The organism is Amycolatopsis sp. NPDC004079 (assembly GCF_040610415.1).
Lineage (GTDB): Bacteria > Actinomycetota > Actinomycetes > Mycobacteriales > Pseudonocardiaceae > Amycolatopsis > Amycolatopsis halotolerans.
In genome coordinates this window covers 1-56,946 of the sequence record NZ_JBEXMH010000056.1, presented here as the reverse complement: position 1 = coordinate 56,946, position 56,946 = coordinate 1, and the positions used below count along the sequence as shown (strand labels likewise).

General features: G+C 69.3%; 48 protein-coding genes and 1 pseudogene (1 of these 49 only partly in view). 27 read left to right on the top strand and 22 right to left on the bottom strand.

The features are described 5' to 3' along the window. A protein-coding gene (locus tag ABZX37_RS38285; protein ID WP_354748107.1) for an SDR family oxidoreductase crosses the window boundary here: on the top strand, window positions 1–646 show its 3' portion. The gene continues 62 nt to the left of window position 1, outside the view; 646 of the gene's 708 nt are visible here — the last part of the coding sequence; the start codon falls outside the window, past its left edge; its stop codon occupies window positions 644–646. Here the strand turns inward: ABZX37_RS38285 and ABZX37_RS38280 are convergent. The 5 genes from ABZX37_RS38280 to iolC are packed head-to-tail and all read right to left on the bottom strand — an operon-like array spanning window position 643 to window position 6,499. Then, complete coding sequence (locus tag ABZX37_RS38280) at window positions 643–1,986, bottom strand: MFS transporter (protein ID WP_354748105.1); 1,344 nt, start codon at window positions 1,984–1,986, stop codon at window positions 643–645. The two genes, ABZX37_RS38285 and ABZX37_RS38280, sit on opposite strands and share 4 nt — an antisense overlap. 43 nt (window positions 1,987–2,029) lie before the next feature. Further along, entirely contained in the window at window positions 2,030–3,889 is a 1,860-nt protein-coding gene (gene iolD, locus ABZX37_RS38275) for a 3D-(3,5/4)-trihydroxycyclohexane-1,2-dione acylhydrolase (decyclizing) (RefSeq protein ID WP_354748103.1), read from the bottom strand. Beyond that, complete coding sequence (gene iolB / locus ABZX37_RS38270) at window positions 3,886–4,692, bottom strand: 5-deoxy-glucuronate isomerase (RefSeq protein WP_354748101.1); 807 nt, start codon at window positions 4,690–4,692, stop codon at window positions 3,886–3,888. Before iolB ends, iolD begins: the two co-directional genes overlap by 4 nt. Continuing rightward, window positions 4,689–5,555 (bottom strand): aldolase, encoded by an 867-nt coding sequence (locus ABZX37_RS38265; RefSeq protein WP_354748099.1) that lies wholly within the window; start codon window positions 5,553–5,555, stop codon window positions 4,689–4,691. The genes iolB and ABZX37_RS38265 overlap by 4 nt, the downstream gene beginning before the upstream one ends. Next, entirely contained in the window at window positions 5,552–6,499 is a 948-nt protein-coding gene (gene iolC / locus ABZX37_RS38260) for a 5-dehydro-2-deoxygluconokinase (protein WP_354748097.1), read from the bottom strand. Before iolC ends, ABZX37_RS38265 begins: the two co-directional genes overlap by 4 nt. Window positions 6,500–6,589: 90 nt before the next feature. On the opposite strand from iolC, the gene ABZX37_RS38255 reads away from it, so the two are divergent. After that, complete coding sequence (locus ABZX37_RS38255) at window positions 6,590–7,354, top strand: GntR family transcriptional regulator (RefSeq protein ID WP_354748095.1); 765 nt, start codon at window positions 6,590–6,592, stop codon at window positions 7,352–7,354. Window positions 7,355–7,384: 30 nt separating this feature from the next. Here ABZX37_RS38255 and ABZX37_RS38250 read toward each other — a convergent pair whose 3' ends face one another. After that, window positions 7,385–8,203, bottom strand: a complete 819-nt coding sequence (locus ABZX37_RS38250; protein WP_354748093.1) for an enoyl-CoA hydratase/isomerase family protein — start codon at window positions 8,201–8,203, stop codon at window positions 7,385–7,387. A gap of 66 nt (window positions 8,204–8,269) precedes the next feature. Then, window positions 8,270–9,145: a MaoC family dehydratase N-terminal domain-containing protein gene (locus ABZX37_RS38245; protein WP_354748091.1), complete on the bottom strand. Its 876-nt coding sequence runs from the start codon at window positions 9,143–9,145 to the stop codon at window positions 8,270–8,272. 207 nt (window positions 9,146–9,352) lie between these two features. Here ABZX37_RS38245 and ABZX37_RS38240 point away from each other — a divergent pair, with 207 nt between their 5' ends. Beyond that, window positions 9,353–10,030, top strand: coding sequence for a GntR family transcriptional regulator (locus ABZX37_RS38240; protein WP_354748089.1), 678 nt, complete (start codon window positions 9,353–9,355; stop codon window positions 10,028–10,030). Between the two features lie 9 nt (window positions 10,031–10,039). Here ABZX37_RS38240 and ABZX37_RS38235 read toward each other — a convergent pair whose 3' ends face one another. Beyond that, window positions 10,040–12,823, bottom strand: coding sequence for an FAD-binding and (Fe-S)-binding domain-containing protein (locus ABZX37_RS38235; RefSeq protein ID WP_354748087.1), 2,784 nt, complete (start codon window positions 12,821–12,823; stop codon window positions 10,040–10,042). A 54-nt stretch (window positions 12,824–12,877) separates the two neighbouring features. On the opposite strand from ABZX37_RS38235, the gene ABZX37_RS38230 reads away from it, so the two are divergent. After that, on the top strand, window positions 12,878–13,657 hold the full coding sequence (locus ABZX37_RS38230) for an FCD domain-containing protein (RefSeq protein WP_354748085.1): 780 nt from the start codon (window positions 12,878–12,880) through the stop codon (window positions 13,655–13,657). A 59-nt stretch (window positions 13,658–13,716) separates the two neighbouring features. Continuing rightward, window positions 13,717–14,011: pseudogene (locus ABZX37_RS38225) on the top strand (DUF3140 domain-containing protein). Between the two features lie 630 nt (window positions 14,012–14,641). Here ABZX37_RS38225 and ABZX37_RS38220 read toward each other — a convergent pair. The 5 genes from ABZX37_RS38220 to ABZX37_RS38200 all read right to left on the bottom strand — a co-directional run bounded on the left by ABZX37_RS38220 (window position 14,642) and on the right by ABZX37_RS38200 (window position 19,830). Beyond that, window positions 14,642–14,947: a MoaD/ThiS family protein gene (locus ABZX37_RS38220; protein WP_354748083.1), complete on the bottom strand. Its 306-nt coding sequence runs from the start codon at window positions 14,945–14,947 to the stop codon at window positions 14,642–14,644. Continuing rightward, window positions 14,944–16,059 (bottom strand): sialidase family protein, encoded by a 1,116-nt coding sequence (locus ABZX37_RS38215; protein WP_354748081.1) that lies wholly within the window; start codon window positions 16,057–16,059, stop codon window positions 14,944–14,946. Before ABZX37_RS38215 ends, ABZX37_RS38220 begins: the two co-directional genes overlap by 4 nt. A gap of 32 nt (window positions 16,060–16,091) precedes the next feature. Beyond that, the gene (locus ABZX37_RS38210; protein WP_354748079.1) at window positions 16,092–16,889 is read right to left on the bottom strand and encodes a helix-turn-helix transcriptional regulator; all 798 of its coding nucleotides are present in this window, start codon (window positions 16,887–16,889) and stop codon (window positions 16,092–16,094) included. Window positions 16,890–17,052: 163 nt separating this feature from the next. Continuing rightward, window positions 17,053–19,164, bottom strand: a complete 2,112-nt coding sequence (locus ABZX37_RS38205; RefSeq protein WP_354748077.1) for a 2Fe-2S iron-sulfur cluster-binding protein — start codon at window positions 19,162–19,164, stop codon at window positions 17,053–17,055. Between the two features lie 66 nt (window positions 19,165–19,230). After that, window positions 19,231–19,830, bottom strand: coding sequence for a CGNR zinc finger domain-containing protein (locus ABZX37_RS38200; RefSeq protein WP_354748075.1), 600 nt, complete (start codon window positions 19,828–19,830; stop codon window positions 19,231–19,233). An 82-nt stretch (window positions 19,831–19,912) separates the two neighbouring features. Here ABZX37_RS38200 and ABZX37_RS38195 point away from each other — a divergent pair, with 82 nt between their 5' ends. Together ABZX37_RS38195 and ABZX37_RS38190 are read left to right on the top strand one after the other, a co-directional pair. Then, complete coding sequence (locus tag ABZX37_RS38195; RefSeq protein ID WP_354748073.1) at window positions 19,913–21,067, top strand: epoxide hydrolase family protein; 1,155 nt, start codon at window positions 19,913–19,915, stop codon at window positions 21,065–21,067. A gap of 73 nt (window positions 21,068–21,140) precedes the next feature. After that, window positions 21,141–22,574, top strand: a complete 1,434-nt coding sequence (locus ABZX37_RS38190; RefSeq protein WP_354748071.1) for an alpha/beta hydrolase — start codon at window positions 21,141–21,143, stop codon at window positions 22,572–22,574. 3 nt (window positions 22,575–22,577) lie between these two features. Here ABZX37_RS38190 and ABZX37_RS38185 read toward each other — a convergent pair whose 3' ends face one another. Next, window positions 22,578–24,443, bottom strand: coding sequence for an FAD-binding monooxygenase (locus tag ABZX37_RS38185; protein WP_354748069.1), 1,866 nt, complete (start codon window positions 24,441–24,443; stop codon window positions 22,578–22,580). A gap of 134 nt (window positions 24,444–24,577) precedes the next feature. Here ABZX37_RS38185 and ABZX37_RS38180 point away from each other — a divergent pair, with 134 nt between their 5' ends. From ABZX37_RS38180 to ABZX37_RS38165, 4 genes are read left to right on the top strand one after another with little or no spacing between them, the layout of a single operon-like run. Continuing rightward, window positions 24,578–25,234 (top strand): helix-turn-helix domain-containing protein, encoded by a 657-nt coding sequence (locus ABZX37_RS38180; protein ID WP_354748067.1) that lies wholly within the window; start codon window positions 24,578–24,580, stop codon window positions 25,232–25,234. 37 nt (window positions 25,235–25,271) lie between these two features. Further along, a complete protein-coding gene (locus ABZX37_RS38175) occupies window positions 25,272–26,276 on the top strand; it encodes a D-cysteine desulfhydrase (RefSeq protein ID WP_354748065.1) in 1,005 nt (334 codons plus the stop codon). Further along, complete coding sequence (locus ABZX37_RS38170) at window positions 26,273–26,950, top strand: amino acid racemase (protein WP_354748063.1); 678 nt, start codon at window positions 26,273–26,275, stop codon at window positions 26,948–26,950. The genes ABZX37_RS38175 and ABZX37_RS38170 overlap by 4 nt, the downstream gene beginning before the upstream one ends. A gap of 12 nt (window positions 26,951–26,962) precedes the next feature. Then, window positions 26,963–27,901, top strand: coding sequence for a GNAT family N-acetyltransferase (locus ABZX37_RS38165; RefSeq protein WP_354748061.1), 939 nt, complete (start codon window positions 26,963–26,965; stop codon window positions 27,899–27,901). Here the strand turns inward: ABZX37_RS38165 and ABZX37_RS38160 are convergent. Both ABZX37_RS38160 and ABZX37_RS38155 read right to left on the bottom strand, forming a co-directional pair. After that, on the bottom strand, window positions 27,888–29,249 hold the full coding sequence (locus tag ABZX37_RS38160; RefSeq protein ID WP_354748059.1) for a serine hydrolase: 1,362 nt from the start codon (window positions 29,247–29,249) through the stop codon (window positions 27,888–27,890). The genes ABZX37_RS38165 and ABZX37_RS38160 overlap by 14 nt on opposite strands. Next, entirely contained in the window at window positions 29,246–29,506 is a 261-nt protein-coding gene (locus ABZX37_RS38155) for a hypothetical protein (RefSeq protein ID WP_354748057.1), read from the bottom strand. The genes ABZX37_RS38160 and ABZX37_RS38155 overlap by 4 nt, the downstream gene beginning before the upstream one ends. 179 nt (window positions 29,507–29,685) lie before the next feature. Between ABZX37_RS38155 and ABZX37_RS38150 the strand changes: the two genes are divergently transcribed. Beyond that, window positions 29,686–30,603, top strand: coding sequence for a helix-turn-helix domain-containing protein (locus ABZX37_RS38150; RefSeq protein ID WP_354748055.1), 918 nt, complete (start codon window positions 29,686–29,688; stop codon window positions 30,601–30,603). A gap of 15 nt (window positions 30,604–30,618) precedes the next feature. Here the strand turns inward: ABZX37_RS38150 and ABZX37_RS38145 are convergent, their stop codons facing one another. Next, the gene (locus ABZX37_RS38145; RefSeq protein WP_354748053.1) at window positions 30,619–31,755 is read right to left on the bottom strand and encodes an NAD(P)/FAD-dependent oxidoreductase; all 1,137 of its coding nucleotides are present in this window, start codon (window positions 31,753–31,755) and stop codon (window positions 30,619–30,621) included. Between the two features lie 182 nt (window positions 31,756–31,937). Here ABZX37_RS38145 and ABZX37_RS38140 point away from each other — a divergent pair, with 182 nt between their 5' ends. The 10 genes from ABZX37_RS38140 to ABZX37_RS38095 all read left to right on the top strand — a co-directional run bounded on the left by ABZX37_RS38140 (window position 31,938) and on the right by ABZX37_RS38095 (window position 41,858). Beyond that, a complete protein-coding gene (locus ABZX37_RS38140; RefSeq protein WP_354748051.1) occupies window positions 31,938–32,222 on the top strand; it encodes an alkylmercury lyase in 285 nt (94 codons plus the stop codon). A 146-nt stretch (window positions 32,223–32,368) separates the two neighbouring features. Next, entirely contained in the window at window positions 32,369–32,911 is a 543-nt protein-coding gene (locus ABZX37_RS38135; protein WP_354748049.1) for a TetR family transcriptional regulator, read from the top strand. Window positions 32,912–33,098: 187 nt separating this feature from the next. Beyond that, a complete protein-coding gene (locus ABZX37_RS38130; RefSeq protein WP_354748047.1) occupies window positions 33,099–34,538 on the top strand; it encodes an aldehyde dehydrogenase family protein in 1,440 nt (479 codons plus the stop codon). 24 nt (window positions 34,539–34,562) lie between these two features. Then, window positions 34,563–35,840 (top strand): aspartate aminotransferase family protein, encoded by a 1,278-nt coding sequence (locus ABZX37_RS38125; RefSeq protein WP_354748045.1) that lies wholly within the window; start codon window positions 34,563–34,565, stop codon window positions 35,838–35,840. An 11-nt stretch (window positions 35,841–35,851) separates the two neighbouring features. Continuing rightward, on the top strand, window positions 35,852–36,892 hold the full coding sequence (locus ABZX37_RS38120; RefSeq protein WP_354748043.1) for an extracellular solute-binding protein: 1,041 nt from the start codon (window positions 35,852–35,854) through the stop codon (window positions 36,890–36,892). Next, window positions 36,868–37,770 carry an ABC transporter permease gene (locus ABZX37_RS38115; protein WP_354748041.1) on the top strand — a complete coding sequence of 301 codons (903 nt, stop codon included), beginning with the start codon at window positions 36,868–36,870 and terminating at the stop codon, window positions 37,768–37,770. The genes ABZX37_RS38120 and ABZX37_RS38115 overlap by 25 nt, the downstream gene beginning before the upstream one ends. Then, entirely contained in the window at window positions 37,763–38,581 is an 819-nt protein-coding gene (locus ABZX37_RS38110; RefSeq protein ID WP_354748039.1) for an ABC transporter permease, read from the top strand. Before ABZX37_RS38115 ends, ABZX37_RS38110 begins: the two co-directional genes overlap by 8 nt. Then, window positions 38,578–39,603 (top strand): ABC transporter ATP-binding protein, encoded by a 1,026-nt coding sequence (locus ABZX37_RS38105; RefSeq protein ID WP_354748037.1) that lies wholly within the window; start codon window positions 38,578–38,580, stop codon window positions 39,601–39,603. The genes ABZX37_RS38110 and ABZX37_RS38105 overlap by 4 nt, the downstream gene beginning before the upstream one ends. Then, window positions 39,600–41,222, top strand: coding sequence for an amidohydrolase (locus tag ABZX37_RS38100; protein ID WP_354748036.1), 1,623 nt, complete (start codon window positions 39,600–39,602; stop codon window positions 41,220–41,222). The genes ABZX37_RS38105 and ABZX37_RS38100 overlap by 4 nt, the downstream gene beginning before the upstream one ends. A gap of 6 nt (window positions 41,223–41,228) precedes the next feature. Further along, on the top strand, window positions 41,229–41,858 hold the full coding sequence (locus ABZX37_RS38095) for a flavin reductase family protein (RefSeq protein ID WP_354748034.1): 630 nt from the start codon (window positions 41,229–41,231) through the stop codon (window positions 41,856–41,858). Here ABZX37_RS38095 and ABZX37_RS38090 read toward each other — a convergent pair. Then, window positions 41,834–42,247 carry a hypothetical protein gene (locus ABZX37_RS38090; protein ID WP_354748032.1) on the bottom strand — a complete coding sequence of 138 codons (414 nt, stop codon included), beginning with the start codon at window positions 42,245–42,247 and terminating at the stop codon, window positions 41,834–41,836. The two genes, ABZX37_RS38095 and ABZX37_RS38090, sit on opposite strands and share 25 nt — an antisense overlap. Window positions 42,248–42,343: 96 nt before the next feature. Between ABZX37_RS38090 and ABZX37_RS38085 the strand changes: the two genes are divergently transcribed. Further along, window positions 42,344–43,009 (top strand): DNA alkylation repair protein, encoded by a 666-nt coding sequence (locus ABZX37_RS38085; RefSeq protein ID WP_354748030.1) that lies wholly within the window; start codon window positions 42,344–42,346, stop codon window positions 43,007–43,009. On the opposite strand, the gene ABZX37_RS38080 is transcribed toward ABZX37_RS38085, so the two are convergent. The 3 genes from ABZX37_RS38080 to ABZX37_RS38070 are packed head-to-tail and all read right to left on the bottom strand — an operon-like array spanning window position 42,993 to window position 45,401. After that, entirely contained in the window at window positions 42,993–43,763 is a 771-nt protein-coding gene (locus ABZX37_RS38080; protein WP_354748028.1) for a methyltransferase domain-containing protein, read from the bottom strand. The genes ABZX37_RS38085 and ABZX37_RS38080 overlap by 17 nt on opposite strands. Further along, the gene (locus ABZX37_RS38075; RefSeq protein ID WP_354748026.1) at window positions 43,760–44,476 is read right to left on the bottom strand and encodes a hypothetical protein; all 717 of its coding nucleotides are present in this window, start codon (window positions 44,474–44,476) and stop codon (window positions 43,760–43,762) included. The genes ABZX37_RS38080 and ABZX37_RS38075 overlap by 4 nt, the downstream gene beginning before the upstream one ends. 25 nt (window positions 44,477–44,501) lie before the next feature. Continuing rightward, complete coding sequence (locus tag ABZX37_RS38070; RefSeq protein WP_354748025.1) at window positions 44,502–45,401, bottom strand: LysR family transcriptional regulator; 900 nt, start codon at window positions 45,399–45,401, stop codon at window positions 44,502–44,504. Between the two features lie 72 nt (window positions 45,402–45,473). Here ABZX37_RS38070 and ABZX37_RS38065 point away from each other — a divergent pair, with 72 nt between their 5' ends. Genes ABZX37_RS38065 through ABZX37_RS38055 form a run of 3 tightly spaced genes read left to right on the top strand, consistent with a single transcriptional unit; the run spans window position 45,474 to window position 49,029 of the window. Further along, the gene (locus tag ABZX37_RS38065; RefSeq protein ID WP_354748023.1) at window positions 45,474–47,093 is read left to right on the top strand and encodes an APC family permease; all 1,620 of its coding nucleotides are present in this window, start codon (window positions 45,474–45,476) and stop codon (window positions 47,091–47,093) included. Between the two features lie 17 nt (window positions 47,094–47,110). Then, complete coding sequence (locus ABZX37_RS38060; protein ID WP_354748021.1) at window positions 47,111–48,262, top strand: aminotransferase class I/II-fold pyridoxal phosphate-dependent enzyme; 1,152 nt, start codon at window positions 47,111–47,113, stop codon at window positions 48,260–48,262. A 5-nt stretch (window positions 48,263–48,267) separates the two neighbouring features. Further along, the gene (locus tag ABZX37_RS38055) at window positions 48,268–49,029 is read left to right on the top strand and encodes a class I SAM-dependent methyltransferase (protein WP_354748019.1); all 762 of its coding nucleotides are present in this window, start codon (window positions 48,268–48,270) and stop codon (window positions 49,027–49,029) included. A gap of 354 nt (window positions 49,030–49,383) precedes the next feature. Here the strand turns inward: ABZX37_RS38055 and ABZX37_RS38050 are convergent, their stop codons facing one another. Continuing rightward, the gene (locus ABZX37_RS38050) at window positions 49,384–49,944 is read right to left on the bottom strand and encodes a hypothetical protein (RefSeq protein WP_354748017.1); all 561 of its coding nucleotides are present in this window, start codon (window positions 49,942–49,944) and stop codon (window positions 49,384–49,386) included. Between ABZX37_RS38050 and ABZX37_RS38045 the strand changes: the two genes are divergently transcribed. Further along, a complete protein-coding gene (locus ABZX37_RS38045; RefSeq protein WP_354748015.1) occupies window positions 49,913–56,866 on the top strand; it encodes a hypothetical protein in 6,954 nt (2,317 codons plus the stop codon). The two genes, ABZX37_RS38050 and ABZX37_RS38045, sit on opposite strands and share 32 nt — an antisense overlap. Window positions 56,867–56,946: the final 80 nt, after the last annotated feature.

Sequence of the window (56,946 nt, the reverse complement as noted above, 5' to 3'; positions counted from 1 at the left end):
ATTCGCTGGGGACCGCGTGATCGGCGCGGGCTTGGCGGCGGCGAACCACCCGGCGTACGCGGATTTCGTGGTCGCCGATGCGTCCACTTCGGACGGCGCGGACGCGATTGTCCAGCACGCCGGAGCGGTGGATGTCCTGGTTCTGGCCGCCGCCGCACAGCCCGTCGCGGCGGCCGTCGACACCACCGACGCCCAGTGGCACTCCGCGATCTCCAACACTCTGGACGCGGCGTTCTACCCGGCTCGCGCGGCGTTGCGGGTGATGCCGCCCGGCGGGTCGATCGTCGCGGTGACGTCGGTGAACGGGTTCCTCGCCGCCCCCGGGCTGCCGGGTTACGCGGCGGCGAAGTCCGGAGTGGACGGTTTGGTGCGGCAGTTGGCGCTCGAGTACGGACCGCGCGGCATCCGGGTGAACGCGGTCGCGCCGGGGATGATCGGCGCGACCGGCCTGCCAGGAGTGACCGAGGGCTATCCGCTGGGCCGCACCGGAACTCCGCGCGAGGTGGCGGACGCGGTCGAGTTCCTGGCGTCCGACCGGGCCTCGTTCGTGACGGGAGTGGTGTTGCCGGTGGACGGCGGCCTGTCGATCGCTTCCCCGGCGGCGTTTCTGCGGCCGGATCTGCGGGCGCGGTTCCTGCCGGGTTAGCGAGCGGCGGCCAGTTCCCGTCGCCGGGTCGCCAGCAGTGTGCAGCCGACCGCCGCCGCGTAGCCGAGGGCGACCACGGTCATCGGGACGCTCATCGACATCGTCGAGCCCGCGGTGAGCAGGGTGCCGAGCACCGCGGTGCCCAGCGCGCCGCCGGTCTGCCGGGCGGTGTTCAGGACTCCGCTGGCGAGCCCGGTGTGCTCCTCGGGCGGCGTCGACATCGCGACCGACGTCATCGCGGGCATCGCGATCGAGCAGCAGCACAGCACCACGCCGCCCGCCACCGCCATCGGCACCGAATCAGCCGTGACCAGCAGGACCGCACCGAGACCGGCGAGGCTGAAGCCGGTCAGCATCGGGACGCGAGGGCCGAAACGCGCGGTGAGCCGTCCGCTGGCGGTGACTCCGATGCCGATCGCGACGGTGAGCGGGAGCGTAAGCATGCCGGTCGCGTAGGCGGACTGGTGGAGCGGGCCTTGGAGGAACAGCGACAGGCAGAGCAGGGTGCCGTAGAGGCAGAAATTGAAGAGCAGCCCGGCGGTGCTCGCGGCGGAGAACGGGCGGGACGAGAAGATCGCCAACGGCAGCATCGGATCGCGCCGGCGGCGCTCGACCAGGAGGAACGCGAGTCCGGTCAGCAGGCCGACGACGATCAGCGGCACTGCCCAGCCGGACCGGCCGACCTGGATCAGCCCGCCGGCGAGCGCGGACAGGGCGACAGTGCCGAGGACGAGCCCGTACGGATCGAGGCGGCGGTTCCGCCCCGGCGACTCGACGACATAACGGCAGGTCAGCGCGATGGCGAGCGCGGCTACCGGGACGTTGACCCAGAAGATCGCGCGCCAGTCGACCAGCGCGATGAGCACGCCGCCCGCCACCGGGCCGGTCGCGAGGCCGATAGCCGCGATGCCGCCCCACAGGCCGAGCGCGTGCGCCCGCGCTCGCGGTTCCGGGAACTGCCGGACGATCAGCGCGAGCGAGCACGGCAGCAACGCGGCCGCGCCGACGCCTTGCAGGGTCCGCGAGAGGATCAGCACCGAGATGGTCGGGGCCAGCGAGCACAGCGCGGACCCGACCCCGAACACGACGGTCCCCAGCACGCACACCCGCCGCGAGCCGTAGCGGTCGCCGAGCGAGCCCGCGGTGAGCATGCCCGCGGCCAGCGCGATGGTGTAGCTCGCGATCACCCATTGTTCACCGCCCAGGCCGCCGCCGAGGTCGCGCCGGATCGCCTCGACGGCGACGTTCACCACGGTCGCGTCGAGCTGGACGATGAAGAACGGCAGGCACAGTGCGATCAGGGCCAGTCGTTGCCTGCGTGCGGAGGTCGTTGCGGTCACGAGACAAGGGTGACCCGGGAATGGTTCGGTGTGGGCCGAAGCGTCAGAGGTAGTGGCGTTGGTTCCGTTTCTCTTCCGCGTAAGTCTCGTAAGCCGCGCTCGTCGAGTCCAAATCGGACACTTCGCTCACCGGTACTTCCCACCACGCCGAGCCCGGCGGGTTGGGTGCGAGCGGATCCGTCTCCACGTGCACCACTGTCGTCGCCGAATTCGCCTTGGCCTGCTTCAACGCCGCCCGGAACTCGTCCACAGTGGACGCGCGCAGCACAGTCGCGCCGAGGCTCGCCGCATTCGCCGCGAGATCGACCGGCAGGACGTCGCCCTCCAGCAAGCCGTTGTCGGCGCGATACCGATAAGACGTACCGAACCGTTGTGAGCCCAGTGATTCCGACAGCGACCCGATCGAAGCGAACCCGTGGTTCTGCACCAGCACGATGATCACCTTGAGCCGTTCGGCGATCAGCGTGACGATTTCCTGCGCCATCATCAGATACGAGCCGTCGCCGACCAGCACCACGACCTCGCGGTCCGGCGCGGCCAGCTTCACCCCGACGCCCGCGGCGATCTCGTATCCCATGCAGGAGTAGGCGTATTCCACGTGGTACGCCTTGGGATCTCTCGCCCGCCACAGCATCTGCAGGTCGCCGGGCATGGAACCGGCGGCGTTGATCACGACGTCGCTGTCGTCGAGCGAGCGGTTCAGCGCACCGAGGATCTCGGTTTGCGCGGGCAGGGGAGCGTGACCGAGGTCGAAGCAGGTGTCGGCGGTGCGGTTCCAGTCGTCGGCGAGTTGCCGGGCCCGCGCGCGATAGGCGTCAGAAACGTGCCAACCGGACAGTGCGGCCGACAAGGCTTCCAATCCGCGCCGGGCGTCGGCGACCACCGTCTCGGCGGAGTGTTTCGCGGCGTCGAACCGGGCGACGTTGAGGTTCACGAACCGCACGTCCGGATTGCCGAAGACGGTGTGCGAAGCGGTGGTGAAGTCGCTGTACCGGGTGCCGATTCCCAGCACGACGTCGGCTTCCGCGGCCAGGGCGTTCGCGGCGGCCGTGCCGGTGGAGCCGAGACCGCCGACCGCGCACGGGTGATCCCACGGCACCGCCCCCTTGCCCGCATGTGTGTCGGCGACGGGGATGCCGGTAGCCGAGGCAAAAGCGCGCAGCTCCGGCCAAGCCTCGGAGTACACAACGCCGCCGCCCGCGACGATCAGCGGTGCTTTCGCCGAACGCAGCAGCTCCGCGGCACGGGCCAAGGCTTCGGGAGCAGGCACTGGACGGTCGACGTGCCAGACTCGGCGGCGGAAGAAGTCGTCGGGCCAATCGCAGGCTTCGGCCTGCACGTCTTGCGGCAGCGCGAGCGTGACGGCACCGGTTTCCACCGGATCGGTCAGCACGCGCATCGCGGCGAGGGCGGCCGGGATCAGCTGTTCGGGCCGGGTGATCCGGTCGAAGTACTTCGACACCGGGCGGAAGGCGTCGTTCACCGAGACGTCGCCGTAGCGCGCGTCTTCCAGTTGCTGCAACACGGGATCCGGGCCCCGGCCGGCGAAAACATCGCTCGGCAGCAGGAGGACGGGAAGCCGGTTCGTGGTGGCCAGCGCGGCTCCGGTGATCATGTTCGTGGAGCCGGGACCGGTGGACGCGGTGCAGGCGAACGTCTGGAGCCGGTTGCGCATTTTCGCGAACGCGGTCGCGGCGTGCACCTGGCCCTGCTCGTTGCGGGCGAGGTAGTACGGGAACTCGCCGGTGTGCGCGGCCTGCAGCAGGGCCTGGCCGAGCCCGGCGACGTTGCCGTGCCCGAAAATCCCGAAGCAGCCCGGGATCAGCCGGTGTTCGACGCCGTCGCGCTCGGAGTATTGGCTGGCCAGGAAGCGCACGAGGGCTTGCGCGGTGGTCAGCCTCATCGTGCGCCTCCGAACGGCAGCCGGGGATCGACGTCCTGGGATTCCCAGGTCTGGCGCACCCACGCGTGCGCGGGGTCGTCGCAGATCAGCCACGCCCGTTCGGGTCCGGGACCGGCCATCACGTTCAGGTAGTACAGGTCGTAGCCAGGCGCGGCCATCGAGGGACCGTGCCAGCCGTGCGGAATCAGCACGACGTCGCCGCTGCGGACCTCTTCCAGGATGTCGATCGGACGCTCCGGAGTGCCGTAGACCCGCTGGTAGCCCATGCCGCCGCCGGCGACCTCGAAGTAGTAGATCTCCTCGAGCTCGCTTTCGCTCTCGCGCGCCTCGTCGTGCTTGTGCGGCGGGTAGGACGACCAGTTCCCGCCCGGGGTGAGGACTTCGCAGACGAGCAGCTGGTCGGCGTCGAAGGTGTGCGGGAGGCAGTAGTTGTTGACCTGGCGGCTGCAATTTCCCGCGCCGCGCAGCTCAGTAGGCACGCCCTTTGCCGGGCCGTATCGCGCGGGCAACCGCTTCGAGGTTTTCGCCGACGGCAGTGCGAATCGGCCTTGACCCGTGACCGTTGCTTCGGCATCCCTTGGCAGGTAAGCGAAATCGGTGACCGCGTCGAACACGCCGGTACGACCGGTCAGCTCGAACGTCTCGTCGTCGACCGACACCGTGCAGCTGCCGGACAACGGGAGCACGAGCGTTTCCGCGTCGCCGGTGGAGAAAGTCTCGGTGCCGTCGAGTTCCAGCACGCGCAGGCCGGAGTAACCCCATCCGGCCGATTCGGGAGTGATGACAAGGCTGAACTGGTTCACAACAACCCCACCGCCGTATCGACTGCCTTGGCCACGTCGCCGTCGTGCGGATAGAGCAGCGAGCGTCCGACCACCAAACCCTGCACCGTCGGCAGCGCGAGCGCCTCCCGCCAGGACGCGAACGCCGCGTCCGGGTCGGTCACCTCGCCGCCGAGCAGCACCGCGGGCAGCGTGGAGGCGGCCAGGACCCGCTCCATCTCGGCGACCACCGGCAGCTTCAGCCAGGTGTAGGCCGACGATCGGCCGAGTCCGGACGCGATCGTGATGGACCGGATGACCGCCTCGGGGGAGAGGTCGTTCTTGATGTTCCCGTCGATCCATCCGGACAGGAACGGTTCGACCATCGCGAGCAGCTTCCGGTCGGCGAGCGAGTCGATGGCCTTCGCGGTGTTCTCCAGGACGCTCGGCGTCGCCGGGTCGTCCAGGCAGATCCGGGTGAGCATCTTCCCGCCGTCGAACCGCATCCGGGCGATGGTTTCCGCGTCGTAGCAGGCGAACCGGTCGTCGATCTCGAAGCTCGACCCGGCCAGCCCGGTGCGGTTCATCGACCCGAGCACGGTCTTGCCGTCCAGCACGCCGAGCAGCAGCAGGTCGTCGATCACGTCCGGGGTCGCGAGCACCCCGGTGACGCCCGGGCGTTCCAGCGCGAGACAGAGCCGGTCCAGCAACTCGCCGCGATCGGCCATCGCCAGGGGATCCGCGCCGACCGCGTTCGCGCCGCGCGCGGGATGATCGGCCGCGATGATCATCGCCGCGCCCTTGTCGTTGAACGGCGATTTCGCGCGTATCCGCGCAGCGGCCGCCTCGGCGATCGCGTCCGGATCGTGCACCCGTTTGGCGACGATCCGCTCGACGGTATTCATTCCGTCCCTCCGAGCCTGCGCAGTACCTGGTCCTCCGTGGGCATCGCGTCCGAGCAGGCGAGTTCCCCGGCGACGTGCGCGCCCGCGGCGTTCGCGAAGCGCATGATCCGCTCGATGTCCCAGCCGGACAGCAGTCCGTGCACCAACGCGCCGCCGAACGCGTCGCCCGCGCCGAGGCCGTTGACCACCTCCACCGGAACCGGCGGCACCTCTGCCTCGCCGGTGTCGTCCACCGCGAGCACGCCCTTCGGTCCCTGCTTCACCACCGCGAGCGAGATACCCTTGTCCCGTAACGCTTTCGCCGCTGCCCGAGGTTCGCGCAGCGCCACCGCGGTGTCGCATTCGTCGAGGTTGCCGACCGCGACCGTCGCGTGTTCCAGCGCCTTGCCGACCCATTCGCGCGCCTGCTCGCGGGACTCCCAGAACATCGGCCGGTAATCGAGGTCGAGCACGGTGATTCCCTTGCGGCCACGGGCTTCCAGCGCGGCGAGCGTGGCCGAGCGGCTCGGTTCCTGCGACAGGCCGGTCACTGTCGCCCAGAAGACTTTCGCCGAGCGGATCGCGTCGAGATCCAGGTCGTCGACCGTGATGTCGAGGTCCGGTGCCTTGGGGAAACGGTAGAAGTAGAGCGGGAAATCGTCGGGTGGGAAGACTTCGCAGAACGTCACCGGCGTCGGCAGTCGCGGCGAGGTGCCGACGTACCGGTCGGCCACGCCGTACCCGGCGAGCGCGCGGCGCAGGAACCGGCCGAACGGGTCGTCGCCGGTCTTCGTGATCACCGCGCTGCGCCGGCCGTACCGGGCGGCGGCGACCGCGACGTTGGTCGCGCTGCCGCCGAGGTATTTGCCGAACGAGGTGACGTCCTCCAGTCCGACGCCGGTCTGCAGCGGGTAGAGGTCCACCCCGATCCGGCCCATCGTGACGAGGTCGAACCCCGTGGTCATCGCGTCCTCCTCGCAGGCTGTGCCCCGACCGTGCCCCGTGGCCGAGGACTTTGTCAAGACATATGGACATACGCACGGTAGGCTTCGGCGATGAGCACCAGTCCGGCCTGGGACCCGGTCCGCGGGATCGCGGTGGACCCGGCGAGCCCCGAGCCGCTGTACTTCCAGGTCGCGCGCCAATTGCACGCCGCGATCGACGACGGCCGCCTCCCCGCGGGCTCCCGGCTCGCGAACGAACTCGACCTCGCGGCGGGGCTGCGGCTGTCGAGGCCGACCGTGCGGCAGGCGATTCAGTCGCTGGTGAACCAGGGTTTGCTGGTGCGCAAACGCGGCGTCGGCACCCAGGTGGTGCGCACGAAAGTCGCCCGGCCGCTGCGCCTGAGCAGCCTGTTCGACGACCTCGCCGGACTGGGCGAGACGCCGTCGTCGCAGGTGCTGGTCAACCGCGTCGAACCGGCCGATGCCGAGGCCGCCGCTGTGCTGGAGGCTCCCGAGCTGAAGCGAGTGCGCCGGTTGAAGCGGATCCGCTGCACGGGAGGCGAACCGCTGGCGGTCATGAACAACTGCCTCCCGGACGGCGTTCTCGACGTCGACGACGACGAATTGCGCTCGCAGGGGCTCTATCAGCTGCTGCGGCAGGCGGGGATCCGGCTGCATTCGGCGCAGCAGAGCATCGGCGCGCGGCTGGCGACCGAGGAGGACGCGGCGCTGCTGGACGAATCGCCCGGCGCGGCGTTGCTGACGATGCAGCGCACGACGTACGACGAAACGGGCCGGGTGGTCGAGTTCGGCTGGCACGTTTACCGGGCGTCGCGGTATTCGTTCAATCTGCCGCTGACGCACGGTCCGCAGTGAAAGGTTTCCCCGCGGACCGCCTCTGCTTGGTCAGTTTTCCCGGTCGTGCACGCGGGTGAAGTCCGGCTTCCGCCGCTCGCGATGCGAAGCGAGCCCTTCGCGGACCTCAGGACCGGCGAAACCGTAGAACTCCAGCGCCAGCGAGGAGTCGAAGATCGCGCCCGCGAGCTGCCGGTACCAGAGGTTGAGGCTCTGCTTCGTCCAGCGGATCGCGTTCGGCGCGCCGTTCGCCAGCTCGTGCGCGATCTCCCGCGCGGTCGGCAGCAGCCCGGCCTCCTCCTCGACACACAGCGACACCAGCCCGATCCGCTCGGCCTCGGCTCCGGTCATCGGACGGCAGGTCATCAGGTAGTACTTGGCCTTCGCCATCCCGCACAGCAGCGGCCAGCACACCGCCGCGTGGTCGCCCGCCGCGACGCCGAGGCGGGTGTGGCCGTCGATGATCTTGGCGTTCGCGGCGGCCACGGAGATGTCCGAGAGCAGCCCGGCGACCAGGCCCGCGCCGACAGCCGGGCCGTGGATCGCGGAGACGGTCGGCTTGGCGCAGTCGATGACGTTGTAGACGAGGTCGCGGGCCTCGCGCATGGTGCGCGAACGGGCCTCGAAGTCGTTCGCCAGCTTCTCGACCAGGTCGAATGACCCGCCCGCGGAGAACCCCTTGCCCTCGCCGCGCAGCAGGACGGCCTTGACCTCGGGGTCGCGGTCGAATTCGCGCCAGATGTCGGCGAGTTCGCCGTGCGCGTCCTCGCTGACCGCGTTGAGGTGCGGCGCGTCCAGGACGAGTTCGATGACGCCGTCCTCGTCCGGTCCGTCGACCCGCAGGTTCTCGAACTGCGCGTAGCGGCTCATTCAGCTTCCCTCCGTCGTCCGGAACACCTGCGTCACCTTGCCATTGCTTCGGACACTGCCGCCAGATCACGCGCCTTCTCCGGACAGTTCGACGGCGAGGCTGGTGCTCAGGCCGGACGGGCCGAGCAGGTCGAGCGTGACCGAACGGGCGCCGGGGCTCGCCCGCAGTTGCGCGGGCTGTCCGCAGAACAGCGGCGCCTGGCTGCGATGGCTGATCCGGCGCACCCGCGAGGCGGGGGAGTCGAGGCGCAGCACCTCGGCGAGGGCGAGTGACATCAACGGCCCGTGCACGACGAGGCCGGGATAGCCCTCGACCCTCGTGGCATACGGCCAGTCGTAGTGGATGCGGTGCGCGTTCGCGGTGGCCGCGGAGAACCGCATCAGCAGCGTCGGATCGGTGACGAACTCCCAGCTCTGCCCGTCGGTGCGGCGGAACGGCGAGCCCACCGGTTCGAGCGCGGCGGCGGTTTCCGGTACCGCGGGCGCGGCGGGCGGTCCGGCCTCGCGGTAGAGCATGTCCTGACGTTCCTCGACGTACAGCGTTCCGTCCACTCCGGACAGTTCCGTGCGCACCCGGACGATCGCCAATTTCCCGGAACGGCCGGACTTTTCGGTGACCGAGTCCACAATGGATTTTCGGCGAACGGTCTCGCCGACCTTCGGCGCGCGGTGCACCACGACCTCGCCCCCGGCGAACATCCGCCGCGGCAGGTCGACCGGGGGCAGGAACCCGCCGCGCACGGGATGGCCGTCCAGGCCGAGGCGTGACGACACCGGCCAGCGGGGGAGAGCCACCCAATGCCACAGGGGAGGGAGGTCGTCGCCTTCGCCAGGCGCGGGGAGCCCGTTGTCGAACAACGCCGCCAGCGCGGCGACCGGGCCGGGTTCGAGCACTTCTTCGCTGGTGGCGGCGTAGGGCTCCCAGGCTTCCGGTGCGGACATGGGGTTCCTCGGATCTGGTTTCGGACGAGGCGGTCGGGGTGAATACTTTATCAGGAATTACCCGGTGCCTCGCGGGCTAGTGGCGCTGTTCGTTCAGCTGTACGCAGCATCTGGCCGTGGTGAACGGCGGCCGGTGGCGGGCTCGAACAGGGCGGCTTATGTAATACTTTATCTGCTCGAACATCCGCCAGAGGGGAGGCCGGGGCGATGCCCGAAGCCACGGGCGCCGGACTGCGCCGCAGCGGTCCGGCGAACCTGAAAGCGCTGGCCGCGCACGAGATCCGGCGACGGGTCTTCTCCGGCCAGTTGCGCGCCGGGGCGAAGATCGACCAGGAGGCGCTGGCGGACGAGCTCGGCATCAGCAAGCTGCCCATTCGCGAGGCCCTGATCACGCTCGACCACGAAGGCGTGGTGGAGCACATCGCCCGCCGAGGCGCGTTCGTGGCGCGGATGACGCGCGACGACATCCGCGACCACTACCGCGTGTTCGGCCTCGTTTCCGGCTTGGCCGCCGAGCGCGCGGCGAAGAATCTTTCGCCGGAAAGCCTGCGGGCGTTGCACGATCTGGCGGACCGGATGGAGTCCGGAGTGGACCGCGGCGAACAGGAACGGCTGAACTTCGAGTTCCACCGCAGGATCAACTACGCCGCCGATTCCCGCCGGCTGGTGTCGATCCTGGGCATCCTGGCGAAAACGGTGACGCACGGGTTCTACGAGGCGCACGAGGACTGGCCGGAAAAGGCGCACGACGACCACCGGAAGATCCTGAACGCACTCAGCGCCCGGTCGGCGTCGCGGGCCCGGTCCATTGTGGAGAAGCACTTCTCGGACGGCGGCGAGCGTGCGGTTTCCTTGCTGGAGAAGCAAGGTTTCTGGGACCACTGACCCCGGGCGTCAGCGTCGCTTCAGCAATTGTGCCAAGTGGACGCCGCGCACTCCGGCCAATTGATCGGCTTGCGTGCGGCAGGAGAAACCGTCGGCGAGGAACACGGCGTCCGGGTTGTCTCGCAGGGCCGGGAGCAGTGCGTTCTCCGCCACTGCAACGGAAACGTCGTAATGGCCGCGTTCCATGCCGAAGTTGCCGGCCAGACCGCAGCACCCGGCGAGAGTGCGCAACTCCGCTCCGGTCGTCGCGAGCAGAGCCTGATCGGCCTCGAAGCCCATCACCGAGTGATGGTGGCAATGCGGCTGCGCGACCACTGTGACGCCGGACAGATCGGGCGCTCGCCAGCCGTCCGTCTTGGCAAGGAGTTCGGCGAGCGTCGTGACCGCGGCGGAGACCGTCGCGGCGTCCGGATCGTCGGGGAACAGGTCCAGCAGATCGGACCGCAGAACGGCGGTGCACGACGGTTCGACGCCGACGATCGGAAGCCCGGCCCGCGCGTACGGGCGCAGCGTGTGCACGAGATCGCGGAGCTTCCGGCGAGCGGTGTCGAGCTGGCCGGTGGTGATCCAGGTGAGCCCGCAGCACGGCCGCCGCGGCGGGACGAGCACGCGATATCCGGCGTCGGCGAGCACGGCCGCGACCGCTTCGGCGACCTCGGTGTCCATACCGTCCGAAAAGGAATCCGCCCACAGCACGACTTCCGGGCCCTGCTCGCGGATCCTTCGCCGGGACCGGGTGAACGATCTGCGGGCGAACCTCGGTGCGTGGCGTCGAGTGTCTACTCCGGACAGTGCTAGCAGGACCTTCTCGACCGGGCGGAGCGACATCAGCGCGTTGACGACGAACGGACCGAGCACCGGGATTCGGTGCAGCAGGCGGATCCAATCCGGCAACCGGCCCAGCGTGTAATGCGAAACGGGGCGGATCTTGTGCCGGTACTTCCGGTGCAGAGCTTCGGATTTGTACTGCGCCAGGTCCACTCCGGCCGGACAGTCGCTGCCGCAGGCCTTGCAGGACAAGCAAAGGTCAAGCGATTCGTGCACCGCGTCGTCCGACCAGCCGGACACCAGCGAGCCGTTCGCGACCTCCTGCAGCACCCGGGCGCGGCCGCGCGTGCTGTCCTTTTCATCGCGAGTGGCGAGATAGGACGGACACATGAAGCCGCCGGCCGCCCGGTTGTCGGCGCGGCATTTCCCGACTCCGACGCAGCGGTGCACGGCGCGGGTGAAGTCCCCGCCGTCGTGCGAGAAGGAGAAACCGCCCGCGACGACCGGGAGCGGATGTGCTTGCGGGCGGCGGAGATCGGCGTCGAGCGGGTGCGGCCGGACGACGACGCCCGGGTTGAGGAGGTCGTCGGGATCGAAGAGGTTTTTGACCGCGCCGAACAGCTCGATCGTTTCGGCCGAGTACATCTTCGGCAGCAGTTCGCCGCGCGCCCGGCCGTCGCCGTGTTCGCCGGAGAAGGAGCCGCCGTAGCCGACGACCAGATCGGCGGCGGCGGTCATGAACGCGCGGAACACCGACGCGTCGCGTTCGAGCGGCAGCCCGAGCCGGACGTGCACGCAGCCGTCGCCGAAGTGGCCGTACGGGAGCCCCTCGAGGCCGTATTCGTCCAGGAGAGCGTCGAAATCCCGCAGATACGCGCCGAGCCGTTGAGGCGGGACGGCGGCGTCCTCCCAGCCCGGCCACGCCTGCTCGCCGGTCGGAGTCCGGCCCGCCAGCCCGGCCCCGTCCTCGCGGATCCGCCACATCGCGGCCGCCTCGGCGCCCTGGGCCAGCACAACGTGGTCGAGCGCTTGGGAATCTTTGACGAGCCGCTCAGCGTTGTGCCGGGCCTCGGCTTCGGTCTCGCCGCCGACCTCGATCATCAGCCAGCCGCCACCGTCCGGGAGCGCGGGAACGTTGCCGCGATGGTGGCGCACGAGGTCGACCAGTCGCGCATCGAGCCCTTCGACAGCCAGCGGCCGGTGCGGCAGCAGCCCGGGCACGACGTCGCCAGCCGTCGCCATGTCCGGGTAACCGAGCACGACCAGCAGCCGCGCGGGGGAGATGTCGACCAGGTCGACGGTCGCCTCCAGCGTGACCGCCAGGGTGCCCTCGGCGCCGACCAGCGCGCGGGCGAGCGACCGGCCGTTCTCCGGCAGCAGGTGCTCGAGCGAGTAGCCGGAAACCTGGCGGCTGAACCGGCCGAATTCGGTGCGCAGCAAGCTGAGCCGGGTGTCGATCAGCTCGGCGAGGCCTGGCACCGCGTCGGACGGACCAGCGGTGAACTGGCGTCCGGTGCCGTCGACCACACTCAACTCGCGAACGTTGTCCGCGGTCCGGCCGTAGGCGATCGCGTGCGGGCCGCAGGCGTTGTTGCCGATCATGCCGCCGAGCGTCGCGCGGGCGTGCGTGGACGGGTCGGGACCGAAGCGCAGCCCGTGCGGCGCGGCGGCGCGCTGGAGGTCAGCGAGGATGACGCCGGGCTGGACGACCGCGGTCCGTGCCTGCGGGTCGAGGTCGACAATGCGGTTGAGATGCCGCGAAAAGTCGATGACCACGCCCGGCCCGATCGCGTTGCCCGCGACCGATGTGCCCCCGCCGCGACTGGTCAGCGGAACACCGTGGCGGCGGGCGATCTCGAGAGTCGCGAGAACGTCCTCGGTCTCCCTCGGCAGCACGACGACCTGCGGTACGACACGGTAATTCGACGCGTCGGTGGAGTACTCGGCGCGACGGCGGACGTCGGCGTGCACCTCGCCGCGAACGTTCGCGCGGAGGTCGGCGAGCAGGTCAGTTTCGGTGGGCATCCCGGCCTGAATTTAGGTGTTTGAAACAGTGCCGTCAATCCGTACGCTGGCGCGATGACCTCGGGACGGAGGGGACCGCCGCCGGAGCTGGCCAAGGTGCGGCGGGTGAGCGTGGTGGATTCGCTGGTCGAAGAGATGACCCGCAAAATCCTCGGCGGCGAATGGCCTCCCGGGGCCGCGCTGCCGTCGCTGCGGCACTTCGCGGCCTCGGCCGGGGTGTCGATGCTGACCGTCCGGGAAGCAGTCCGGACGCTGCAGGCGCGCGGCTGGGTCGAAACGCGCCAGGGCGTCGGAACGTTCGTGCTGGAACCCTCGGCGGCGCGGTTCGTCCCGTGGCAGCTGGGCGCTTCGGACGTGGCGGAGTATCGCGAACTGGTCGAGGCCAGGGAAGCGATCGAATCGACCGTCATCGCCTTGGCCGCCCGCCGCCGAACCGCCGCTGAGCTGGCGGTTCTGACGGATTTGGTCGACCTGATGGCAGCGGCTTCGACCGACTGGGACCGCTTCCTGGAGGCGGACGCGGAATTCCACGTCGCGCTGGCCGAGGCCGCGCACAACCGGATCCTGTTGCGCAGCATGCTCGCGATCCGCCTCCCGCTGCGCCGCCTGATGGCCGACCGGCTCTTGGCGGAACTCACCGAACACGGCGACCTTTCCCGGTCGTGGGAGGACCACTGGACGATCGCGTCAGCTGTCCGGGCGGGGGTGCCGGAGCCAGGATGTGCCGCCCTGGCGCGAATCGCCGCTCGGGGAAGGTCCTATGTGGACTCGCAGCTGCCGGGTTTGCCGTCTCGCGGTCCGGGTAACCGGGCTACCGACGACTCCGGGAGGTGATCGAGGTGGCCGCGCACGTGGACGACGACCTGTGGACGGAATTCCACCGGGTGGTGAACATGACCTCGCGAGAGCTGGCGAGAGCTGGCCGACTGGCTGCGCACCCGGGAGGCCGGAACGGAGACAGAACCGCTGCCGGACCAGGCGGGGCCCGCGACCGGCCGGCAGGTGCTGTCGATCCTGGGCAAACGCCGGTCGGATGTGAACGAGAGCGATGTCGAGGTAATGCGCGACGTGGTGGACCGGGTGCACGCCTCTCGCCGGGATGATCTGGAGCCGGTGGCGGGGGATGCGGGGTGGCGGCAGGCGTTGATGTCGCTGGGGCATGATCCGGTGAAACCGGTGCGGGACTGATCCTGGCCGGGTTTGGCGGGACGGCCGCGTGGGGCCTGTCGTAGCGGAGAGATCGACCGTTCGGGCTGGGCGAGTTCCCTCTTCTGGCGAAATGGCAAGGCGACCTTGATTCTTGCGGATCGCCCCCGATGCGGCGTTCGGTGCGTGGGACTACCCCATGTGGCATGGGGTAGTCCCACACCACATGGGACCCATGCCCAGCGAGAACCCGTTGGCGCTTGCCGGGACGGGCTCGGCTCGACCGGTCTGCCGTGCCCGGGTGGGCGGCTGGATTCTGGCGGCGGGGGTCTGGCTCGGGTGGATGCGCTCGGGCTCGGGGTGAGGGGCTTCAGTGTGCTGGCGTAAGGGGTCCGCCGTGCCAGGGTTGGAACAAGACGGCCCTGGCGGCAGCGACTTCGGCGTCGGGGGTCCGGCTCGGGCGGACGTACTCGGGGCGAGGGCTTCAGCGTGCTGGGCCTGGCGTGAGTGGTCCGCCGCGCCCGGCTCGGCGGCGACCGGCCTCGGCGGAAGCAGCTCTGGTGCCAGGGAACCCGGCGAAATCTGTTCCAGCAGGCGTAAAGCCCCGGGCCTCGGTGCGCCCCCGGGACGCACCGAGGCCTGGGGTTCTTCCCCTCGGCCGGTGGTTTGTGGTCAGCCGCCTGCCATGGCTCCGATGATCAGGAACGGCTCGGCTCCGGAAAGGACCGGGGCGGGCAGTGCGGTGTCCGGGGCGGTGTTCGACAGGTCTTCCTCGCAGGCGAAGAACCGGACGAACGCCCGGCGTTTGCCGGTGGTCGTGTCGCGGACCGTGCCGCGCAGTTGCGGGTACGCGCGTTCCAAGGCGTCCAGCAGGGTTTCCCGCGTCGGCGGGTCCTCGACTGGCAGCTGGATCTCTCCCTCGACCTTCGCCAGGCGGCGCAGGTGCGTGGGCAGCTTGACGCGGACGACGGTGGTCATCGCAGGGTTTGCACCTCGACTGAGCACACCGCGGGCAGGTCGCGCACGATCGGGGCCCAGCTTTCGCCCGCGTCGTTCGAGGCGTAGACCTGGCCGCCGGTGGTGCCGAAGTAGATGCCGGCCTCGTCGAGGGAGTCGACGGCCATCGCGTCGCGCAGGATGTTCACGTAGCAGTTTTCTTGCGGCAGGCCGTGGGTGAGCGGTTCCCATTCGCCGCCGCCGGTGCGGCTGCGGTACACGCGCAGCTTGCCCTCCGGCGGATAGTGCTCGGAATCGCTGCGGATCGGGACCACGTACACCGTTTCCGGTTCGTGCGGGTGCACCGCGATCGGGAAACCGAAGTCGCTCGGCAGGTTGCCGCTGATCTCGCGCCAGTTGTCGCCCGCGTCGTCCGAGCGCATCACGTCCCAGTGTTTCTGCATGAACAGCACGTCCGGCCGCGACGGGTGCAGTGCGATGCGGTGCACGCAGTGGCCGACCTCGGCGTCCGGGTCCGGGATGCCGTCGGAGTGCAGGCCGCGGTTGATCGGCTGCCAGGTTTCGCCGCTGTCGTCGCTGCGGAACGCGCCCGCGGCGGAGATCGCGGCGAACATCCGCTTCGAGTTCCCCGGGTCGAGGATGATGGTGTGCAGGCACAGCCCGCCCGCGCCCGGCTGCCAGCCCGGCCCGGACGTGTGCTTGCGCAGCCCGGTGAGTTCGCGCCAGCTCTTCCCGCCGTCGGTGCTGCGGTACAGCGCCGCGTCCTGTGCGCCCGCGTACACCGTGTCCGGGTCGGTCAGCGACGGTTCCAGGTGCCAGATCCGCGTGAACTCCCACGGTTTCGGCGTTCCGTCGTACCAGAGGTGCTCGCCCGCCCCGCCCTCGTAGACGAACTCGTGGTCGACCTGGTTCCAGGTCTTCCCGCCGTCGTCGGAACGCTGGATCAGCTGGCCGAACCACGACGTGGACTGCGACGCGTACAGCCGGTCCGGGTCCGCGGGCGAGCCGGCGAGGTGGTAGACCTCCCAGCCGCCGAAGTGCGGGCCGTCGACCTCCCACCGCGTGCGTCCCTCGTCCGAGGTGAGGATGAACGCGCCCTTGCGCGTGCCGACCAATACTCGAACTCCAGGCATGCTTTCTCCCTGACAACGGGCTGTGACCTGGTTCAACCTAACCTCGCCAGACGGGAGCCGCCTCTCCATTCTTGCGCTCCCTCCGACGCCAGCGGAGGCAGCGCGACCAGCACCGGGGGCGACCACGCGGGCGCGACCTCCAGCCGGACGTCCTGGCGCAGCGGCACCGGCCCGGCCCGGATCCGCACCGGGCGCGCGGCCGAGCCGACCGCCTGCACGCTCGGCGCGAGCTGCGCGCGCGGGTCGGCGGCCGAGGGCAGCGCGCAGGCCAGCAGCCGGTAGGCGCCCGGCGGAACGTCGAAGAGGGCGAACTCCAGGTCGGGCCCGAGCAGCGAGCCGCTGACCGGGACGCCGCGCGCCGACGACCCGGCGAACAGCCCGACGTACACCGCCGGCGCCCCGTCGAGCGCGGCGACCGCGGCCGGGCTCAGCAGCGCGCGGCCGGTGACCGCTCCGCCCGCGCAGTCCGGGCCCGCGACCCGCACCGGTTCCGGCGGGTGCTCGGCGAGGAGACCGGGCAGCTGCCGGAACCGGTGCGGGCTCACCCCGACCGCCGCGGTGAAGCGCGTGGTGAACGTGCCCGGTGCGGAGAACCCGACCTCGTGGCAGATGTCGACCACCTTCTCGCCGGTGTCCAGCAGCAACTCCTTGGCGAGCTGGAACCGTTGCGCGGCAAGGAATTTCCCCGGCGGCAGGCCGATCTCCCGCTCGAACGCGCGCGCCAGGTGGAACGGGCTGTACCGGACGTGGTCGGCCACGTCCTCGAGCGTGAGCCGCCGGGTGCGTCCGGCGGCCAGGAACCTCGCCGCCTCGAGCACGGCGTCCCGCATGTGCACACCTCCTCGGATGTGCCGCCATGGTAAATCCGGGGACCGACAATTCCGGGCGTCAGCTGTTTCGCAGCTCGATGACGACGGTACGGGCGTGGATGTTTGACGCAGTCGGGCAGGTAGTTGTCGGTGAGCACTAATCCGGGGGCCGACGATCCCAGCGTCAGTCGTCTTCCAGCTCGACGACGACCGCCGAGCGAGGGCAGCCGACGCAAGCGAGCACATAGCCGTCCGCCAGTTGCTGTGCAGTGAGGCAGTTCGGCTGTTTCATCGCGACATCCCCCGAACGCAGCCGGACCAGGCATTCGCCGCAGTTGCCGACGGTGCACGAATAAGGCATCGGCAAACCCGCGGCGAGGCCAGCGTCGAGCAGCGTGTCGCCCGGTTCGACAGTGGCCGTGCCGACGTTCTCGACCACCATTTCCTGCCGTTCGGTGCTCATGTCCGCCGGATCGACCGCACCGCTGGTGTACCGCTCTTCGTGGAACCGCCCGTCCGGCACGCCCAGCTCGGCGACCACCTCGCGGGCCGTCGCCATCAGCGGTTCGGGGCCGCAGACGCAGTATTCGGCCTTCGAAGAAGCGGTGCCCAGCCAGCGGCGCAGCAGGTCCGCGTCGATCCGGCCGCGTTCGCCCGTCCAGCTGGAGTCCGGACGCGACAGTACGTGCGTGATCCGCAATCGTCGCGGGTGACGGCGCTGTAATCGGGCCAGTTGAGCGGCGAAGATGGTTTCTTCCTCGGACCGGCTCGCGTACAGCAGGGAGATCCGGCTGCGGCCCGGACGCGAAAGCCGCGTGCGGAGGACGCTCATCATCGGCGTGATTCCGCTGCCCGCGGCGATCAGCACCAGGTCGGCGCGCGGATCGGCATGGAACGAGCCGGACGGGCCGCGCACCGAGAGGCGGTCGCCGACCTGCAGGCGGTCGTGAAGATAAGCGGAGAAGCGGCCGTCGTCGACGCGTTTCACGGTCACTTCGAGCCGCCTCGTTCCCGGGACGGACGAGGCGGAGTAGGCCCGGCGTACCGGTCGGCCGTCGAGGTCGGCGATAAGGGTGAAGAACTGACCGGGACGGAAATCGAATCTCGCGCCGTCCTCCAGCGCGACGGTCACTGCCCGCGGGGTTTCCCGGCGGATCTCGGCAACCCGCACGGTCCGCAGCGGACGCTCGAGTTCCGGTGCGGAATCGGCGTAGCCCTCGTCGTGGAGCTGGCTGCGATAACCCCGGTTGATGATGAACCGGATCAGTTTCGGGAACCGCGGGAGAAGTGTGAACAGGAATCCCGGCGGAGCGCCAGCCGCGGTGCCAAGCGACGCGTGCTTTACCGCTAGCGCCATCAGGTCTGGCACTTCGATGCGGTCGACGTGTGCTTCCGGATGCCACAGTCGCGAGCGTTCGATGGCTTCGCTGGCAACCAGTTCGGCGTGCGTCACGTCGATCAGCAAAGCGGCCTGGGGGATATTTCCGCGCAGGAACAAGGGTTCCAGCAACGCCGGGTCGTTGGTCAGGGAGGCGGTGCCGCGCAGCTGCAGGACGTCGGTGCGGCCGGGGACGAGGGCGGCGAGGGCGATATTTGGGTCCTGGAGCAGGTTTCGGGCGGTGTCGGCTCGCTTGTTGCCGTTGCGGTCAGGCAGCAGAATGGTGCGGCCGTCGACGATCTGTGCGAAACCGGGTTGGTCGCCGCGCGGGCTGGTGTCGCTGCCGCCTGCCGCGTCGCCGGTGGTGAGGACCAGGAACGGGGCGCGGACAAGGAAATTGGCGATGCCGGGGCGGGTCAGCGGGCCGTTGCCAATACTGGGAGTCGATTGCGCGGCGTGCACTGGTCGTGGTTGCCAGAGCTTGGAACGGAATACACACCGTCCGCAGTGGATATACGCCTCTTTGACATTCACCGCCGTTTCGCGGCCGTTCGTTGCGGCGACGATTCCGTTGAGCCGCAGGGTTTCGCCGACGCCAGGCAGCAGGATCACGAAGGAAATGCCGTGGTCGATCGCTGGCGCCGGGGCGTCGGCGGGCAACGCGAAGGAGATCTGGGCGGGGGAGCGGACGTGCAGGAAGCCGGGCGCGCCGCCGACGAACGTGCTGTGCCGGGCGCCGTCGGCGGTTCGGTAGCCGCAGCCGGCGAACGGGGAGTGCGCGAGGATCGTTTCGCAGCCTTCGTCGAGACGGTCGAGCTGCTTCAGCATGATCGCCGCGCCGGGGCGGCCGATGGCGGCTTCCAGCTCTTCGACGGTAGTCATCCGGCTGGCTAAAGTAGCCAGGTTTTCGCTGGTCATACCTATATTGTGAGCTTTAGCTCGGGTATTCGGCTACTCGCTTTCGCGGCTGCGCGAAACCGGTGTTCAGCGGGGATCGGCCGCGGGGGTTGCTCGCATTCCGGAGGTCGCTCCGCCGCTCTTGCGCTGGTTGGCGTTGAAGCGCGCCTTCTTCTGCCGGTTCCCGCACGTGTTCATGTCGCACCAGCGACGGGTGCGGCTTTGGCTGGTGTCGAAGAAGGCGGCTTGGCAGGTCGGCGAGGCGCACAAGGCCAGCTTTCCGTCGCGTTCGCCCGAGATGATGCTGATCGCGTCGGCGGCGATCACGCCGAGGGCGTCTTCGACGGAGGTGAGCTGCCAGCTCCGTTCGCCGTCGGGCGTCAGGACGGCTGCGGCCTGGCCCCGGGCGCTGTGGTCGTTGATGACCTGGACGGCGGCTGCGGGCAGGGCCTCGCGGCGTGCGGCCGCGGTCGCGGCGGCGTGAATCGACTCCCGCAGTTCCTTGGCGAGTTCGAGCTGGTCAGCGGTGCAGGAGTCCACGCCGAGGCCGCTCACCGCCAGCCAATCGGCGAGTCGCCGCGGCGTCGGAACGCGCTCGACGGCATCGCCGCAACGCTCCGTGAGGGTCGCGGTGAAGCTTGTCGCGAGCACAGTGCCGAGGCGGAAGTCGGGGAACGCGGAAGGCATGGAACCAGCTTAGCCGGTTGCGCTGGGGTGCGAGCGACTGCTAGAACCGTCTTAGCCGGTTCCCATCCATCGAGGAGGACTCATGACCGCTCTGACCAGCGACGTAGCGGCGTTCGAAGCCCGTGCGACGGACGCTGACCTCGACGATCTGCGGGCTCGGCTAGCCGCGGCGAGGTTTCCGGAGGCCGAGACGGTGCACGGCCCGCGCCGATGGGATCAGGGCCTTCCGCTCGCCGACCTGGTCGAGCTCGTGAACTACTGGCGCACCGAGTACGACTGGCGGGCGTTCGAAGAGCGTCTTGACCGGATCGGCCAGTTCCGCACGACCATCGACGGCCTGGGAATCCACTTCCTGCACCGCCGGTCCCCGCGTGCGGACGCCACTCCGCTGATCGTGACCCACGGGTGGCCGGGAAGCATCGCGGAGTTCGTCGACGTCGTGGACGCATTGGCGGATCCGGACGACGTCAGCGCGCCGGCATTTCATGTCGTGGCTCCGTCATTGCCGGGCTTCGGGTACAGCGACAAACCGACGACTGCCGGGTGGGGGACGGAAAAGATCGCGGCCGCGTGGGCAGAGCTGATGGGGAGGCTCGGTTATCGCCAGTTCTTGGCTCACGGCGGCGACTGGGGCGGCAATATCACCACGGTTCTCGCCGGCCGGTTTCCGGAGCGCGTTCTTGGCGTCCACACATTGTTCGCTGAGGGGCCGCCGGGGTTGTCGACGGAGGGGCTGACGGCGGACGAGCTCAGGTGGACCGAGGAGACCCGCCATTTCTGGCGGCACCGTGCGGCGTATGCGAAGCAGCAGGCCACGAGGCCGCAGACCATCGGGTACTCGCTCGTCGACTCGCCGGTCGGGCTTCTTGCCTGGCTCGTGGACAAGTTCGCGGAGTGGTCGGACACCGCGGACAGTCCTTTTGAGACTATCTCCCGCGATCGCGTTCTCGACGATGTCACGCTGTACTGGCTGACCCGGTCCGGTGCGTCGGCGGCCCGGATTTACTACGAGAGCCACAATTCGCTGGATCCCGAGCTTCGAGTGGACGTTCCGGCGGCGGTCACCATGTATCCCCGGGACACCGAGAAGACCCCGCGTCCTTGGGCGAAGGAGCGGTTCCGGCAGATCGTCCGCTGGCGGGAACCGGAGCGGGGCGGGCATTTCCCGTCGCTGGAGGTGCCGGGGTATTTCGTCCGGGATCTGCGGGAGGGGCTCGCCGCGGTGTTGCGGGGGTGACAAATGGCAGGGGTCCGGTGCGCCGTCGGCTGGTGTGGTGAATCAGCAACTCCGATCCGAAGAGGAGAGCTGAATGCGAAAGACCATGCCGATCGCGCTTGCGGTCGCGGCGTTGGCAGGAGTGGTGTCGGCGGCGCCCGCGTCGGCTGGGCCGTTGCGGTGGGGTGCCTGTCCAGGCGGTGGTCAACTGCAGTGTTCGACTGTGGCCGTTCCGCTGGACTATCGGCATCCGGACGGGCGGAAGATCGATATCGCGGTGTCCCGGCTGTCCGCGGCGAAACCGGAGAAGCGGCGCGGGGTGCTGCTCGTGAATCCCGGCGGTCCGGGTTTGGCCGGGTTGCGCGTCCCGGTCGCGCAGCCGTTTCCGCAGGCGGTGCGGGACAGTTATGACATCGTCGGTTTCGACCCGCGCGGGATCGGCTCCAGCGCGGGGCTGACCTGCGGGCTGAACGACGCGGACAAGGCGCTCGCGGCCAACCCGCCTTATCCGCACAATCCGGCGGAGGTGGCGGAATCGGCCGCGCTGGCGGAGCGGATCGCCAAGCAGTGCACCAGTTCGGAGACTGCCGATCTGGTGCCGTTCATCACCACCGCCAACACGGCGCGGGACATGGACCGGGTGCGGGAAGCCTTGGGCGAGGCGAAGATTTCCTATTACGGGGAGTCGTATGGCACCTATCTCGGGGCGGTGTACACGACATTGTTCCCGGAACGCAGTGACCGGGTCGTGCTGGACAGCAGTTTGCCGCCGGAGGGCTACGACGTCGAGGCGTTGCGGGCGCAAGGCATGGGTTTCCAGGTGCGGTTTCCCGACTTCGCGAAGTATGCCGCGAAGCACGACGAGGAATACCGCCTCGGCGCTGCTCCAGCGGACGTGACGGCGAAGTACTACGAGCTGGCCGATCGGCTGGACCGGAAGCCGGAGTCCGGGTTCGACGGGACGGCGTTCCGCGGCTTCACGTCGGGGGAGCTTCGGAATGACGGCAGCTTCGAAGAGCTTGCCACGTACTGGCATCTCCTCGACACGCACCAGCCGCTTCCCGGCGCGGCAAAGGCAACGGCGAAGGCGGGCGATCGTGGCAGCTTCCCGGTCGGCTACCTCGGGGTGATCTGCGGTGATTCGCAGTGGCCGACGTCGGTGCGGACCTATCAGCGCAACGTGGAGGTCGACCGGGCGCGGTATCCGATGTACGGCGCTTACACCGCCAACGTCCGGGCGTGCGCGTACTGGCCCGCGCCCGCGGAGCCGAAGGTGCGGATCACCGGCAACGGACCGGCGAACGTGCTGATGGTGCAGAACCTCCGCGACCCGGCGACACCGTTGCCCGGGGCGTTGCGCACGCGCTGGGCGTTCGGGGGCCGGGCCCGGATGGTCACCGCCGACCAGGGCGGGCACGTCGCTTACGGCGCCGGTGCGAACAAGTGCCTGAACGACACGACGACGGAGTACCTGGTCGGCGGGGACTTCCCGGCGCGGGACCGCTTCTGCCCGGCCGAGCGTTCCTGACGGCTATCCGGCGCTGAAGATCGGGGCGAAGAACGCGGCCAGTTCGGCGGTGCCGGCGAGGGGGAGGACGTTCGCGACGTACTGGTCCGGCCGGACCACTACGACCGCACCGTCCGGCGAGATCCCGCGGGCGGCGAAGACGTCGTCCGCGGGATCCGCCGCGTAGACCTTCTCGTAGTCGATCAGCGAGAAGGGACCGGTGCGGGGCAGGAAGACTTCCGGGACCTCGCCGAGATCGATCTCCTCGTACGGCCCGGGGTAGATCACCTTCACGTCGAACCAGGCGTCGACGTCCAGATTCTTCGGCGTGTGGGCCACGACCGGGGAGTCCGGGGAATTCCCCAGCCAGCTGGCGAAATCGGCGACCGGGGCGGCGGGTCCGAAAACGTAGACGCGCCACCGACCGTCGGCCTGGGCATGGTGTCCTAAGTGGACCAGGTTCGCGTCGCAGACCCGCGTCACGGGAGCCGACTTGAAGCGTTTGCCGATCGGGAACCCGGTCGCCAGGTCCTGGTGTTCCGGCGAGGCGACGAGCGCCGAAGGCTGGTAGCACGTCAGGAAACCGGACGGGAATTCGAAGGTCTTCACGTAGAACTCTTCCAGTTCCGCCGGATCGGCCAGGTCCTCCGGCCGGGTCGCCATGAGCGTCGACCATTCCTTGTCGAATTCGATGAGGTTTTTCGCGATCAGCTGGCGTTCCGCGGAGTAGGTGGCCAGCAGCGAAGCGGGACCGCGGCCGTCCAGGACGTGGCCGAGTTTCCAGCCGATGTTGAACCCGTCCTGCATCGAGACGTTCATGCCCTGTCCGGCTTTCGCGCTGTGCGTGTGGCAGGCGTCGCCGGTGATGAAGACGCGGGGCAGGCGGGTGTCGCCGACGGGGACGTCGTCGAACTTGTCGGTGAGACGGTGGCCGACCTCGTACACGCTGTGCCAGGCCGCATTCTTCACATCCACTGTGTACGGATGCATGATCGCGTTGGCGCGCGCGATGATCTGGTCGATCGTCGTCTTCCGGACGGCTCCGTGATCGTCCTCGGACACCTCGCCCAGGTCGACGTACATCCGGAACAGCGCGCCGCCTTCGCGGGGGATCAGCAGGATGTTGCCGCCGTCGTGGGACTGGATGGCGCATTTCGTGCGGATGTCCGGGAAATCGGTGACCGCGAGGACGTCCATCACTCCCCACGCGTGCAAAGCCTGATCGCCGACGAGTTCCCGGCCGATCGACTCGCGTACCGCGCTGCGTGCGCCGTCGCAGCCGACCACGTATTTGGCCCGGACAACGCGATCCTCGCCGGCGCGGGGGCCGACGGTATGGCGCAGCGTGACGGAAACCGGGTATTCGTCGCCCTCGGTAATATCGAGCGCCTGGAATTCCAGGCCGAAATCGGGCGTCATCCGGCTCGGCGAGTTCGCCATGTACTCGGCGAAGTAGTCCTGCACGCGGGCCTGGTTCACGATGAGGTGCGGGAATTCGCTGATCCCGGTGGGGTCGTCGGGCACCCGCGAGGAGCGGACGATGCGCTTCGGGTCCGCGGGATCGGGCTTCCAGAACGACATCGTGGTGATCCGGTACGCCTCTTCGACGATCCGGTTCGCGAAGCCGAACGCCTGGAACGTTTCGACGCTGCGCGCCTGGATCCCGTCCGCCTGGCCGACTTCGAGCCGTCCGCCGCGGCGTTCGACGATGCGCGTGGTGACGTCCGGGTACCGGGACAGCTGCGCGGCGGTGATCATGCCCGCCGGGCCGGTGCCCACGATCAGGACGTCGACCTCGTCCGGCAGTTCCGCGGGCCGGTCGATCCCGGTTCCGGCGGCGGGCAGGACGCGCGGTTCGCCGGAAACGTAGCCGTGGTGGTGGAACTGCATAAGTTTCCTCACTTCGCTGTGAAGCACCAGGGGGGACCGTGTTCGATAATAGAACTTGTTGTTCAATTATTGAGTACATCGATGCTAAGGTGGGCCGCTCCGGTGCACAAGACCCCGCGGGGAAGGACCGAGTCGTGACGGAAGCCAAGCAAGCGGCCGGGTCGCAGACGTTGTCGCGCGGGCTCACCGCGCTGGAAGTTCTCGCCGAGGCCGACGCGCCGCTGTCGATCGGCGAGCTGGCCTCGCGGCTCGGGCTGCACCGGTCGATCGCCTATCGGATCGTGCGCACCCTCGAGGACCACGGCCTGGTCGTGCGCGGCGCGAACGGCGAGCTGGAGCTGGGCGCGCGGCTGGCGGCGTTGGCGCGCAACGTTTCCCGCGATCTGCAGTCCACTGCGTTGCCCGAGCTGACCGTGCTCGCGAACGAACTGGGCATGACGGCGTTCCTCGCGACGCTCGACGGCGAGGATTCCGTCGTCACACTGGCCAGCGTCGAACCGCGACAGGCGACGGCGGCGGTGGCGCAGCGGCCGGGCAGTCGGCACCCGATCACCGACGGCGCACCGGGTCGCGCGATTTCGCAGCAGCTGCGCGGGGAGAAAGCGCCGTACGAAACCAGCCATGACGAGGTGATCCCCGGGCTGTCGTCGATCGCGGTGCCGCTCGCGGTGCCTGGGCAGCATCCGGCGGCGCTGGCGGTGGTGTATTTGACCGGTCCGGCCGATGTCTCCGCGATCGGTGCGCGCCTGGCGCGGGCGGCGCAGGTGATCCGGGCCGAGCTGCATCCGTAATGGACGCGGTGGACAGCGGCCGGGCCCGGGAAGCACGATGGCGTCCGTGGTACAGACGACGCGCTTCGCCCGCTTCCCGCTCGGACACTTCCCGACCCCGCTCGAACCGCTGGAACGGCTCACCGCGCGGCTGCGCGAACGCCATCGGGACGTTCCGGACCTCTGGATCAAACGCGACGACTGCACCGGTTTGGCGACCGGCGGCAACAAAACGCGGAAGCTGGAATTCCTCGTCGGCGACGCGCTAGCGCAGGGTGCCGACACGCTGATCACCCAGGGCGCGACGCAGTCCAACCACGCCCGGCAGACCGCCGCGGCCGCCGCGCGCGCCGGGCTGAGCTGCAAGTTGCTGCTGGAACAACGTCAGGTGCGCGACGAGGAGTACGAAAACTCCGGCAACGTGTTGCTCGACGAACTGCTCGGCGCGGAGATCGTGGACCGCGTACCGGCCGGAACCGACATGTCGGCGGCGATGGAGACGGTCGCCGAGAAGCTGCGCGCCGAGGGGCAGCGGCCGTACGTGATCCCGGGCGGCGGGTCGAATCCGATCGGCGCGCTCGGGTATGTCCAATGCGCGCTGGAGCTCGATGCCGCGCCGATTCCGGTCGACTGGGTCGTGCACGCGACCGGCAGCACTGGCACGCAGGCCGGTCTCGTCGCCGGATTGCGCGCGGTGCACAGCCCCGCTCGGGTGCTCGGCGTCAGCGTGCGGCAGCCGGAAGCGCGGCAGATCGACGCGGTGCACGGGCTGGCCGGCCGGACCGCGGAGCTGATCGGCACCGCGGTTTCCGGCGACGACGTGCTGGTGGACGACCGCTGGGTCGGCGAGGGCTACGGCGTGCCGACGCAGTCGATGGCGGACGCGGTGCGGCTGCTTGCCGAGACTGAAGGGATCCTGCTGGACCCGGTGTACTCGGGAAAGGGGTTCGCCGGTCTGCTCGGCGAGATCGAGGAAGGCCGGTTCGCCGCGACCGACACCGTCGTGTTCGTGCACACCGGCGGCGCCGTGGGGCTGTTCGGCTACCGGTCGACCTTCCAGTGATCGCGGGCATTCTCGGCGGCATGGGCCCGGCGGCGACCGCGGAGTTCTATGCCAAGCTCATCGCGCGCACGGCCGCGGAGCGCGACCAGGACCACCTGCGGGTCGCGATCTGGGCGGATCCCACCGTGCCGGACCGGGTCGCCGCCGTCCTCGACGGGAGCACTGACCCGTATCCGGCTTTGCTTGCCGGGGCGGGAAAACTCCGCGATCTCGGCGCTTCCGTGGTGGCGATTCCCTGCCACACCGCGCATTTCTTCCTGCCGCGGTTGGCCGCGGACAGCGGTGTGCCGTTCGTGGACATGGTCGCGGAGACAGCGAAATTCCTCGCCGGACGCACGGGTCCAGTCGGGCTGCTCGGCACTCGCGGGACGATCGCCGCCGGGCTGTACCAGCGGGGAGTGCCCGAGGTGGAGTGGGCGCTGCCGTCCGAGGCCGGGCAGACGGCGGTGGACGCGGCGGTGGCGGCGGTGAAACGCGGCGACCTGACAGGCGGAGCGGCGCACTTCGATCGGGCGCTCGCGGACGTCGACGCGTCGTTGTCCGTGCTGGCCTGCACGGAACTTCCGCTGGTGGCGAGACACGCCTCTGGCGTTCTCGATCCGACCGACCTGCTCGCCGACGCGGTGATCCGCGGGTGCGGCGGAAAACCGGTCGACTCCCGGCGGCCCGCCTGACAGAGTCCGAGAATGACTGATCTGCTGACCGCCTCGGACGTGCTTCTCATGCAGGAGCTCGCGCAGCGGGTCACCGCCGTCCGCCAGGACCTCGTCAACAGCGACGCGGCCTACGGCGAACTAGCCTGGAACTGGGGCAAAGGGCATGCCGCGCAGGGCGCGAGCTGGGTCCGCCGGCTGTGGTTCGCCGGCGACGACCTCGTCGCGTGGGGCTGGGCGCAACTGCCCCGGAGCGTGCGGCTCAACGACGGCTCAGTCAAGAACGTCACTGGTGCTTACCTGGCCTATCAAGTCCATCCCGATCACGCGGCGCTGGTCGACGAGGTGATCGACTGGTTCGACGCCACCGCGGACGGCCTCGAACGCACCGTGCTTCCCGGGGCGGCCGACGAGTTCGGCCTGGAACGCTGGGCGGCGCACGGCTACGGCCCCGATCCGGACAGCCTCGGCGACACCGGATCGTGGACGCAGCTGAACGAACGCGACCTCGAGGTGCTCGAAACGCCGGTGCTGCCGGACGGATTCCGCTTTCGCACCGCCGCTGAGGCCGGACCGGAGGCGGCGGTCCAGTCTCATGTGGACGCCTGGGGCGTGACCGCGTACACGCCGGAAAGCTACGAGGGCGTCCGCGCGACCCCGGCGTACCGCGGCGACCTGCACTTCCTGGTCGAAGCATCGGACGGGACGATGGCGGCGTCCACGATCATGTGGCTCGACGAGGCGAACAAGACCGCCGAATTCGAGCCGGTCGGCACCCACCCGGACTACCGGCGGCTCGGGCTGGGCCGCGCGATGCTGCTGCACGGCATGGACCGCGCGCGGGCGGCCGGAGCCACCCACGCGACGGTCGCTTGCCTTGGCGCGCCTGGGCATCCGTCGGCGCGGGGGTTGTATTACAGCGTGGGGTTCAGCGAGATCTCGCGGGATGTTCCGCTGCTCAAGCCCGCGTGACGCGCGGGTGCACCCGGCAGTTGGTGTGGAGGTACTGCGCCGGGCCGTTCGCGAAATCGTAGATCGCGACTGACTGGGTGTCTTCGAGCGGATCTGTCGGCGGCATCAGGAAAAGCGTCTCGCTCACCGGCAGCAGCTCGTAGTGGACGCGGTCCGGTTTCCTCAGGAACTCCGCCCGAGTCGGGTCGATCGCCAGGGTCAGGCGCAGCTGCCCGGCTTCCGCGGAAACCTCGTATCGCGCGCCGGGCCGCTCGTAGACGCCGACATACCTTTCGAGGTCGAGTTTCAGCTCGGGGTCCGGCGCGGGCAGCGACGGGATAGTGTGCTCGGCCAGGATTTCGGCGAACACGGTGCGGTAGAAGCTTTCCCGGGGCCCGCCGTTGGTGAGCATCGCGACGGCGGTGTTCAATTCCGGCAGGATCCGGAGCCGGGAGTTCTGGCCGACGGTGCTGCCGTCGGTCGCGTAGACGGTTTCGCCGTTCCAATCGCAGACGATGAGACCGAGCGCCCATTCCGGCCCGAACATCAGCGGATCCGGTATCGGCACTCGCGAATTCTTCATTTCCCGGAGGAGTTCCGCCGAGAGCACGCGGTGTCCGTTCGGCGCGACGCCGTCGTTCAGCAGGACGTGGGCCAGCGCGAGGACTTCTCCGATCGTCGACGTGATGCCGCCGCCCGGGCCGAATGCGCGCGGCAGGTAGTCGATCGGGGTCACGATCGGGCCTTCGGCCAGGGACCGGACCAGGTGCCCGGTGGCCTCCCGCGCCTGGTCGGCTTGCTCGGGCCGGGTGTTCGTGCTGGTCAGGCCCATCGGGCGGAAGAGCCGGTCGCGCATGGCGTCGTCCCAGGTCTTCCCGTCCGCCACCTCGAGGACACGCGCGAGGACGGCGTAACCCAGTGCCGCGCTGTAGCCGTGGGTGTGGCCGAGCGGGAAAACCTGCGGTGCGCCGGCGATGTTCTCGACCATCCGCTCGCAGACGTCGTCGCCCTCGCCGGGGTCGCCGTATGCTTCTTCGATCCCGTTGGTGTGGTTCAGCAATTGCCGCGGCGTGACCTGAGCGGTGGTCACTGGATCGGCGACCGCGAAACCGGGCAAGTACGTGCGGACGGGTCGGTCGAGATCGACCTTCCCCTCGTCGACGAGTTGCAGGAACGCCAGCGCGGTCCAGGTTTTGGTCATGGAGCCGCATTGGTAGACCGTGCCGGTCGTCACCGGTTCCGAGGTTTCGACGTTCTTGACGCCGGCCGCGAACTCGGTGCGTTGCCCGTCGCGGAGGATGCCGACCGCGGCGCTCGGGATCCCGTGCTCCGCCAGGAGTTCGGCGAGCCGCGGCGCGTCGAAGGTCATCGGGCCAGACCGACCGCGTTCGCGGCGTCCGCTTCGAAGTATTCCGTCGCCGCGTACGGACCGGCATGAGCCTCGAAGAACTCGCGGACTCCGTCGACGGTGTCGTGCGCGATCACGTTCACCGCCCTGTTCCCGTCGGTGCTCGCGATCGCCAGCTTCCACTTCGCGCCCTGGGGGAGCTGAGCGTGCGCCTTCTTGAGGCCGCTCCAGAACTTGCTGTGATCCGAGACCGTCGATACGGCCAGCACGTGTGTCATGGGTTTTCCTCCCTTTCCGAATAGTGAAAAGCTACGTTGCGTTTCATGGTGCGTCAACATTCGCGGGGCAAAAATGGCCAGCTCAAGCGCAATTATTGCAATGAGTCTGTGGGTGAATGCAATGACCTGAAATTCGCCGTTGCACTGTACTGTGGACAAATGCACGAGAGGGCGCGCTGATGCCGGGGGAGCGGCTGACCCGCGAGGAGCGGCTGCGGATCGAGGCCTGGCTGGCCGAGGGGCTCGGGTACGCGGAGATGGCGCGGCGCCTCGGCAGGCCGACGTCCACGATCAGCCGGGAGGTCGCGCGCAACAGCGTCGCCGGTGTTTACGCCGCGGGCAACGCGCAGGAGACCGCCGGACGCCGAGCCCGCCGGCGCAAGCCCGCTCGGCCCGCCGAGCCGGTGCACGACGGGTTCCCGTCCGCGTCAGCGCGCGGTTTCGTGGACGAGTTCGCCGGGCTGCTCGCCGCGACCGGCCTGCCGCGGATGACCGCGAGGGTGTTCGCCTGCCTGCTGATCTCCGATGGCCTGACCTCGGCGGACCTCGTGCGGAGGCTGCGGGTCAGCCCGGCGTCGGTGTCCAAGTCGGTCGGCCACCTGGAATCCATGGCGCTGGTGCTGCGCCGCCCGGATCCAGGCGGCCGTCGCGAGCGGTACGCGGTCGACGACGGCGCCTGGCTCCGGGCGTGGCAGGCCGACACCGCGGCGCACGGCCGGATCGCCTCCGCCGCACGGCGGGGCATCGAGCTTTTCGGCCCCGGCACCCCGGCCGGTGCCCGGCTCGGTGAGATGAGCCGGTTCTTTGGACGGCTCAGCGAGCAGATGGGCGACAGCGGCCTCGCGGAAGCGGTCGGGTACGACGCCTTGACCGTGGTCGCCGCGCTGGTGCAGGCCGCTCGCCCGCTCGGCCTGGACGCCTTGTCCGCCGCGCTCGGCTGGCCGCGGGACCGGACGAGGGCCGCCGCGGAGGCGCTCCGGCGCCGCCCGGCGATCGCGGACCCGCTCGTTGTGCGGGTGACCGGAGACCAGACGTATTGCTTGGCCGTGCGGGCGGATCGGCTCAGCTCGGCCCAGCGCGAGGCGCTCGAAAAATGAGCCTGGCCAACGGTCTCAGTGCGCTGGCAGCTCAGGCTGTCCCATCCGCATCGCCCCGAACTTCGCCGACGTCCGGACCGCGTCGAAGCCGTAGCCGATCATCGCTGTTTCGTACTCCCGCAGTGCTGGGAGGAAATCGGAACCGGCTTCGGCGAGCTTCGCGGCGAGCAGTTCGGCGTCGCGCAACGCGGTGTTCGCGCCGACGCCGACCGCTGGGCTCATTGCGTGGATCGCGTCGCCGAGCAGGGTCACTCGGGTGGTCGGCCAGGGCTCGATCGGCACGCTGGTGCGCATGAAGATGGGGAACAGCGTCTCGGGATCGGCGAGCGACAAGAGCTCGCTCGCTTTCGGATTCCACTTGCGGGCCAAGGAAACCGTCATGTTCCGCAGCTGGTGGCCGGTCGCGGCGCGGAGTTCGTCGTCGGAGTACGGCAGCAGTTCGGCACGGGCGGCCAGCAGGCACATCACGTAGTCGCTGGTGTCGGTGAGGCCCGGCAGCGGTGCGGGACGCCGGGCGTGGACCGGGGCGATTCCGACGTGCTGGTTGTCCGGACCGACGAGCCCGCTGTAGATCCCGAACCATTCGTCGGGGATCAGTTGGGCGGTCTCGCGGGTGAGCGGGAAGCGGCCGTACATGATGCGGATACCGGTGTCGACCACGCGTGCGTGCGGCAGGTATTGCCGTCGCAGCACCGAATTCACGCCATCCGCGGCGACCAAGACGTCAGCGGAGGCAGTGGATCCGTCGGCGAAGGTGGCGGTGACGGTGTCGTCCACGTGGCAGCCGGTGCACTCGCGGCCGAACTCGACGACGTCCTCGAGGCCGTGCAGGAGGATCTCGCGCAGCGTGAGCCGGTTGATCGAGACATTCCGCTCGACCGGCTCGGCTGGCTGCGTCCCGTTGAGGAAGTTGGTCCGCGACGGCGTCGAACTGGCATCCCACACCGCCTGGCTGAGCCGCGCGGGGAGCAGCCGGTCGAGCGCGTCGAGGCCGTTCGAGTCGATCCGCAGGCGGTACCCCTGCAAGCGGCCGATCGCCGAGGTATCGCGCTCGCAGACCATGACGGCAACCCCGGCGCGGCGCAATCCCTGGGCGAGTGCGAGCCCGCCGACGCCGGCGCCGATGATCAGGACGCGAAGTTTTCCAGGCACAGCGAATTCCCCTTCCGGATACGGAGCAAGGGGACGTGCTGGACGCACCGGAGGGGTGCGAGTACGAGCGCTGCGCGCCGCCCGGACTACCTACCGGGCTGTGGCTTTCGACGTCCTCCGGCCACCATAGCTTTTTCCGGAAGCGGATTGTCAAGGCCCGATTTCCGCTTAGGCTGGGTGTCATGTGCGCGACCGGGCCGGAGATCCGCGGGATCCGGGTGGAACTGCTGACCGCCCCGGACTGCCCGAACGCGGAGGCGGCCCGATCGGTCGTCGCGGGCTGCCTCGCCGAGAGCGGTCTCGACACGACGCTCGTCGAACGCGTCGGCCGGTACCGCTCGCCGACGATCCTGGTCGACGGGGTCGACGTGATGGGGACGCCCGGGCCGGTCGCGGGGGACGCTTGCCGGCTCGACGTGCCTACTCGGGAGCGGGTGCTGGCCGCGTTGGCTTCGAAGCGCGGCTGAATCAGCGCCGCGACACGGTAAAAGCCTGACCGGAAACCGCTGTTCCCCGCGAGTTGTGCCCGGAATGCCGGTGCCGGTGACGCCGCTCTGGTCTACATTACAGATGTAATGTAGCTTGAACCCCGAGCGAAGCCGAGGAGGTGCGGATGAGCCGGTCCGGAACCGCGGACGAGGCGACCGGGATGAAGCTCGCCCTGCGCCGGGCGGCGGTCGGCGTGGTCGCTTCCGACGGGCTGCGCGGGCTCACCTACCGGGCGGTCGCCCGGGCGGCGGGCTGCACCACCGGCGCGGTCCAGCACCACTTCTCCTCGATCGACGACCTCCTCCAGTCCTCTTTGGACCTCGTGCTGGAGGAAAGCGCGGAGAATGGCCTGATCGGCGCCCGCACCGGCGTCTACGCGGACGGTCCCGAGGTGCGCCAGCGGTTCCGGGACAGCGCGGACCTGCAAGTGTTCCAGTATCAGCTGGTCGTGGAATCGGCGCGGCGGCCCGAATTGCGGCCGATCGTCCGGCGGCTCTACGACGGCTATCTCGCCGCGGTCGGCACGGAACTGTCGGCCGGCGGCGGGCTGGCCCAGCTCGTCTTCTACGCCCTCGACGGAATGTTCCTGCACCAGGTGGCGGACCCGGACGTCGATCCGGGCCCGGCACTCGAAGCCCTGCGCGGCCTGCTCGCCGCCGCGCGTTAGCCGAACCACGCCCGCACCCCGGCCGCGCACGACGTCGCCGGGGCAGAAGTGTTTCCCGATGTCGTTGCCCCACAAGAACTTCCCACTGTCCTTTCCGGAATTTCGCCGCCGCCTAGGTGTTGACTTAATCAACACCTAGGGGTCAGACTCGGCGCATCCCGAATCCGCCGACCCGAAAGGCGTACCGATGCCCGACACCGCCGCCGCGACCTTGCTGATCGACGGCCGCTGGCAGTCCGCCCCGGCGACGTTCGACGTCGTCGACCCCGCGAGCCTCGCCGTCCTCGGCCAGGCCGCCGACGCGGGGCCCGAGCAGGCGCGGGACGCACTGGCCGCCGCCGCGCGGGCCGCCCGGGGCTGGGCGGACACCGACCCGGAGACCCGCAGCGGCCACCTCCGCGCCGCGGCCGCCGGAATCCGGGCGCGGCAAGGCGAACTCGCCGCGTTGCTCAGCCGCGAGAACGGAAAACCGCTCGCCGAGGCGAACGGCGAACTGGCCGGAGCCGCCCGGATGCTGGAGTGGGCCGCCGAGGAGGGCCGCCGCGCGTACGGGCGGGTCACCCCGGCGAACGCGGCCGGTCCAGGGCTCGTGCTGCGCGCGCCGGTCGGCCCGGTGCTCGCGATCACGCCGTGGAACTTCCCGGCCAGCATGCTGATCCGCAAGGTCGGGCTCGCACTCGCGGCGGGCTGCCCGGTCATCGCGAAACCGGCCGAGCAGACCCCGCTGATCGCCACCGCGCTGCTGGAAATCGTGCAGGACACGGGATTGCCGAACGGTGTCCTGCAGTCGCTGACCACGACCCGGCCTGCCGAACTCGTCGGCGCACTGCTGGCCGACCGCCGCCTGCGCAAGGTCAGCTTCACCGGCTCCACCGAGGTCGGACTGGGCCTGCTGCGCCAGACCGGCGACATCCTCCGCCGCACGTCGCTCGAAATGGGCGGCCACTCGCCGGCGATCGTGTTCGAGGACGCCGATCTCGAAGCCGCCGCGGCGGGCGTCGTCGCCGGGAAGTTCTTCAACGCCGGGCAGAGCTGCACGGCGGTGAACCGGCTGTACGTCCACGAAAGCGTCCGCGACGACCTGCTTTCCTTGATCGAAAAGAAAACCGCTGCGCTGAAGGTCGGCCGGGGCGACGCCGAGGGCACCAGCATCGGACCGCTGATCGACGAGGCCGGTCTGGCGAAGGTGGAAAACCAGGTCGCGGACGCGGTCGGCAAGGGCGCGCGCGTGCTCGTCGGCGGCAATCGCTGGACGGATTCCGCGCTGCCGGGCCATTTCTTCGAGCCCACCGTGCTGGCCGACGTCACCCCGGACATGCTCATCAGCCACGAGGAAACGTTCGGCCCGGTGCTCGCGGTGGCCACGTTCCGCACCGACGACGAAGCCGTCGAATTGGCCAATGCCACCGACTACGGCCTCGCTGCGTACGTATTCGGCACCGATCTGCGCCGCATCTGGCGCACCCTCGACCGGCTCGACTTCGGCGTGCTCGGCGTCAACGACCCGGCTCCAGTGCGTCCGGAACTTCCGTTCGGCGGCCAGAAAAACTCCGGCCAGGAACGCGAAGGCGGGGCCGAAGGCATCGACGCCTACACCGAGACCAAAGCCGTCGCTCTGCGGTTCTGAACCGCTCCCCGAAAGGAATCCGCCTTGACCACCGCTGACCTCGCCGCCGCCGACCAGCGCACCCTCATCCATCCGCACACCGTCATCGGCGCCCCGGCCGAACCGCTCGTTCTCGACCGCGGCGAGGGCGCGCTGCTCTGGGACACCGACGGCAACCAGTACCTCGACGGCACCTGCGGCCTGTGGCAGTGCCCGGTCGGCCACGGCCGCGCCGAACTCGCCGACGTCGCCGCCGAGCAGATCCGCAAGCTGGAGTTCTACTCGTCCTTCGGCGACTACTCCAACGCCCCGTCGATCCGCCTCGCCGAACGCCTGCTTTCGCTCGCCCCGGTCGGGCTTGAACGCGTCTTCCTCACCAACGGCGGGTCGGAGGGCAACGAAACCGCGATCAAACTCGCCCGCCTCGCCTTCCACCACGCCGGTTCGCCCGAGCGCACGGTGGTGCTGGCGCGGCACGGCGGCTACCACGGCATGGGCGGCGCGTCGCTGGCCGCGACCGGGATCGAGGGCCTGCGCGCCGGGTACGGCCCGCTGCTGCCGGACGTCGAATGGCTCGGCAAACCGCACGGTCTCGAACACGGTCCCCATGCGACAGATCTTCTCGTGGCAGAGCTGGAAAAGCGGATCGAGGAAATCGGCGCGCACCGGATCGCCGCGTTCATCGGGGAGCCGGTGCTCGGCGTCGGCGGAATGGTTCCGCCGCCGGAGGACTACTGGCCGCGGGTGCGGGAAGTGCTGCGGCGACACGGGATTCTGCTGATCATGGACGAGATCGTGACCGCGTTCGGCCGCACCGGGCATTGGTTCGGCAGCGAGCACTTCGGCGTCGAACCGGACATGATCGTCACCGCGAAGGGGCTCACCAGCGGGTACATTCCGATGGGTGCGGTCCTCATCGGACGCAGCGTGCTCGAACTCGCCGAAGGCGCGACGTTCCTGCACGGTTTCACCTACAACGGCCACCCGGTCGGCTCCGCGGTCGCGCTGGCGAACCTGGACATCATCGAAAAGGAGAACCTGCTCGAACGCGCCACTGTCCTCGGCGCCCGGCTGCGCGCGCGGCTTGACCCGCTCGCCGAGCTGCCGCACGTGCGCGAGGTCCGCGGCGTCGGCCTGATGCTCGGCATCGAGTTCGCCGACCAGCCGACCGCGCCGGTGCAGGCGGGCTGCCGCGCGGACGGCGTGGTGGTCCGCGCGTCCGGGACCAGCATCGTGCTGTCCCCGCCGCTGGTGATCACCGAGGACCAGATCGACACCTTGGCCGACGTGCTGTGCAAGCACGTCGCGGCCGCGGCGAGCTGAACGGAGGAGCCATGGGACGCCGGATACCGACGCTGCTGTCCGCCGCGCTTCTGCTCACCACTGCCGGCTGCGCGATTTCCGAGGGCGGCCCGAACTCGCTCGTGTTCGCCTCCTACGGCCAGGGCGCGTACCAGGCGGGCCAGCGCGCCGCGTGGCTGGACCCGTACGAGAAGCAGACCGGGACCACGGTCACCATCGACGGCCCGTCGAGCAACGCCAAGCTCAAGGCGATGGTCGAGGCGGGGAAGGTGACCTGGGACGTCGTCGACACCGACGCGTCCGCTGCCGCCGCGGTGTGCGGGAGCCTGCTCGAACCCGTCGACATGGGCCCGCAGGCCGCCGGGTTCCCGGAGGGCTCGCTCACCGATTGCGGGGTGCCGGACGCCTTTTTCGGCATGATGCTGATGTACAACTCCAAGGTCTACGGCCAGCATCCGCCGACGAAACTCGCGGATTTCTTCGACCCGAAGCAGTTCCCCGGCCGCCGCATCATCTACGGCGGCGACCCGAGCGTCGGCACCATCGAGGCCGCGTTGCTGGCTGACGGCGTGCCGCGCGACAAGCTGTATCCGCTCGACATGCGCCGCGCGCTGCGGATGTACGACCGGATCCGGCCGCAGCTGTCCATCACCAGCACATACGGCGACCAGCAGCAACGGATGGCCGGCGGGCAGGCGGACATGGCGCTGATCGTCAGCGCGCGGGCGTTTTCGCTGCTCAAGGCCGGGGCGACGAACTGGAAGGTGGTGCCGGGCATCCCGGTGCCGGTGACCTGGGACGTACTCGTGGTGCCGAAGGGGACGGCACGCGCCGAGGAGGCGAAGAAGCTCATCCGCTTCGCCTCGCAACCGGCGCAAGCGGCGGACTTCGCCGCGCGGGCTGGCGTGGGACCGGCCAACACGGCCGCCCCCGCCGCCCGCTCGGAGATCGGCCGCCAGCTCGACATCTGGGGCGAGGGCAAGGAGGACTTGCGAGTGCTCAGCAACGTGCGTTATTGGGCGGCGAACCGGCCCGCGCTGGTGAAGGCGTGGTCGGATTGGACGACCGGATGACCGCCGTGGCGACCCGGCCCCCGGCTTTGCCGCAGGCCGGTCGCGAAAAACGGCGGACTTCGTGGCTGCTGCTTCCCGCGGCGGCGGTGGTGCTGGTGTTCTTCTTCTGCCCGCTCGCCGTGATTTTGTGGCGCAGCTTCACCGAGCCGTCGTTCGGCGTGGGCAATTACCTGGCGGTGCTCGGCGACGAGGTGCAGATCCGCGTGCTGCTGCGGACTTTGCGGACCGCGCTGATCATCACCGCGGCCACGCTCGTCATCGCGTATCCCTACGCCTACGCGATGACGCTCGTCGGCCGTCGCGCCCGGGCGGTGCTGACGCTGCTGGTCCTGATGCCGTTCTGGACCAGCCTGATGGCGCGCAACTTCGCCTGGTACGTGCTCGAACAGCGCGGCGGCGTCATCGAGAAGGCGCTGTCGGCGATCGGCGTCGACGGGGTGGTGCTGCTGGGTTCGGTGGCCGGCGTGACGGTCGCGATGGTGCAGGTGATGCTGCCGTTCATGGTGCTGCCGCTGCAAAGTTCGATGCTCGGCATCGACCGCAGCCTGCTGCACGCGGCGGGCAGCCTCGGCGCGCGGCGTCCGGTGGCGTTCCTGCGGGTGTACGTGCCGCTGTCGATGCCGGGCGTGCTGGCCGGGGTTTCGGTGGTGTTCATCATGTCGCTGGGCTTCTACATCACCCCGGCGCTGCTCGGCACGCCGCAGCAGGCGCTCGTCGCGCAGGTGATCGGCACCCAGGTCAACGACCTGCTGGACTTCGCGGGCGCCGGTGCGCTCGGGACGATCCTGCTGGTCGTCACGCTCGTGGTGCTCGCCGTGCTCGGCCGCGTGGCCGCGCCGCTGGGCACCAGTGCGGCGGGAGGTGCCGGCCGTGGCTGACAATCCGTCCATCAGCAGGGCGGCCGCGGTGCGGCAGCGGAGCCTCGGCTGGGGCCTGCGCGTATGGGTCGTCCTCGTCGCGTTCGTGCTCGTCGCGCCGACGCTCGTGGTGATCCCGATGAGTTTCGGCGCGGGCTCGACGTTCGAGTTCCCGCCGAAGGACTGGTCGTGGCACTGGTACGCGGAGTTCTTCACCAGCAAGCAATGGCTGGCCGCGCTGGCGAACTCGGTCCAGGTCGGGGTGCTCGCGGCGGCGCTGGCGACCGTGCTCGGCGTGGCGGCCGCGCTCGCGCTCGACCGGATGCGCCGGGGCCGCGGAGTCGTCCGGCAGCTGCTGATGGCTCCGATGATCCTGCCCGGCATCGTCGTCGCGGTCGCGATCTACGGGGTTTTCCTGCGCTGGCAGCTGAACGGCACGATGCTCGGTTTCGTGCTGGCGCACGCGGTGCTGGGACTGCCGTTCGTGCTCACGTCGGTGCGGACCAGCCTCGCCGGGTACGACCCGATCATGGAGAAAGCCGCGGCCAGCCTCGGCGCTCCCCGGTTCGCGACCCTGCGCAAGGTCGTGCTCCCGATCATCGCGCCCGGGGTGCTGTCCGGCTTCGTGTTCGCCTTCGCCACGTCCTTTGACGAGGTTGTGGTCGCCTTGTTCCTGCAGACGCCCGCGATCAAGACGCTGCCGGTGAAGATGTACGAATCGATCGTGCTGGAAATCGACCCGACGATCGCCGCCGCGTCGAGCCTGATCGTCGTGTTCACCACCATTCTGCTGTTCGTCCCCGCCGTTTTGCGCCGAAAAGAGCAATCATGACTGAAGGAATCGCGACCGCCCATGTGACGAAGGCGTACCCCGGCGTCGACCGGCCCGCCGTCGACGACGTCTCGCTGCACATCGCCGACGGCGAGTTCATGACCTTCCTCGGCCCGTCCGGTTCGGGCAAGACGACGATGCTGTCGATGATCGCCGGGTTCACGCCGCTGACGGCGGGTTCGATCACGGTGGACGGTCACGAGATCTCGCGGCTCAAACCGCACCGGCGGAACCTCGGCGTGGTTTTCCAGCAGTACGCGCTGTTCCCGCACATGTCGGTGGCGCGCAATGTCGCTTTTGGACTGACGCAGCGCAAGGTGCCGAAGGCCGAGATCTCGCGTCGGGTGGACGAGGTGCTGGAGTTGGTCGGGTTGTCGGCGGTGCGGGATCGGTTGCCGCGCCAGCTTTCCGGCGGCCAGCAGCAGCGCGTCGCTCTCGCGCGTGCAGTGGTGTACGAACCGCGTGCGTTGCTGATGGACGAGCCGCTGGGTGCGTTGGACAAGAAGCTCCGCGATCAGTTGCAGCGAGAAATCGCGCGGATGCATCGGGAATTGGGGATGACGTTCCTCTTCGTGACGCATGATCAGCAGGAGGCGCTCACGTTGTCAGACCGTATTGCGGTGTTCAACGACGGCCGGATCGAGCAGGTCGGCACACCGGAGGAATTGTACGAGCGGCCGGAGACGTTGTTCGTCGCGCAGTTCATCGGCGAGTCCAACGCGTTGTCGCTGACGCCAGGGGAGGTGACGATCGTGCGGCCGGAACGGTTGACGCTCCATACTTCCGCTGATCCCGTCCCAAGTGGACACCAGCGGGCGAGCGCGCAGGTGACTGACATCGTGTACGTCGGTGATCACACGCGGATCTGGTTGCGGTACTCCGACGGTGCGCGCGGTTGTGCCGTGGTGTCGGCCGGGGTCGCGCACGAGCACCGGCCGGGGGACGAGGTGATCGTGGCCTGGCATCCGGAGCATCAGGCCGTGGTGCCGAGCGGCGGCGTTCCGGAACTGGCGGCGGTATGACCGAGGAATTGCTGCTGCGCGGCGGAGTGGTCCGGACTTTCGATCCGGTCGTCGGGACCGCTTCCGCAGTGCTGGTGTCGGACGGCCGGATCGCTGCGGTCGGCGACGACAAGACGGTTTCCGCCGCGGCTTCGCCGGACGCGCGGGTCGTCGAGCTGGCGGGCCGGACCGTCCTTCCCGGACTGAACGACGCCCATCTGCACCTGGCCTTCCATGCCGCCGCCGGTCCGGAGTTCTGTGTGGACCTTTCCGCTGCCTCTTCTTTGGACTCAGTGGCTCTTGCGCTGGCCGACGCGCCGCCGGGGGAGTGGATCGTCGGCCGAGGCTGGCGGGAAACGACGATCGCCGAGTTCGCGGACGGCCGTGCGGTGCCGACCCGCGCCTGGCTCGACAGCGTGACCGGTGCACAGCCGACGGTGTTGCACCACGCGTCGTCACACGAGGTGTGGGCGAACAGCGCGGCGCTTCAGCGGGCAGGAATCACCGCGTCGACGCCGGATCCGGAAGCCGGGGAGATCGTGCGGGACTCCTCCGGCGAGCCGACCGGGATACTGGTGGAGAGCGCGCAGGAACTGGTCGCCTCGCTGGTGCCGCAGCCGAGCCGTTCCGCCCGGCTGGACGCGATCGTGCGCGGCATGGAGCGGCTGAACGCCCTCGGGATGACCAGCGTGACCGACCCGATCGTCCCGCCTGAGCTGTGGCAGGACTACCGGGACCTGCACGCCGCCGGCCGCCTGCGGATGCGGATCACCGCACTGCTGCACTGGAATTGGCCGTCGCCGACGACGTCCGCCGCCTCGCTGGCGCAACTGCTGGACGAGACGGACTTCGCCGTCGGTGACGACCTGCTGCGGATCGGCGGCATCAAACTGTTCGCCGACGGAGTGCCGACGCACTGCACCGCGTGGATGCACTCGCCGTACCCGTCGGGCGAGCACGGAAGCCTGGTGACCTTCGGCCCCGACGACGCCGCGCGAGTGCGGGAACTGCACGAACTGATCCTGGTCGCCCACGTGCGCCGGGTAAGGGTGCAGGTCCACGTGACCGGAGACCGGGCCGCGGACGCGGTAGTCGACGCGATCGAAGCGGCTCAGGCGGCTGACCCGTGGCCGGAGGCACGACACGCCCTGATCCACGGCACCTTCTTGTCCGATGCGGTGCTTTCCCGCCTGGCGCGCTCCGGAATCGGCGTGATCACCAGCTCGCTGATGCGGACCTACAGCGGCCCGTCGATGGTCCGCGTACTGGGCGAGTCCCGGTGGGCCGACGCTTTCCCCGCGCGAGCTTTGCTGGACCACGGCGTAGTGGTCGCCGACAGCTCGGACGCACCGGTGACCGTCCCGGACTGGCGCCGCGGCGTCGCGACCTTCACCGGCTCACCCGGGCCGAACGCGTACTCTCTCGTGGCCAACCCGCTGACCAGGGAGGAAGCGCTCCGGCTGTGGACGACCGGCCCAGCCTGGCTCGAACACGCGGAGAGTTTCAAGGGCACGCTCAGCGTCGGCTCCCTCGCCGACCTCGCGGTTTTCGCCCACGATCCGGTCACCGCTGCGGACGAGGAGTTGCTGAGCGTACGGTCGGAATTGACCGTGCTCGGAGGACGTGTAGTGGCAGGGTGAGGGTTCGTGTACAGCAGCAATACCGACGCCGATCGCGGCGCTTTCGTGTGGATGGTGAAGAACGCCGTCGTCCCGCGCCCGATCGCGTGGGTGAGCACGGTGGACAGCGCGGGTGTGCGGAATCTCGCGCCGTTCAGCTACTTCGCCCCGCTGACGATGGACCCGCCGACGGTGGTCTTCTCGATTTCGGATACGCCGAAGGACACTCTGACCAACATCTCGGCGCACGGCGAGTTCGCGATCACGATCGCGCTGAGCGGCCAGGAAGAACTGGTCGCGCACACTGCGTCCACAGTGGACTCATCAGTGGACGAGGCGGCGCAGGTCGGTCTGTCGTGGGCGTCCGGGGTGCGGATCGCCGTCCCGCACCCCGCCGGGGCGGGTCCGAGCCTGGAGTGCACGCTGGTGAAGATCGAGGAATTCAGGGGCTCGCATTTGGTGTTCGGCGAGGTGGTCGGGGTGGCGGTGGACGACCGGCTGCTCCGCGCGGACGGACGGCTGGACCAGGACGTTTATCACCCAGTGGGCCGGATGGGAGGCGCGACGTTCACCCGAGTGGACAACTGGGTGCGGGTGCCGATTCCCGCTCCGGAGGAGTTTCTCGCCGGGGATCAGCACTCCGACTTGGGCAGGTAGCCCTGCCGACAGGCCCATTCGCGCTGGATCTCGCCGGAGGTCTTCGGACGGCCGGGGCCGCCGGGGTCGAGATAACCCTGGTACTCCTTGCAGCGAGGGTTGAACTTGCCCGCGTCGACTGCCCGCTGGCCGCACCCCGGGCTGGTCGCGGGGTCGCGTCGCTTGGCTTTCGGCGTCGTGGTCTTCGGCGCGCTGGTTGCCTTGGCCGGGGTTGAGGTATCCGGCGTCGACGTGGCCGGGGCAGCCGTCGTGGCCGGAGCGGGTTCCGGGCTGGGCTGGCTCGTCGGCGCCGGCGCCGTGACGGCGCGCTGGGCAGGCGGATCCACGGCGCACCCCGCCAGCACCGAGACCAGCGCGATGGCGGCCAGAGCGAGGCGGGTCCGGGTCATGTCAGAAAGACGCCCCACGACCTGCGGGCGTTACCGCGCCGCGCGTTGCTCTTGCCGTAGCCTCGACTCCGTCCGCACCCGAGCAGGGAGGTTCCCGTGGCCGACGCAACCCTCTCCGGGGTCCTCGCCCGCGTGGCGGAGCTTGACGACCCCAAAATCCGAGCCGTCAACGAGAACCACGGCGACGACCACAGCGTCAACCTCGGCAAACTCCGTGCCCTCGCGAAAGAACTCAAAGCCCAGCCCGACCTCGCCCGCGAACTCTGGCGGACCGGCGACACCAACGCCCGCCTGCTCGCCCTCCTCGTCGCCAGGCCGAAGCAGTTCGACCGCGACGAACTCGACGCCATGCTGCGCGAGGCGGGCAAACCCAAGGTCCAGGACTGGCTCCTCGCGAACATCGTCAAGAAAAGCCGCTGCGCCGAGGAACTCCGCGTGGCCTGGTTCGACGACCCCGACCCGGTGGTGGCGAGCGCGGGCTGGGCGCTGACCGTCGACCGGGTCGCCAAGAAGCCCGGCGGGCTGGACCTTCCCGGGCTCCTCGACGTCATCGAAACCGAGATGAAAGCCGCCCCGGAGCGGTTGCAGTGGGCGATGAACCACTGTCTCGCGCAGATCGGCATCGAGAACCCCGGCCTGCGCGCCCGTGCGATCGGCATCGGGGAGCGGCTGGGAGTGCTCAAGGACTACCCGACGCCGCCGAACTGCACCTCGCCGTACGCGCCGGTGTGGATCGCGGAGATGGTCAAGCGGCAGGCTTAGCGAAAACCCCGATGAACACCATGCTCGAAGCCAAAAACGGCCCCGCGGCCAGCGCTGCCAGCCACTGATCCCCGGCTGCCCGGTCCAGCTGACCCGCACGCACCGCGCGTTCGGTGTTGCGGCTCAGCCCGAGAATCTTGTCCGCTGCCTCGAAATCGCGGAACACCGGTGCGGCAACCGAAACGTCGAGCACCTCGAATCCCGCTCCTAAAGCCAACCGTGGCAAGGAACGGCCGACGGTCGCGTTCCGGACCATCGTCGAGCACACAAACCGGTTGAACGCGCGGTTCGTCGACAGCTCCCCGGGATCGACCACCAGACTGTCCCAATCCGGCTCGGCCACACAGGCCAGCCCGCCGGGTCGCAGAACCCGGTGCAGCTCACCGAAAACCGCGGCGGGATCGGCGACGTGCTGCACCATCCGGTCCGCCCGCACCCGGTCGACGCTCGACTCGGCCAGCGGCAGCGCGTGCGCGTCGCCCAGCCGGACCGAGATATGCGGCGTCCCCGAGACCCGCCGCCCCGCCTCCTCGACCATCCCGGGTTCCGTGTCGACGCCCAGGACCGCGCCCGACGAACCCACCGCTTCGGCCATGGCGGGCAGATCGGTGCCGGGACCGCAGCCGACGTCCAGCACGGTCAGGCCGGGCCGCAGGTCGAGCGCGGCCAGCACTTGCCGTTTGTAATCGCGCCCGGCTTCGGCGACTTGGGCGTAGTAGTCGATTTTGTCCGGTCGGGGAACGCCGAAAGTCATGTTTCGAGTGAACCAGAGGTCTCGGCGAGTGCGATGAAGCTGCTCCAATCCGGATCGGACAAGCCGAGATGCGCACCGGCTTCGGCGAGGGACGAAGCCGCGGAATCGAGGAACCAGGACGCGGTCAGCACCATGCTCGCCGCGGCCGCGGGAGCGCGGCGGACGCCCTCGGGAGTGAGGTCCTGGGCGTTGAGCGTGTGGACGGCGGAGTCGAGCAGCCGGGCGACGAGGCTGTAGGCGTTGGCCGCTTCAGTGGTGCGCGTGAGCGCCCGAAAACGGGGACGGGCGGCTTCGACGAGCGCCGGGGTCAGCAGGGTGCGCAGCCGCGGCCATTCCGCCGCCATGTGCTCGCCCAGCCATCCGGACAGCCGCTGGTACCGCTCGGCGGCCTGCTCGAACCGGCCTCGCAGGGCGATGAGTTCCGCGGGCTCGGAGTCGCCTTCCAGGAAAAGGATGCCGGTCGTCGCGACCACCGCCGGGTCGTTGAGGTCGACACATCCGACGGCCCCGTGCGCGGGATCGAGCCGCTCGGGGGCCGGACTGTCCGACCACCGGGCGGCCAGCAGCTTCAAGGCGTTGGAATCGCGCCGCCAGGCGGCGGCCTCCTCGAGCTTGAGCACCGAGTGGTAGCGCTCGTGCTCGCGGTGATCACGCGCCACCCGCACATATCCGGCCAGTTCCGCGGGCGACGGACCGGGAACTTCGACAGTCATGTCTTCGAGTCAACCAGAAAACGCCTCAGTCCAACGCCAGTGCTTCCCGGAGGCCTCCGACATTATCCAGCAACTCAGCCACCCCAGGACGACTCGCGGACGCGGCCGGATGCGCGAACCGGACCTCCACCTTCCACTCGCCGAGCGAGAGCGGCAACCGCCGCACCGTGCCCCGCTCGATCGCCCGCGCCGCGGCGAAATGCGGGACCACCGCGACATAATCGTCGTCCTCGGCGAGGTGCAGCGCGGTCCCCGGCAGGCCGATCGTGTGCACCGGCCGGTCCGCGGGCCGTTCCGGGTGTTCGAACGCCGCGGCGAGCGATTCCGCGCCGACGCCCCAGCGGTAGACGAGCACCGGGCTGTCGGCGAGATCGCCGAACCGCAGCCGGGACCGCGCCGCCAGCGGATGGTCGGGACGGCAGACCGCGACGATGCCGGACCGTCCGATCCGGACTGAACGGAGGTCGTCCCCAGGCGGTCGCGACAGCAGGAAACCGGCGTGCGCGCTGCCGTCTCGCAGTCGTTGCAGAACCTCGTCGCTGTGCGCGACCCGGCAGTGCACCGCGACCGGCCGGCCCGCCAACACCGCCAGCACCGGCGGGAACACCGACGAACCGAGGCTGGCCGGCGCGGCGAGCACGAGCCGTTGCGACCGTTCGGCGCCGACCTCGGCGACGGCCTCGTCCAGCAGCCGCAGACAGCGTCGCGCGTACTCGGCGAGCTGTGCACCGGCCGTGGTCAGCACGCTGCCCCGCGCGCCGCGCTCGAACAGCTGGACACCGAGCCTGCGCTCCACCGCGGCGAGCCGATTGCTCACCGACGGAGCGGAAAGCTGCAGCTCAGCGGCCGCGGCGGAGAAGCTGCCGAGCCGGGCGGCGGCGTCGAGCACCACCAGGTCGGTCGTTTCGACGGGCACTTGAGCCATAGCCTCAGCTTAAGGCCAGCCGTAACGAATGTCCGGCTACCGCAATGCTCGCCGGTCCGTCACGGTGGACCGATGAACGAGGCAAGCAGAACTTCGGGCAACGACGCCGCGACAGTTTCCGCTGCGGCCGACCACCGGTTGCGGCGGGCGCTGGGCACGCCTTCGCTCGCGATGCTGACATTTTCCAGCGTGATCGGGTCGGGGTGGCTGCTCTCGCCCTACACCGTCGCGCGCGAGGCCGGGCCCGCCGCCCTGCTGACCTGGGTGATCGGCGGCGGGGCGACGCTGCTGGTCTGCCTGGTGTTCATCGACCTGGCGTTCCGCAACCCGATGTCGGGCGGCAACGTCCGCTGGCCGCGGATGGCGTCCGGGCCGCTGGTCGGCACCGCGGTGAGCTGGGCGATCCTGCTGCAGGCGGTGTTCGCCGGGCCGAGCGAATCGACTGCGGTCGCGCAGTATCTCGGCCGGTGGCTGCCCGGACTGCTCGGCGAGGACACGCTGAGCTGGGAAGGCCGGCTCTTCGCCGCGGCGCTGCTCCTGGTGTTCTGCTCGGCCAGCTTCTTCGGCGTCGTCTTCATCACGCGGCTCAACAACGTCGTCACCACGGTCAAGCTGATCGTCCCGGCCGCCACCGTGATCCTGTTGCTCGCCAGCGGTTTCGACTCGAACAACTACGCACTCGGCGGCGGTTTCGCGCCGTACGGCATCTCGTCGGCGCTGATGGCCGTGGTCGGCGGCGGCGTGGTCTACGCCTTCACCGGCATCAACGGCGCGGCGGTGATGTCCGGCGAAGCCCGCGACCCGCGCAAGTCCGTGCCGCGCGCGACGCTGATCGTCCTGGCCGGATCGGTGTTGCTGTACCTGGGATTGCAGGTCGCGATGATCTACACGCCACCGGCCGGGCTGCTCGGTTCCGGCTGGCGCGGGATGAACCTGACGTCGCCGCTCGCACAGCTGGCCGGTCTCCTCGGCATGGGCTGGCTGTCCGCGGTGCTGGTCGCGGACGCGGTGTTCTCGCCGTCCGGCAGCCTGCTGATGGGCACCTCGATCAAGGCCCGCTACACCTACGGCGCCGCGCAGAACGGCTTGCTGCCGCGCCTGTTCACCCGCGTCAGCGGCCGCTGGGGCGTGCCGTGGGCGGCGCTCGCGTTCAACGCGCTGATCGGCGCGGCGGTGATTCTCAGCTTCGGGAGCTGGGAGTCGATTGTCAGCTCACTGAGCTTCTTCTACGGCCTCAGCTACGCCGTGGTGTCGGTCGCCGCGACGATCCTGTACCGCACCGAAGACGGCGAAGGCTGGCTCGGCCGGTGGGCGACCCCGGTCGGCGCGGCGTCCTTTGTGGTGTCCGGCCTGATCCTGTACTGGTCCGGCTGGGCGAAGATGCGGATCGCGCTGCCGCTGCTGCTCGTCGGGTTCGTCATCTACCTGATCCGCCGCGCGACCCGATCCGGCCGCTCGAATACCCCGGTGCTGCAAGGGGTTTGGCTGATCGGCTGGCTGCTCGTGCTCGGCGCGCTGTCCGCTTTCGGTTCCTTCAAAGGCACCGGGACGATCGCGGCGCCGTACGACTCGCTTGCCGCGGGCGTGGTCAGCGCGGCCACGTGGTGGCTCGCACACCGGTCCGGCGTGCGGTACCGGGTCGCGGAACAGACAGAATCCTCGGCGCGGCCCCAAGTTTTGCCCGCCCAGTGAAAGGGAGAAGAAACCAGATGACCGACACGCACGACCCCGGCTTCGCCTGGGACCTGGCGAAGTCCCGCGAGCGGCGCACGAAACGCTGGTCGGTGTACGGGCCGGACGTGCTCGACCTGACCGTCGCCGAAATGGACCTGCCGATCGCCGAGCCGATCCTGACGGTGCTGCGCGACGCGATCGAACGGCAGACCTTCGGCTACCCCATTCCGGCCGCGCGGTCGGGGCTGCCGGAAACGACCGCGAAGTGGCTCACCGAAACGCACGGGCTGCCCGTCGATCCCGGCGAGATCCGGCTTCTGCCGGAGTTGATGAAAGGCATCACCAACGCGCTGCGCGAGTTCACCGCGCTGGGCTCCGCGGTGATCGTGCCGACGCCGACGTACCGGAGTTTCTTCGGCGCCATCTCGCTGGCTGACCGGGAAGCGGTGCAGGTCCCGCTGCTGGGCGGCCATCGGCTCGACTACGACCGCATCGACGCCGCCTTCGCTGCCGGTGCGGGGAGCCTCCTGCTGTGCCACCCGGCGAATCCGGTCGGCCGGATCTTCTCGCCCGCCGAATTGCGGCAACTCGCCGAGATAGCCGAACGCCACGGCGGCCGGGTGATCAGCGACGAGGTGCACGCGCCGCTGCGCTACGGCGTGGATTTCGTGCCGTACGCCGCGGTCAGCGAGGCGGCTCGGCGGCAAGCGGTCACGCTGTTCAGCGCCTCGAAGGCGTGGAACATCGCCGGACTGCGCTGCGGTTTCGTCGCGCTGACCAATCCGGACGACGTCGTCCGCTGGGACCGGCTGCCGGGTGCGGCCAGCGGTGGCATCAGTCCGCTCGGGATGGTCGCGTCCGCCGCCGCGTTCGAGCACGGCGCGCCGTGGCTGGAGCGCGCGCTCGCCTTCCTGGACGCCAACCGTCGCCGGTTGGCCGATCAGTTCGCCGACGCGGGCATGCCGGAGGTCTATCACCCAGCCGATGCGACCTATCTGGCGTGGCTGGACCTGCGGCGGCTGGGCTTGGCCGATCCCGCGCAGTTGCTGCGGGAGAAGGCCGGTGTCGCGGTGACCGCGGGGCCGGACCACGGGACGAGCGGTGCCGGGTTCGTACGGCTGAACTACGCCACGCAGCCGGACGTTCTGGCCGACGCGGCCGCGCGGATCATCCAAGTGCTGGAATGATCCGCATGACCGTCCTCACCGAAGACCGCGCCCGGTACTGGCTGGACCGCTGGGACCGGCAGCAAGAGCACTACATGCCCGACCGCGAGGAACGGTTCGCGGTGCTCGGCGATGTGCTGGACGAGCTGATCCCGCGCCCGGACCCGCTGATCGTCGACCTGGGCACCGGTCCGGGTTCGCTCGCGACGCGGCTGGTGGCGCGGTTCCCCGGCGCGCGGGTGGTCGGGGTGGACGCTGATCCGCTGCTGCTCGGTCTCGCCGATCTCGCCCGCGGCAGCGCTCGGTTCCGCACTGTCACGGCCGATCTGCGTCAGCGTGGGTGGTACGAGGCGCTCGGGCTTGACCGCGCGCCCGACGCGTTCGTCAGCACGACCGCGCTGCATTGGATGAACCGCCCGCCGCTGCGTGATCTGCTGGCGGTGTGCGGCGAAGTCCTTGCTCCTGGCGGGGTCTTCGTCAACGGCGACCACCTCTATGAGGGCGATGCCGGACCTCGGCTGGACACCCTGAACCGCGCGCTGACCCAGCGGCGCGCGGCTCGGGCCGGGGTCGCGCGCGACGAGGACTGGGCGGCTTGGTGGCAGGCCGTCGAGGCGGCTCCGGAGCTGGCCGGGTTGGTCGCGGAGCGGGCTGGCGGGTTTGCGCACGAGGTGACTGATCGGCCGTCTGTGCATGATTACCTGGCCTTTTTGCGGGAGGCCGGGTTCGCCGAGGCTGGGGCAGTGTGGCAGGTGGGGGATGATCGGATCGTCGTGGGGATTCGTTGAGTTGGGGTGCGGTCGGCTGGTGTTGTGAGCGGGTGGGGTTCGCCGAGGTCGGAACCGTGCGGCGGGCGGGCGACGATCGCCGCGTTGTCGGGATCCGCTGAATCTCGGCGTGCGGTTCGCGCTCCGGCGGCTCGGCGTCGCTCGGCCGGGCCGCCGGATCCGATTTTCGACATCGGGCACGACCGGGCCGTCGATTCCGTCTGGCTTTTCGCGAGAAAAATTCGCGGCGCAGCCCCGCGGATCCGGCGCGGTTCCAAGATGGGAATGGCAACACTCCTTCAGGGCGTGACGGGTAGCGAAAGGAATCGGCCGCGTCCTCGTTCGGGACGCGGGTTTGACCTGGTTGGGGTCCCCCTATGCGGTGATTCCTTGCTCGTGAACTCCCCGCCACGGGGGAGAGCGCGGTACGAATTCCCCTGCCTGGTGTCGATGAACGCGGGTAAGCAGCTCGACAATTCCGTCCTTCTCCGTGGGAGCTTCTGTGATGGCCCGTCGTTCCGGATTCATGCGCTCCCGCGGGAAGCGCGCCGCCGCGGCACTCGCGGTGATTTTCGCCGTGGGCGTCGCGAGCGCCGCACCGGCGATGGGCGCGACCTTGCCGCCCAGCGCCAGCCCGGCGAGCCCGTCCTCGGCGCAGGTCGGCGCGGCATCGGCAAGCCCGGCGCCGTCCACTTCGGCCGCCCCCGCACCGACCAGCCCAGCACCCGCCGCCGCAACGCCGCCCAGCTCAGCACCGGCCACCTCAGCGCCGGCCAGCTCGGCACCAGCCACCTCAGCACCAGCCGCACCGCAGCCCAGGGCGGTCGAACCCCGAGGCCTGGGCACCCCGCGCAAAATCGGCCCCGACCCGGCCTTCTCGACAGTCGCCCACGGCGCGATCACGATGGCGGCCAACTCGGTCGTCAGCTGCGGCACCACCCCCACGGCCTGCGGGGAGACCGCCAACAACTCCAGCTACGGCTACTGGATCAAGAGCGACCCGGCCGCCCCGGGCAACACCGCCTCGAGCGCGAACCTGACCATCCCGCCCGGGGCGACCGTGCTGTCCGCGCGGCTGTACTGGCAGGTCAACCCGATCTCCTCGAACGCCGAATCCGGCGACCCCTCCCGCGCGAACCAGGTCGCGTTCAAAGCCCCGGGCTCCGCCGCCTACCAGCGCCTCACCGCCGACACCTACGACTGGTTCGACGCCCTGGGCGGCGGATTCCCGCAGATCACCGCGCACGCGGGCGTCAAAGACGTCACCGGGCTGGTCAAACAGGCCGGCGGCGGCTCCTACACGGTCGCCGACCTCCAGGCGTGCCGCGGCAACTCGGCCAACAACGTCAGCAACCTCGGCTGCTGGGGCGGCTGGTCGCTGGTCGTGGCCTACGCGCTGGACACCGAACCACTGCGCTACCTGCAGGTCTGGGACGGGTTCGACTGGGTCCGCGCGGGCGGCAGCCCCACCTCGACGAACATCGACCTGAACGGCATCCGCACCCCGGCCGACCACGCACCCGCCGCCACCCTCGGGGTCGTGGTCGGCGACGGCGACGCCAACATCTCCGGCGACTACCTCGAATTCGGCCGGGACGCCTCGTCGCTGCAGCGCCTGACCCTGCCCGCGCCCGGCGGCACCAGCACGACCAACGCGTTCAGCAGCCGGATCGACCGGGTCACCGCGTCCGGCACCGGCAGCAACGTCACCGACCGCACGCCGAACCCGGCCAACAACTTCGGCTACGACGCGCGCACGGTCGACGTCACCGGCAAGCTGCCCGCCGGCGCGGACCGGGCGCAGCTGAAGGTCGGGACCACCGGGGACGCGCTCTACCCGCAGACCGTCTGGCTGATGGCCGAGGCCAACGAGCCCAACCTGCAGATCGTCAAGACCAACGACCCCGAGGGCAACTTGCAGGAGCGCCCGCCGGGCTGGGTCGGGCGCGGCGGCGAGATCTCCTACGGGCTGGACGTCGCCAACCGGAACCCCGACGGCAGCACCACGAACCTCGACACCGCGACCGGCGTGGTCGTCACCGACACGTTGCCCGCCGGAGTGTCCTATGTGGCCGGTTCGAATCCGCGATGTTCGGCGTCCGGCCAAGTCGTCACCTGCACCCTGCCCGATCTGGCTCCGGGGCAGAGCACGCACGTCGGCTTCCGCGTGACCGTTTCGCCGACGGTCGCCCCCGGCACCCGCCTCGACAACACCGCGTCGGTGGTCTTCCAGGGCAAGCAGACCGGCCGCGAGCAGAGCCGGACCAGCAACACCGTCCGCAACGTGGTCGCGGTGCCGGAGTACACGCTGACCAAGGTTGTGGACAAGGCGAATGCGCTGCCGGGCGACCAGTTGACCTACACCGTCACCCTGGACAACACCGGCAACCTCCCGGTGCCGCCCACGACGGTCACCGACACCCTCCCGCCCGGCACGACCTTCGTCAGCGCGGACACCACGAGCGGCACCGTCACCGGTACCGGCCCGCTGCAATGGCGCACCGCGGCGATCCCGCCGGGCAGCCGGGTCACCATGACCGTGCACGCCCGGATCAACGACGCGACCATCGGCGCCACGCTGATCAACCGCGCCAAGGTGACCGAAGGCCCGCCGCCGACGGTCCCGCCGGACCGGCAGTGCGCGGACGACGGCACGGCTTCCTGCGCGGAGACCGTCGTGCCCGGCACGAAAATCGAGATTGCCAAGACCGCGGACAAGACATCGGCGAATCCTGGCGACACGGTGAAGTACACCGTGGTGGTCCGCAACACCGGCCAGGTCGCCGCGCGCGGCGCGACGTTCACCGACGACCTGTCGAAGGTCCTCGACGACGCCGTCTACAACAACGACGCCGCTCCCGCCGCGCAGATCTCTTACACCGCAACGAAACTGACCTGGACAGGGGACCTGGCCGTCGGCGCCTCGGCGACGATCACCTACAGCGTCACCGTGAAGAACCCCGATCCCGGCGACCACAAGCTGACCAACGTCGTCACGTCGACGACCCCAGGCAACAACTGTGCGGCCGGGTCGGCCGATCCTCGGTGCGGCACGACGACTCCGGTGTCCGGGATCCGGATCAGCAAGACGGCGGACCCGGCCAGCGCCAAACCCGGCGACACCGTCAAGTACACCGTGACCGTCGCGAACACCGGCCAAACTCCGTTGTCCGGCGCGACTTTCACGGACGACCTCTCGAAGGTTCTGGACGATGCCACCTACAACGGTGACGCTTCGGCTTCCGTCGGCTCGGCGAGCTATGCGGCGCCGCGGCTGACGTGGACCGGCGATCTGCCCGTCGGCGGCACCGCGACGGTGACGTATTCGGTGAAGGTCAACAATCCCGACACCGGAGACCACAAGCTGGTCAACGCCGTCACCTCGACCACCCCGGGCAACAACTGCGCCGCGGGTTCGACCGACCCGGCGTGCTCGACGACGACCCCAGTGTCGGGAATCCGGATCGAGAAGAAGGCCGACAAGCAGTCGGCGAATCCCGGCGACCGGGTGACGTACACGGTCGTCGTCGCGAACACCGGCCAGACTCCTTTGCCGGGCGCGACTTTCACCGACGACCTCTCGAAGGTTCTCGACGACGCGGCCTACAACAGCGATGCGTCTGCCTCAGTGGGCTCGGTTGCTTACGCCGCGCCTCGGCTCACCTGGACCGGTGATCTGCCGGTGGGCGCTTCGGCGACGATCACCTACAGCGTCACGGTGAAAAACCCCGTTACCGGCGATCATAAGCTGATCAACACGATCACCTCCACGACGCCGGGCAGCAACTGCGTCGCGGGCTCGACGGATCCGGCGTGCTCGACCACGACGCCGGTGTCCGGGATCGAGTTCGCGAAGACCGTCGACAAGACCAGCGCCAACCCCGGCGATCCGGTCCGGTACACCGTGACCGTCCGCAACACCGGCCAAACCCCGCTGTCCGGCGCGACTTTCACTGACGATCTGTCGAAGGTGCTGGACGACGCTGTCTACAACAACGACGCCACTCCCGCCGCGCAGGTCTCCTACGCCGCACCGAAACTGACCTGGACCGGCGACCTCCCCGTCGGCGGTTCGGCAACGGTGACCTACAGCGTCACGGTGAAGAATCCCGTGCCCGGCGACCATAAACTCGTCAACACGATCACCTCCGCCACGCCAGGCAGCAACTGCGCGGCCGGGTCCACCGATCCCCGGTGCGGCACCACGACTCCGGTGTCCGGGATGCGGATCGCCAAGTCCGCCGACCGCGACCAGGTCGTGCCCGGCGACAAGGTGACCTACACGATCACCGTCACCAACACCGGCCAAACCCCGTTGCCCGGCGCGACTTTCACCGATGACCTGTCGCAGGTGCTGGACGACGCCGTCTACAACAATGACGCCACCCCGGCTGCGCAGGTCTCCTACACCGCACCGAAACTGACGTGGACCGGCGACCTGCCGATCGGCGGTTCGGCGACGGTGACCTATAGCGTCACGGTGAAGAATCCGGACCCCGGGGACAAGAAGCTCCACAACGTCGTCACGTCCTCGACGCCCGGCACCAACTGCCCGCCGGGTTCCACCGATCCGTCGTGCTCGACCACGACGCCGGGCAAGGAACTGACGATCGCCAAGTCGGTGGACAAGCAGACCGCGAACCCGGGCGACAAGGTCACTTACACGGTGAAGGTGACCAACACCGGCCAGGTCCCGCTGCCGGATGCGAGCTTCACCGACGACCTGTCGCAGGTGCTGGACGACGCCTCGTACAACAACGACGCGTCCGCCTCGGTGGGCTCGACGGCTTACGCGGCACCGCGTTTGACGTGGACGGGCGATCTGCCGGTCGGTGCTTCGGCGACGGTGACGTACAGCGTCACGGTGCACAACCCGATCTCCGGCGACCACCAGCTGCGCAATACGGTCAGCACTCCGGTGCCGGGCAACTGCGAACCCGGGTCGACGGATCCGAAGTGCTCGACCCTGACGCCGTTGCCGGGGTTGACGATCGCCAAGTCGGTGGACAAGCAGTCCGCGAACCCGGGCGACAAGGTCACTTACACGGTGAAGGTGACCAACACCGGCCAGGTCCCGTTGCCCGGCGCGACGTTCACCGACGACCTGTCGAAGGTGCTGGACGATGCCGCCTATGGCAACGATGCTTCGGCCTCGACCGGCTCGGTGTCGTATGCCGCGCCTCGGTTGACCTGGACCGGCGACCTCCCGATCGGTGCGTCGGCGACGGTCACGTACAGCGTCACAGTGCACAATCCGGCTGGCGGCGACCACCGGCTGACGAACGTCGTCACGTCGGAGACTCCGGGCGGGAACTGCCCGCCGGGGTCCGCGGATCCGCGCTGCGGGACGACGACGCCGGTGTCCGGCATCGCGATCAGCAAGGTGGCGGACAAGTCGTCGGCGAAGCCAGGGGACAAGGTCACGTACACGGTGACTGTGGTGAACACGGGCCAGACTCCGTTGTCCGGCGCGACTTTCACTGATGACCTGTCGAAGGTCTTGGACGACGCCGCTTACAACGGCGACGCGGCTGCCTCCGGCGGTGTGGTGACTTACGCCGCGCCTCGGCTCACGTGGACTGGCGATGTCGCGGTCGGTGCTTCGGTGACGGTGACGTACAGCGTCACGGTGGCGAACCCGGTCAAGGGCGATCACCGGTTGGCGAATGTGGTCACTTCCGATACTCCGGGCGCGAATTGCCCGCCAGGGTCGACGGATCCGCGGTGCGGGACGTCGACTCCGGTTGCTGGCTTGGACATCTCGAAGGTCGTGGACAAGAAGGACGCTAAGCCCGGGGATAAGGTCACTTATACGGTGACGGTGCGGAATACCGGTCAGACTGTCCAAACAGGAGCGACTTTCACCGACGATCTCTCGAAGGTCCTCGACGACGCTGCTTATGACGGTGATGCTTCGGCTTCGATCGGCTCGGTGTCGTATGCGGCGCCTCGGTTGACGTGGACCGGCGACCTCCCGATCGGTGCTATCGCGACGGTCACCTACAGCGTGACGGTGAACAAACCGGTCAAGGGCGATCACCAGTTGACGAACGTCGTCACGTCGGAGACTCCGGGCGGGAATTGCCCGCCGGGTTCGACGGATCCGCGCTGTGGCACAAAGACGCCGGTTGCGGGGTTGGATATCTCCAAGGTCGCGGACAAAAAGGACGTCAAGCCAGGGGACAAGGTCACGTACACGGTGACGGTGAAGAACACCGGCCAGACCGTCCAAACAGGAGCGACGTTCACCGACGATCTCTCGAAGGTTCTCGACGACGCTGCTTATGGCAACGATGCTTCGGCGTCGATCGGCTCGGTGAGTTATGCGGAGCCTCGATTGACGTGGACCGGAGATTTGCCGGTCGGTGCTACGGCGACGGTCACCTACAGCGTGACGGTGAACAACCCGGTCAAGGGCGATCACCAGTTGACGAACGTCGTCACGTCGGAGACTCCGGGCGGGAACTGCCCGCCGGGATCGACCGACCCGCGCTGTGGCACGACGACGCCGGTGTCCGGCATCACGATCGCCAAGGTGGCGGACAAGAAGGACGCGAAGCCGGGCGACAAGGTCACCTACACCGTGACCGTGACGAACACCGGCCAAACCCCATTGCCCGGCGCGACGTTCACCGACGACCTGTCGAAGGTCCTCGACGATGCCGCTTATGACGGTGATGCGTCGGCGTCGATCGGCTCGGTGACCTATGCGGCTCCGCGGCTGACCTGGACCGGAGATTTGCCGGTCGGCGCGACGGCGACGGTTACCTACAGCGTCACCGTGAACAACCCCGTCAAGGGTGATTTCAAGCTGGCGAACGTGGTCACCTCGGACACGCCGGGCGGGAACTGCCCGCCGGGATCGACGGATCCGCGCTGCGGCACCACGACTCTCATCGCCGGTTTGGACATCACGAAGGTCGCGGACAAGAAGGACGTCAAGCCCGGGGATAAGGTCACGTACACGGTCACGGTGAAGAACACCGGCCAGACCGTCCAAACGGGAGCGACGTTCACCGACGATCTCTCGAAGGTTCTCGACGATGCCGTCTACGGCAAGGACGCTTCGGCCTCGATCGGCTCGGTGACCTATGCCGAACCGCGATTGACCTGGACCGGTGACGTGCCGATCGGCGCGACCGCGACGGTCACCTACAGCGTCACCGTGAACAACCCCGTCAAGGGCGATCACACGCTGGCGAACGTCGTCACGTCGGAGACCCCGGGCACGAACTGCCCGCCGGGCTCGAAGGACCCGAGGTGCGGGACCACGACGCCGGTCGCGGGGCTGATCCTGGCGAAGAAGGCGAGCGTCACCGAGGCCAAGGCGGGTGACCAGGTCACCTACACCGTCACCGCGACGAACACCGGCCAGACCGCGCTGAAGGACGCGACCTTCGCCGACGACCTGACCGGCGTCCTCGGCAACGCGGCCTACAACAACGACGCGACCGCCTCGACCGGCTCGGTGACGTATGCGGCGCCCCGGTTGACGTGGACCGGCGACCTGCCAGTCGGCGCGACCGCGACGGTCACCTACAGCGTGAAGGTCAAGACCCCGATCGGCGACGGACAGAGCCTGCGCAACGTCATTACCTCGACGACGCCCGGCACCAACTGCCCCGACGCCTCCGCCGACCCGCGCTGCAAGACGACCACGCCGCTCACGAAGACCCCGCCCACGCCGCCGACCCCGCCGACAGTCCCGCCGACACCGCCGGTCCAGCCCCCGCCGCCGAACCCGCCCCTGGCGTGGACCGGCGTGGTGCTGATCCCGGTGGGAATCGTGGCCATCGCCCTGCTCGCGGGCGGAGGCGCGCTGCTGCTGATCTCGCGTCGCCGCAGGTCCCAACGCTGACCGCCTGGTGCCGCGCGGCTCCCTGCTCCGGCAGAAGTCCGTGAAGGGCTCCTTGAAGGAATCAGATTCCCTCAAGGAGC

What these genes read in the sequence shown, in the direction of transcription:
- ABZX37_RS38140 (WP_354748051.1), top strand. Translation starts at nt 31,938, where the DNA reads ATGTGCGCGACCGGGCCGGAGATCCGCGGGATCCGGGTGGAACTGCTG.
- ABZX37_RS38250 (WP_354748093.1), bottom strand. Translation starts at nt 8,203, where the DNA reads ATGAGCCGCTACGCGCAGTTCGAGAACCTGCGGGTCGACGGACCGGAC.
- ABZX37_RS38070 (WP_354748025.1), bottom strand. Translation starts at nt 45,401, where the DNA reads ATGGCTCAAGTGCCCGTCGAAACGACCGACCTGGTGGTGCTCGACGCC.
- ABZX37_RS38135 (WP_354748049.1), top strand. Translation starts at nt 32,369, where the DNA reads ATGAGCCGGTCCGGAACCGCGGACGAGGCGACCGGGATGAAGCTCGCC.
- ABZX37_RS38045 (WP_354748015.1), top strand. Translation starts at nt 49,913, where the DNA reads ATGGCGGCCAACTCGGTCGTCAGCTGCGGCACCACCCCCACGGCCTGC.
- ABZX37_RS38205 (WP_354748077.1), bottom strand. Translation starts at nt 19,164, where the DNA reads ATGACCAGCGAAAACCTGGCTACTTTAGCCAGCCGGATGACTACCGTC.
- ABZX37_RS38080 (WP_354748028.1), bottom strand. Translation starts at nt 43,763, where the DNA reads ATGACTTTCGGCGTTCCCCGACCGGACAAAATCGACTACTACGCCCAA.
- ABZX37_RS38150 (WP_354748055.1), top strand. Translation starts at nt 29,686, where the DNA reads ATGCCGGGGGAGCGGCTGACCCGCGAGGAGCGGCTGCGGATCGAGGCC.
- ABZX37_RS38265 (WP_354748099.1), bottom strand. Translation starts at nt 5,555, where the DNA reads ATGAATACCGTCGAGCGGATCGTCGCCAAACGGGTGCACGATCCGGAC.
- ABZX37_RS38255 (WP_354748095.1), top strand. Translation starts at nt 6,590, where the DNA reads ATGAGCACCAGTCCGGCCTGGGACCCGGTCCGCGGGATCGCGGTGGAC.
- ABZX37_RS38245 (WP_354748091.1), bottom strand. Translation starts at nt 9,145, where the DNA reads ATGTCCGCACCGGAAGCCTGGGAGCCCTACGCCGCCACCAGCGAAGAA.
- ABZX37_RS38105 (WP_354748037.1), top strand. Translation starts at nt 38,578, where the DNA reads ATGACTGAAGGAATCGCGACCGCCCATGTGACGAAGGCGTACCCCGGC.
- iolD (WP_354748103.1), bottom strand. Translation starts at nt 3,889, where the DNA reads ATGAGGCTGACCACCGCGCAAGCCCTCGTGCGCTTCCTGGCCAGCCAA.
- ABZX37_RS38165 (WP_354748061.1), top strand. Translation starts at nt 26,963, where the DNA reads ATGACTGATCTGCTGACCGCCTCGGACGTGCTTCTCATGCAGGAGCTC.
- ABZX37_RS38190 (WP_354748071.1), top strand. Translation starts at nt 21,141, where the DNA reads ATGCGAAAGACCATGCCGATCGCGCTTGCGGTCGCGGCGTTGGCAGGA.
- ABZX37_RS38155 (WP_354748057.1), bottom strand. Translation starts at nt 29,506, where the DNA reads ATGACACACGTGCTGGCCGTATCGACGGTCTCGGATCACAGCAAGTTC.
- ABZX37_RS38100 (WP_354748036.1), top strand. Translation starts at nt 39,600, where the DNA reads ATGACCGAGGAATTGCTGCTGCGCGGCGGAGTGGTCCGGACTTTCGAT.
- ABZX37_RS38065 (WP_354748023.1), top strand. Translation starts at nt 45,474, where the DNA reads ATGAACGAGGCAAGCAGAACTTCGGGCAACGACGCCGCGACAGTTTCC.
- ABZX37_RS38195 (WP_354748073.1), top strand. Translation starts at nt 19,913, where the DNA reads ATGACCGCTCTGACCAGCGACGTAGCGGCGTTCGAAGCCCGTGCGACG.
- ABZX37_RS38175 (WP_354748065.1), top strand. Translation starts at nt 25,272, where the DNA reads ATGGCGTCCGTGGTACAGACGACGCGCTTCGCCCGCTTCCCGCTCGGA.
- ABZX37_RS38215 (WP_354748081.1), bottom strand. Translation starts at nt 16,059, where the DNA reads ATGCCTGGAGTTCGAGTATTGGTCGGCACGCGCAAGGGCGCGTTCATC.
- ABZX37_RS38060 (WP_354748021.1), top strand. Translation starts at nt 47,111, where the DNA reads ATGACCGACACGCACGACCCCGGCTTCGCCTGGGACCTGGCGAAGTCC.
- ABZX37_RS38230 (WP_354748085.1), top strand. Translation starts at nt 12,878, where the DNA reads ATGACCTCGGGACGGAGGGGACCGCCGCCGGAGCTGGCCAAGGTGCGG.
- ABZX37_RS38240 (WP_354748089.1), top strand. Translation starts at nt 9,353, where the DNA reads ATGCCCGAAGCCACGGGCGCCGGACTGCGCCGCAGCGGTCCGGCGAAC.
- iolC (WP_354748097.1), bottom strand. Translation starts at nt 6,499, where the DNA reads ATGACCACGGGGTTCGACCTCGTCACGATGGGCCGGATCGGGGTGGAC.
- ABZX37_RS38075 (WP_354748026.1), bottom strand. Translation starts at nt 44,476, where the DNA reads ATGACTGTCGAAGTTCCCGGTCCGTCGCCCGCGGAACTGGCCGGATAT.
- ABZX37_RS38120 (WP_354748043.1), top strand. Translation starts at nt 35,852, where the DNA reads ATGGGACGCCGGATACCGACGCTGCTGTCCGCCGCGCTTCTGCTCACC.
- ABZX37_RS38210 (WP_354748079.1), bottom strand. Translation starts at nt 16,889, where the DNA reads ATGCGGGACGCCGTGCTCGAGGCGGCGAGGTTCCTGGCCGCCGGACGC.
- ABZX37_RS38090 (WP_354748032.1), bottom strand. Translation starts at nt 42,247, where the DNA reads ATGACCCGGACCCGCCTCGCTCTGGCCGCCATCGCGCTGGTCTCGGTG.
- ABZX37_RS38220 (WP_354748083.1), bottom strand. Translation starts at nt 14,947, where the DNA reads ATGACCACCGTCGTCCGCGTCAAGCTGCCCACGCACCTGCGCCGCCTG.
- ABZX37_RS38055 (WP_354748019.1), top strand. Translation starts at nt 48,268, where the DNA reads ATGACCGTCCTCACCGAAGACCGCGCCCGGTACTGGCTGGACCGCTGG.
- ABZX37_RS38130 (WP_354748047.1), top strand. Translation starts at nt 33,099, where the DNA reads ATGCCCGACACCGCCGCCGCGACCTTGCTGATCGACGGCCGCTGGCAG.
- ABZX37_RS38200 (WP_354748075.1), bottom strand. Translation starts at nt 19,830, where the DNA reads ATGCCTTCCGCGTTCCCCGACTTCCGCCTCGGCACTGTGCTCGCGACA.
- ABZX37_RS38160 (WP_354748059.1), bottom strand. Translation starts at nt 29,249, where the DNA reads ATGACCTTCGACGCGCCGCGGCTCGCCGAACTCCTGGCGGAGCACGGG.
- ABZX37_RS38235 (WP_354748087.1), bottom strand. Translation starts at nt 12,823, where the DNA reads ATGCCCACCGAAACTGACCTGCTCGCCGACCTCCGCGCGAACGTTCGC.
- ABZX37_RS38185 (WP_354748069.1), bottom strand. Translation starts at nt 24,443, where the DNA reads ATGCAGTTCCACCACCACGGCTACGTTTCCGGCGAACCGCGCGTCCTG.